Genomic DNA, 57,671 nt, shown 5'->3' on the forward strand with positions numbered 1-57,671 from the left:
CACTTCAACCGGATAACTCACTCTTGTCCTCATAGAAAAAACACCTCCAAGTCTAATTTCGGATAACAATCATCCGTTTTCAAACTTGAAGGTGTTTTTATTTGTCTCATCTTATGGGGTCAGTCCCCATTTGCCGGTTTTTTTTATGTCCTGCCCTTCGTCCATTTCTTTTCCAGCAGCTCTACGCCCTGATACATCAAAGTGGCGAATATGGCGATGATCAGCAGGCTTAAGAAGACGAGTGTAAAATTGAAGACTTGGAAACCATAAATAATCATATATCCCAATCCGACCTTAGAAACAAGGAATTCTCCTACAATGACGCCAACCCATGATAAACCGACATTTACTTTTAGTGTTGAAATAATAGCGGGGGAGGATGCGGGCAGAATCACTTCTTTAAAAATGACCCATTTTTTTGCGCCGAATGTTTTCATGACTTTTATATAGTTTTCGTCAACCTCCTGGAAAGCGGTGTACACAACGATGGTTGTGATAATAACGCTGATGATGGCCCCCATCGCAATAATGCTGATAAAACTGGGACCGAGCGCGACAATCAGGATCGGGCCCAGAGCCACTTTCGGCATTGCATTCAAAATCACAAGATACGGATCTAAAATCCTGGCAAGCCGGTTGGACCACCATAACAAGGCAGCGAGGCACGTGCCCATAAACGTTCCAAGCAAAAAGCCAAGCACCGTTTCAAATAAAGTGACGCCGATGTGTGACAGTAAAGACCCGTCACCGATCTTCTCCAGCAATAAATGCCAAACAGCTGACGGAGAGCTGAAGATCAGCGGATCGATCCAGCCGAGCCTGCTGGAGATTTCCCAACCCGAGAAAAAGAGAATAAATATGGCAAGCTGAAAGGAATGGACATTCCATTTTTCTTTTTTCTGTTTGAATTGATATTGCTCGTGAAGCAGATCAATCGTTTCTTTGCTGTTTCTCAAGAGAATTCAGCTCCTTCCATATCGTTTGAAACAGCGTCTGGAAGGATGGCTCCTGGCGGGCGTCAAAAGGCATCATCGCGGCCAATTCCTTAGGAATGGTAAAAATCTGATGGATGGTGCCCGGCTGGTTTGAAAATAAAAAGATCGTATCGCTCATCGCTATCGCTTCCCCAATATCATGTGTGACAAGCACTGCAGTTTTTTGATACTCCTTTAATGTACGGAAAACCAGGTTTTCCAGTGACAGCTTTGTCTGAAAATCAAGCGCGGAAAATGGCTCATCCAGCAAAAGCAGACTTGGATTTGGCGCAAGAGTTCTTGCAAGCGCGGCCCGCTGGCGCATTCCGCCCGACAGCTCCTTCGGATATTTTTTCTCCACATCTATCAGGCCGAACTCCGGCAATAGACCGAGCGCAGCAGCCTTGCTTTCTTCCGTCAACGTGTCGGCGATTTTTAAACCGAGAAGCACATTTTCCTCGATAGATTTCCAGGGAAATAAGTAATCCTGCTGAAGCATGTAGCCAATGTTATGTTCTTTTTGATTCGGCTCACGGCCTTCAATCAGAACTCTGCCTTCCGAGGGCTCAATCAGGCCGGCAATAATGGAAAGCAGTGTTGTTTTTCCGCAGCCGCTTGGGCCGAGAAATGAGATGAAATCACCTTTTTCGGCATCGAAATGAATATCCCGTACGGCCGTCGTTTTTTCTTTAATAGAAAAATAAGTATGGGTTACATGGTCGACATGTAAGAAAGACATAGATGGCGCCTCCTATTTTTCCGAGGTGACTTTTTCGGCAATTTGTTTATTTACAAGCTGATTGTATGGAATATGCTTCGGCAGTTCTCCCGATTGATCCATAATGGTTTGGAGCAGCTCCCATTCTTTTTCGTTGAGAAGAGGGTCTGGCGAATACGAATGCTGCTTTTTATAGCGTTCAATGGATGTTTCGATGACTTCTGGATCGGTATCATCAAATTCATCTTTAATGGCGTCTGTGATTTCTTTCGCTGAGTGATTTTCCACCCACTGCTGCGCCTTATAAATAGCTCTTGTAAACTTGACGGCTGTGTCTTCATGTTTTTTCAGATAGCTTTGTTTTGCCATGAAAGTCGTGTAAGGAACCTGGCCTGATTCTTCTCCGAACGAAGCCACGATATGGCCGATGCCTTTTTTCTCAAAGAGAGAAGCTTGCGGTTCAAAGAGCTGCACATACTCGCCGGTTCCAGAAGCAAATGCATTGGCGATATTGGCAAAGTCTATGTTCTGGATAAGGTCAATATCCTTATGCGGGTCAATCTTATGGTTGTTCAGCACATACTCACCGACCATTTGCGGCATGCCGCCTTTTCTTTGGCCGAGAAACGTTTTTCCTTTCAGCTGATCCCAGTCGAACTGTTTAACATCTTCTCTCGCGACAAGAAACGTTCCGTCTGTCTGAGTCAGCTGGGCGAAATTAATGACAGGGTCTTTAGCTCCTTGCGCTTCGACATAAATAGATGTTTCTGACCCGACAAGTGCGATGTCTGAGCCGTTTGAAAGAAGCGATGTCATCGTTTTGTCGCCGCCCCAGGTCGTATTTACATCGACATCAAGCCCTTCTTCCTTGAAAAATCCTTTAGACTCAGCAACATATAAAGGCGCGTAAAAAATCGAATGGGTCACTTCAGCTACTTTGACTTTGGTGAGCGTTTCTTCCTGCTTGCAAGCCGCTAGGGCGATCATCAGAAATATACTGCCGACACAGGCGCAGCCCAGCCTTAACCATTTGTTCACATAGACAACCTCCTTATTTAGCATCAAGTTAATATCCTTTTTTGCTTTACATATCGTATGATGGGTATAAAAATGTGTGAATGCCTAGTCAGGTTCTCAGGATGTAATTTTGGAGTAAGGAAAGCATATAGAAAAAGGAGGCGGCTGCTTTGATTGTTGAGAAAAGAAGATTTCCGTCGCCAAGCCAGCAGGTGCGTCTGTATACGATCTGCTATCTTTCAAATGGCTTACGGGTAAAGGGGCTTTTGGCTGAGCCGGCGGCACCGGGACAATATGACGGATTTTTATATTTGCGCGGCGGGATTAAAAGCGTGGGCATGGTTCGGCCTGGCCGGATTATCCAGTTTGCATCCCAAGGGTTTGTTGTGTTTGCTCCTTTTTACAGAGGGAATCAAGGAGGAGAGGGCAACGAGGATTTTGCCGGAGAAGACAGAGAGGATGCTTTTTCCGCTTTTCGCCTGCTTCAGCAGCATCCAAATGTTAAGAAGGACAGAATTCATATCTTCGGTTTTTCCCGCGGCGGAATTATGGGAATGCTCACTGCGATTGAAATGGGCCGGCATGCAGCTTCATTCGTTTCCTGGGGAGGCGTCAGTGATATGATCCTTACATATGAGGAGCGGCAGGATTTGCGGCGAATGATGAAAAGAGTCATCGGCGGAACACCGAAAAAGGTGCCTGAGGAATACAAATGGAGAACACCGTTTGACCAAGTAAACAAAATTCAGGCACCCGTGCTATTAATCCATGGAGAAAAAGACCGAAATGTTTCGATTCAGCATTCCTATTTATTTGAAGAGAAGCTAAAACAGCTGCATAAGCCGGTGGAGACATGGTATTACAGTACATTCACACATTATTTCCCGCCAAAAGAAAACCGGCGTATCGTGCGGCAGCTCACGCAATGGATGAAAAACCGCTGACGGTGAAATATGTTATGATAAAGAAAAAAGAGAACGAAAGGGGATTTCACTTTGGGAATGCCTGTTGAATTTAATACACTGATTGTGACAAAAGGACAAGAAGTTCGAATAGATGAAAATATATTCACATTAGAGAAAGACGGATACCGTGTGTATCCGATGGAGATTCCGATGGATGTGCGCAAAACAAAGTTCGGCGAAAAGTCAGGCACAGCTGAAGTGCAGAAACTTCAATGGGAAGACGGCCGGACCATCATTACGTACAAGCTGACTTCTTTGCATTCTGTCAATTAAAACAAGCCAAGAGCGTAATTGCTCTTGGCTTTTGCTTTTTAAACGAGAGGGCCGCCTGCCTGTGCAATGGCATCTGTATGTGCGAACTTTTTAAAATTCTCTTTGAATTCATTTGCGAGGTAGACAGCCTTATCTCTGTATTCTTCCTTGTTGCTCCACGTGTTTTCAGGCTGAAGAATATGATCTGGAACGCCAGGAACATGGACCGGAATATGCAGGCCGAAAATATCGTCAGTCATCATTTCTGCATCCTCTAATTTGCCTTCAATCGCTGCTTTGACCATCGCTCTCGTGTAAGAAAGCTTCATGCGCTCGCCTGTACCGTAGCCGCCGCCGGTCCAGCCGGTATTGACCAAGAAAACGTCTGCGCCGTGTTCATCGATCTTTTTGCCGAGCATTTCAGCATAGACGTGAGCAGGAAGCGGCAGGAACGGTGAGCCGAAGCATGTGGAAAACGTCGTCTCAGGAGATGTCACACCGCGTTCGGTTCCGGCAAGCTTGCTCGTATAACCGCTCAAGAAATGATACATCGCCTGCTCCTTCGTCAGTTTGCTGATCGGAGGAAGGACTCCGAATGCATCAGCCGTCAAAAATACAATTGCTGAAGGGTGGCCTGCCATGCTTGGTGTCACGATGTTGTCAATCATATGAATTGGGTAAGCCGCACGCGTGTTTTCGGTATAGAATGAATCATCATAATTGGCTTCACGTGTATCTTCATCCACAACAACATTTTCGAGAACAGACCCGAAGCGGATCGCGTTAAAGATCTGAGGCTCCTTTTCTTCGCTTAAATGAATACACTTGGCGTAGCATCCGCCTTCAATATTAAAGACGCCTGTGTCAGACCAGCCGTGTTCATCATCGCCGATCAGTTTGCGGTCAGCATCTGCTGAAAGGGTGGTCTTGCCTGTTCCAGACAGCCCGAAGAAAAGGGCAACGTCGCCTTTTTCACCGACATTGGCAGAGCAATGCATGGATAAAATATCTCTTTCAGGGAGCAGGAAATTCATAATGGAGAAGATGGACTTCTTCATTTCTCCGGCATACTCTGTTCCGCCGATTAAAATCGTCCGCTTTTCGAAAGAGACAATAATAAAGGTTTCGGAATGTGTGCCGTCTGTTTTTGGATCCGCTTTGAAATGCGGAGCAGAAAGAATGGTAAACGGCTGTTCAACTGTTTTCTTATCATTGCCTTCCGGGCGGATAAACAGCTGTCTTGCGAATAAATTGTGCCATGCGAACTCATTTACGACGGTGATCGGCAGTCTGTATTTTTCATCTGCGCCGGCAAATCCTTCGAAAACAAACAGCTCATCTCGCTGTTTCAGATAGCTGACAACCTTCGTGTACAGCCGCTCAAACGCTTCTTCTGAAATCGGCTGATTCACCGTCCCCCAATCGATCTTATTTTTCGTGCTTTCTTCCTCCACGATAAATTTGTCTTTAGGTGAGCGTCCTGTATAAGCGCCTGTTGTCGCCCGAACAGCACCCGTGGAAGTTAAAATGCCTTCGTTCCGGGAGAGTACTTTTTCTGTAAGCTGTGCTGCTGATAAATTATGACGCACATTTGGGCTTGTTAATAAGGCTTGTAAATCAGCGGTTAAATCAACTGAGTTCATATGAAACCTTCCTTTATCGTTTTTTGTGTTTTGCTAATTGTGAATTAGTATAACATATATTTTCAAATAGTCTATACTATTTATTGTTTTTTGTGTGTGCGTTTTCCAATGTTTTCCCTCGATATAGGTGCCTATTTCTTCTGAATCATATTGACATTGCAAACCCTTTTACGATAAGATATTTCATTGAGCGGATACTCTTATCCCGAGCTGGCGGAGGGACAGGCCCTATGAAGCCCAGCAACCGGTTTCTCTGTTATTTATTATGTTCAACTGTGTGAGACAACCAAGGTGCTAACCTGTTGCAAGGTTGTATGATTCCTTGAGCGATAAGAGTGAAAGGCACAAAGACCAAACCCTTTCCTCGATGGAAAAGGTTTTTTTATTTCATAAATATGCCAATTAACATTCTCTAATATAACGTTACATTGTATAAGAGGGAGCGAGTTCCGTATCATATATACAAGGTCTTTCGGGAGGCCTTGTGCAGGAGGAAGCAAATCATGAGTAAAAATCGTCGTTTATTTACATCAGAATCTGTTACGGAGGGGCATCCGGATAAAATCTGTGACCAGATTTCTGACAGCATTTTAGATGAAATTTTAAAGAAAGACCCTAACGCGCGTGTTGCTTGTGAGACGTCTGTGACAACTGGTTTGGTGCTTGTCAGCGGAGAGATCACAACATCTACGTATGTTGACATTCCGAAAACGGTTCGCCAAACCATTAAAGAAATCGGATACACACGTGCGAAATACGGATTTGATGCGGAAACTTGTGCGGTTTTAACATCAATTGACGAGCAGTCTGCTGATATTGCAATGGGTGTAGACCAAGCGCTTGAAGCCCGTGAAGGCACAATGAGCGACGAAGAAATTGAAGCGATCGGTGCGGGTGACCAAGGTTTAATGTTCGGTTACGCGTGCAACGAAACGAAAGAGCTTATGCCTCTTCCAATTTCACTTGCTCATAAATTAGCCCGCCGCCTGAGTGAAGTCCGTAAAGAAGATATTCTTCCATACCTTCGCCCTGACGGCAAAACACAGGTAACGGTTGAGTACGATGAAAATAACAAACCTGTCCGCATTGACGCGATTGTTATTTCAACTCAGCACCACCCTGAAATTACGCTTGAGCAAATCCAGCGCAACATTAAAGAACATGTTATCAATCCGGTTGTTCCTGAAGAGCTGATTGATGAAGAAACAAAATATTTCATCAACCCTACAGGACGTTTCGTTATCGGAGGCCCTCAAGGGGATGCGGGACTTACAGGACGCAAAATCATCGTTGATACTTACGGCGGCTATGCACGCCACGGCGGAGGAGCGTTCTCAGGTAAGGATGCAACGAAGGTAGACCGTTCTGCGGCTTATGCAGCAAGATACGTTGCGAAAAACATCGTTGCGGCTGAGCTTGCTGATTCTTGCGAAGTACAGCTTGCTTACGCGATTGGTGTTGCACAGCCTGTATCAATCTCAATCAACACATTCGGTTCCGGTAAAGCTTCTGAGGAAAAACTGATTGAAGTTGTTCGCAATAACTTTGATTTACGACCTGCCGGCATTATCAAAATGCTTGATTTACGCCGTCCGATCTACAAACAAACTGCTGCGTACGGCCACTTTGGACGCCACGATGTTGATCTTCCGTGGGAACGTACAGACAAAGCTGAGCAGCTGCGTAAAGAAGCGTTAGGAGAATAACTTTATAGCCGCTTACTGGTTAAGCGGCTTTCCCTTTTTCACGTTGTATTCATGTTTATTTTTTTACATAACCGTGAAACCAAATACTATTCACAGCGTCTATAAATAGGGGTTCAATGATGACAATTTTAATTATGGAGGCAATACTATGTGTGGATTTGTCGGGGTTTTTAACAAGCATCCGTTAGCTCAAACCGCTGATCAAGAAGAACTAATCAAACAAATGAACCAAATGATCGTTCACCGCGGTCCTGACAGTGATGGATATTTCCATGATGAGCACGTTGGATTCGGATTCAGACGGCTCAGCATTATTGATGTAGAAAATGGCGGACAGCCTTTATCATATGAAGATGAAACATATTGGATTATTTTTAACGGAGAAATCTATAACTATATTGAACTGAGAGAAGAACTTGAAGCAAAGGGGTATACATTCAACACGGATTCGGACACAGAGGTTCTTCTTGCGACTTACCGTCACTACAAAGAAGAAGCGGCGTCCAAACTCCGCGGTATGTTTGCCTTTCTGATTTGGAATAAAAACGATCATGTGCTTTATGGAGCAAGAGATCCATTCGGCATTAAACCGTTGTACTACACAACGATCAATGATCAGGTTTATTTTGCCTCAGAGAGAAAAAGTTTAATGGTTGCTCAGAATGATATTGAAATAGATAAAGAGGCATTGCAGCAGTACATGTCTTTCCAATTCGTTCCTGAACCAAACACGCTTGATGCCAATGTGAAAAAAGTAGAGCCGGGTTCACAGTTCACAATCCGCCCGGACGGCGATATCACATTCAAAACGTATTTCAAAGCGAACTTTAAGCCAGTTCAGACTGAAGAAGACAAGCTTGTGAAAGAAGTCAGAGACGCGATCTATGACTCTGTAAACGTTCATATGAGAAGTGACGTTCCTGTCGGTTCATTCCTGTCTGGCGGAATTGATTCTTCCTTTATTGTATCCGTTGCGAAGGAATTTCATCCAAGCTTAAAAACATTCTCTGTCGGATTTGAACAGCAGGGCTTTAGTGAAGTCGATGTAGCGAAAGAAACTGCAGCGGCACTTGGCATTGAAAATATCAGTAAAGTCATTTCGCCTGAGGAATACATGAACGAGCTTCCGAAGATCGTATGGCATTTTGATGATCCGCTTGCTGATCCTGCAGCGATTCCGTTGTACTTTGTTGCAAAAGAAGCGAAAAAACATGTAACGGTTGCTTTATCAGGTGAAGGTGCGGATGAGCTCTTCGGCGGATATAACATTTACCGTGAGCCGCTTTCGCTTAAACCGTTTGAACGCATTCCGTCAGGCCTGAAAAAGATGCTTCTGCACGTTGCGGCTGTTATGCCTGAAGGTATGAGAGGAAAGAGCCTGCTTGAGCGCGGTTGTACTCCGCTTCAGGATCGTTATATCGGTAACGCGAAAATTTTCGAGGAATCTGTTAAAAAACAGCTGCTGAAGCATTATAATCCGAATCTTTCATATCGTGATGTGACAAAAACTTACTTTACAGAAAGCAGCTCATACAGCGATATCAACAAAATGCAGTATGTCGATATCCATACTTGGATGCGCGGCGATATTTTGTTAAAAGCGGATAAAATGACGATGGCGAATTCTTTGGAACTGCGTGTGCCGTTCTTGGATAAAGTCGTATTTGACGTCGCTTCAAAAATTCCTGATGAGCTGAAAACGAAGAACGGCACGACGAAGTATCTTCTTCGCAAAGCCGCTGAAGGAATTGTGCCTGAGCACGTATTAAACCGCAAAAAGCTTGGTTTCCCTGTACCGATCCGTCATTGGCTGAAAAACGAAATGAACGAATGGGTGCGGAACATGATTCAGGAAAGCCAAACGGATGCTTATATCCACAAGGATTATGTTCTTCAGCTTCTTGAAGACCATTGTGCGGACAAGGCTGATAACAGCCGTAAAATATGGACTGTACTGATCTTTATGATCTGGCACAGCATCAATATCGAAAAACGGTATATGCCTGAAGAGCTGAGCCATCAGCCTAAAGAAGTCATCTTTGTGTAACAGACAACAAGGCTTTCGATTCGTCGAAAGCCTTGTTATTATCCTTTTATTTCTCCATCATCATTGATTTACCCAATCCACACGAAAAATTCAGAAAAATAATTTATTGATATTTTTTTCTAGGGGAGAAGAAAGCATGCAAAAACAAAAACAAGAGCTGCACCGCGGACTCGAAGAAAGGCATATTTCTTTAATGTCTTTAGGGGCTGCTATAGGAGTGGGATTGTTCCTCGGCTCCGCATCAGCTATTCAATTAGCAGGGCCGGGTATTTTGGGAGCGTATGCCATAAGCGGCCTGGTCATGTTTTTTATTATGAGAGCGCTTGGAGAAATGGCCATTCAAAAACCGGTCGCTGGCTCCTTCAGTCGCTATGCCCGTGATTATTTGGGACCGCTTGCAGGTTATTTAACAGGGTGGAACTACTGGTTTTTATGGGTTGTCACCTGTATGGCTGAAATCACTGCTGTCGGGATTTATATGGGGTACTGGTTTCCGGACGTGCCAAACTGGATTTGGGCATTATCGGCGCTGGTCATTATGACGGGTGTTAATTTTTTGGCTGTCAAAGCTTACGGAGAGCTGGAATTTTGGTTCGCTTTGATTAAAATTGTTGCAATCTTATCAATGATTGCTGTCGGTTTATTGATGATCATCGCAGGGGTCGGCAATGGAGGCATTGCAACCGGAATCAGCAACTTGTGGAACAACGGAGGATTTTTCCCACATGGAATAAAAGGGGTTTTATTGTCACTTCAAATGGTGATGTTCGCCTATTTAGGGATTGAAATGATCGGGGTGACGGCTGGTGAAGTGAAAAACCCGCAAAAATCGTTGGCCAAAGCAATTGATACGGTATTTTGGCGTATTTTGATTTTTTATGTAGGCGCTTTATTTGTCATTATGTCTATTTACCCATGGCAGGAAATTGGCTCACAAGGAAGCCCGTTTGTCCTCACATTTGAAAAAGTGGGCATTCCATCGGCAGCAGGCATCATTAACTTTGTCGTCTTGACGGCTGCGCTGTCTTCATGCAACAGCGGCATTTTCAGCACAGGGCGGATGCTGTTTAACTTAGCGGAGCAGGGTGAGGCACCACAAGCATACGGGCAGCTGACGAAAGGAGGCATCCCGGGTAAAGCTGTTCTGGCTTCAGCGGGCGCTTTATTAGTCGGAGTGTTGTTAAACTATGTTGTACCTGCAAAGGTGTTTACTTGGGTCACAAGCATTGCAACATTCGGAGCGATTTGGACGTGGGCGATTATTTTGCTTTCTCAAATTAGATACCGGAAAAGCTTGCGGCCGGAAGAAAAGAAACACTTAAAATACAAAATGCCTTTCTTTCCGTTTACGTCTTATGTATCTTTGGCATTTTTAGCATTTGTCGTTATTCTTATGGCTTACAGTCCCGATACAAGGGTAGCCGTGATTGTCGGGCCGATTTGGTTTCTTATCTTACTTGCCGTGTATTATGGAAAAGGTTTTCATAAGAAAAATGCGGCTGCTGCCAACGAACGAAATATCAGCTGACCAAAAGAGCTCCCAGCGGGCTCTTTTTGTGTGTGGTCATAGAAAATAGAGAATAGGAAAGAATAGGAATATGTTTTTTTGCAGAAGTAGCTTACAGTTGCGGAACAAGTTTTATGATAAGATAAAAGTCATACGTTTGATGCCGTATGTGAACGTTCTATGGAGAAATCAAAACCCGAACTGTCATGACGTCCGGGTAAACAATGGTTATTGCTTTCAAACATAATTTGAAAAATGGTAAAGTAAGACGAAGCAGGTCTTATGTTTGTTGAAGTGATTTATAGTATTGGCCCTTTGCTACATATTCCGACCGTATTCTTTGCATATCTTGTCGGTCTTCTTCGGTCAAAGGGCGGATGACTTTTGCAGGACGGCCAAAAGCGAGATGGCCAGGCGGAATGATCTTTCCCGGCGGGACAAGACTGCCGGCACCAATAAAGGCGCCTTCGCCAATTTCGGCTCCGTCTAAGATGATTGAGCCCATACCAATTAAGGCGTTCTTGCGGATAACAGCGCTATGAAGTGTAACCTGATGGCCTATCGTGGCGTCATCTTCAATGAGAAGCGTCCGGTTCGGGCTTTGATGGAGGCAGCTTAAATCTTGGATATTGACTCTGTTTCCGATTCTAGTCGGCGCGACATCTCCCCTTATGACAACAGAAAACCAAATGCTGGACTGTTCTCCGATAACGACATCACCGGTAATGGTTGCATTATCAGCTACAAAGGCTGTTGGGTGGATATCTGGCATGTGTTCCTTATAAGGGTAGATCATAGTATTCATCCTTCTTTCTCTATTTAAATTTCGTATGAGGTGAAGAGCATGTGGACCTGGAAAGCAGACAGACCTGTCGCCGTGATTGTGATGATTCACGGGGCAAGTGAATATCACGGACGATATAAATGGCTGATTGAAATGTGGAGATCTTCGGGTTATCACGTTGTCATGGGCGACTTGCCGGGTCAAGGGACAACCACAAGGGCCAGAGGTCATATTCGCTCATTTCAAGAATACATTGATGAAGTAGATACTTGGATAGATAAAGCACGAACCTTTGAGCTGCCGGTTTTTCTTCTCGGTCACAGCATGGGCGGCCTGGTCGCGATTGAATGGTTTAAACAGCAAAGAAATCCCCGTATTACGGGAATTATTTTATCATCACCGTGTCTCGGACTGCAAATTAAAGTCAATAAAGCGCTTGACCTTGCATCCAGAGGCCTGAATGTCATCGCTCCGTCGCTTAAAGTTGATTCGGGATTATCAATTGATATGGCGACGCGTAATGAGGACGTCATCGAGGCCGACCAAAATGACTCGTTATACGTCAGGAAAGTTTCTGTCAGATGGTACAGAGAGCTTTTAAAAACTATTGAGTCAGCGATGGTGCCGACAGATGCGTTTTTACGAGTGCCGCTTCTTGTGATGCAGGCCGGTGACGATAAGCTTGTTGACAAAACGATGGTCATTAAGTGGTTTTCAGGTGTAGCTTCCCATAATAAAGCGTACAGAGAGTGGGAAGGGCTTTATCATGAAATATTTAATGAACCCGAAAGAGAAGATGTCTTTAAAGCAGCAAGAGCGTTTACTGATCAATATATTTGAACTAGTTGGGGGTGCATGTGTTGACAGTACCAGAACATCCTTTTGGACTGATGGCAAAAGTATATCGAGATATATTTCCGCTCGTTCATCAAGAGCTGGACATTTGGAAGCAAAAATCAGAATCAATTTATAACAGTGAATTAAAAGCACAGGCAACCGCAAGTATTCGAGACAAAACGTTCCACTGTGAGGGCGGCGGCATACTGGCCTTATTGTCAGGCAATCAAAAGCAGAAATGCGTCGAGTTTATCATCGCGTATCAAACGATCAGTGATTATCTGGACAATCTGTGCGACCGCAGCACCTCACTTGACCCGCAGGATTTTCGGATGCTCCACACCTCAATGCAGGACGCACTGACAGTGGGAGCGGAACCGCAAAATTATTATCAATTCAGAGAAGAACAGGATGACAGCGGATATTTGCATGAGCTGGTCAAAACGTGCCAGCGTGTTCTTGGTTCAATTGAGCACTACGACATGATTAAACCTTATCTGCTTGAACTGTGCGGCTATTATTGCGATTTGCAGGTGCATAAGCACGTCATTGAGCATGAGCGTGTTCCGCGACTTGAGAAGTGGTTTACTCAATATGAATCTGAGCTGCCTGAGAAGATGGAATGGTATGAATTTTCAGCCTGTGCAGGCTCTACGTTAGGCATATTCTGTCTTGTTGCGTATTCGTTCCAGCCTGATTTCACAGAAAACACCGCTAAAAAAATCCGCAATAGTTATTTTCCTTACATACAAGGTCTTCACATTCTGCTTGATTATTTGATTGATCAAGAGGAGGACTTGCTGGAAGGGGACTTAAATTTCTGCTCGTATTACGAGTCGCATGAAGAAATGATGAAGCGGCTTGAACACTTTATCCAAAAAGCCGACGAACATTTACAAGGCATTCCGCATGAAAACTTCCATCGTTTAATCAATCGCGGCTTGCTGGGCGTTTATTTGTCAGATGATAAAGTGGCTGGCCAAAAGGAAATAGGCCGGCTCGCGAAGAAGCTGATCAAAGCAAGCGGAAAAACCTCCTTTTTCTTTTATATAAACGGCAGAGCCTACCGGAAATTTCAAAAAATGGGCTGGATGAAAAACTCAAAGAAAAAAGCTCAAATCATTTGCTGATTTGAGCTTTTTTTTCGATGGCGACAATAAATGGCGGGTCATTTTGTTGATTGATAAATCCGTATGTTAAAACACGGGCGGCTTGCTGATCCAAGTTCCGGCAAAAGTCAAGCACGTCGTTTTTTTCAGCTTTGCCTTCCGGGTGACCATGATAGACGACCAAAACAATCAGGCCTTCATCTTTCATGATGCTGAGAAGCTGTTCAATTGCTTTGATTGTTGAATTGCCGTTCGTTGTAATCGATTTGTCCCCGCCCGGCAAATAGCCGAGGTTAAATACAGCGGCCGCCACTTTGCCATGTGTTTCCGGCGGAAGGGATTCAGCAATTTTGTCATGGCTTTTGTGAAATAACGTTGTTCGCGCTTGATATGTCTCACCGAGCCGTTCCTTCGTATTGGCCACGGCTGATTCTTGGATGTCGAATGCGTACACATGGCCGTTTTCACCGACAAGATCCGCTAAAAACTGCGTATCATGCCCGTTGCCCATCGTTGCATCTACGGCGATATCTCCTTCTCCCGCGGCCATTTTCAGCAGTTCTTTGCTGTAAGGAAGAATTTTTTTCAAAATCATAGGGCTGATTCCTCCTCAAGATGCTGGAAGAACTTCCCCTGATAGCTGCCGCGATTTTCAAGCTCTTTATTAATGGCGCCAAGCACTTCCCATTTGTTGACGCTCCACATCGGCCCGATCATCAATTCTATCGGTCCGTCACCTGTAATGCGGTGGACAATCATTTCAGGCGGAATGATTTCAAGCTGATCGCAGACGAGCTGAACATAATCATCTTGAGAAAGAAATTCCAGCTTTCCCTTTTCATATTGCTTGACCATCGGCGTGCCTTTCAATAGGTGCAGCAGATGAATTTTAATGCCTTGGACGTCCAAATCTGCGACGGCCTTAGCAGTTTCCATCATCATGTCCCGGTCTTCCAAAGGCAATCCGTTGATAATGTGCGAGCAGACACGTATGCCGTGTTTTCTTAATTTATTGACGCCTTCCACATAGCAGTTAAAATCATGTGCGCGGTTGATCAGAAGAGCAGTCCGTTCATGAACCGTTTGAAGCCCAAGCTCCACCCACAAATACGTGCGTTCATTCAGCTCTGCCAAATAGTCAACGACATCATCGGGCAGACAATCCGGACGTGTGGCGATCGAAATGCCGACCACATCATCAAGCGCGAGGACAGATTCAAACTTCTCACGAAGCACCTCAACCGGCGCGTGCGTGTTGGTGAAAGCCTGAAAATAAGCGATGTATTTGCCGTCCTTCCATTTTTCGTGCATACGGTTTTTGATGTCATGGAATTGCGTAATTAAATCATCGGCCCGGTTCCCAGCAAAATCGCCGGAACCTGCTGCGCTGCAAAAAGTACAGCCGCCGTGGGCAACGGTGCCGTCCCGGTTCGGGCAGTCAAAGCCGCCGTCAAGCGCCACTTTAAACACCTTATGGCCGAAATGTTCTCTGAGATGATAATTCAATGTATGATAGCGTTTTTCCGTATTTGAATAAGGAAAAGGATTGTTCTGCATCACAATTCATGTGCCTCCTTGCGTACGATTGCATCCTAAAATTGTAGCACGCATTTCACAAGAGAACAAATGAATATCGACCATAAATTACTTTATTGAACGAAGTGAGATGGGGCTACAATATGAATGATGGATTATTTCCATTACCAAGAGGAGGGGTTACTGTGGCAACAAGACAATCAGTAGATGAACATCTCCAGCAATGTATGCAGGCATATGATTATGCTGAAGAACAGCTGACAATCGCTTCTAAACAAGAGCATTATAATGACCAAGAATACAGTGATGCACAAATGCAGCTTGAAAATGCGGTAAATGCCTTAAATAAGCTGTGGCTGTCGTCAAATGATCAGCAGAGAGAACAGCTGTACAGAATGAGACTTCAGCTTCAAGCTTTGCAAAATAATATGATCCTGCAGCACCCTCTTGATGTGTAAGAAACGGACCCTTTTGATAAGGGTCCGTTTTTTTGTAAAAAGGGATTGACTTTGTGGATCAAAGTATTTATTGTATTAAGTGTACTAATTGAAGTAATACACTATAGACACTGATGAAAAGTCATTTATATATTGAAATTAAAGGGAGGCAGTTATGAAACATAAAAAACGAAGCAAACGTAACTTGCCGATGCTGATCGCTGCATCTGTGATCGCTTGTTCTTTTTTTCTTGTTCTTGTGATGATCGGTTTTGAATGGCAAAAAAGTATAATTGATCAGTTTTATTTATAAAGGTTCAGATCGTATAGAAAGTAGGGAAGTAAATGATTCAAATCGATCCAAGAAGCTCAACACCCATTTACGAACAAATTATTCAGCAGATGAAAGAGCTTTGTTTGAAAGGGATCATGAAGCCTGGTGATAAGCTTCCTTCTGTCAGAGAATTGGCGACGATCATTATTGCGAATCCGAACACTGTCAGCAAAGCGTATAAAGAGCTTGAGCGAGAGGGGATTATTGAAACGCTTCGGGGCAGAGGGACCTATATATCGGAGAATGCAAAAACGACACTGGTTGAAGGGAAGATGACGATGATTAAAGAGCAACTCAAACAGCTCATCATCGATGCACACTATGCAGGGGTTGAGCTGGAGAAACTGCAAGAATGGATAAAGGAAATCAGCGCTGATGTGAAGGGAGGCGTAGAAAATGATTGAACTACGGCAGCTGTCAAAAACGATTGACGGCAATCAAGTATTAAAAGATGTTTCATTAACAATTGAAAAAGGAGAAATCTTCGGGCTGCTCGGCCGCAATGGGTCAGGCAAAACGACAATGCTTCGCTTAATCCAGCAAATCATTTTCGCCGACAGCGGGACGATTTTGTTTGATGGCGTAGAAATCAAAAAGCATCCGAAGGTCAAACAGAATATCATCTACATGCCTGTTCAAAATCCTTTTTACGACAAGTATACATACAAGCAGCTAGTCGATATCCTAAGAAGAATTTATCCGAAATTTGATGTGACGTACGCGAATGAGCTGATGAACAGATATGAAATTCCAGAAACGAAAAAATACCGCGAGCTGTCGACAGGTTTGAAAAAACAGCTGTCGCTCGTTCTGTCGTTTGCGGCGAGACCGGCGCTGATTCTCCTTGATGAGCCGACGGATGGAATAGACGCGGTGACAAGACATGATGTGCTGCAGCTGATGGTCGATGAAGTGGCTGAGCGTGATACGAGCATTCTGATTACCTCTCACCGGCTTGAGGACATAGAGCGGATGTGCAACCGAATTGGTTTTCTCGAAGATAACAGACTGACAAATGTCATGGATCTTGATGAATTAAAAGAAGAATACATTAAAATTCAAATGGCGTTTGATACAGATGTCAATTTGGCCATCAGAGAGAAAAACATTCCGATGCTCGATCAGGCCGGTGTGTTTTACACGGTGCTGATCCCGAAAAGCGATGAGGAGAACAAGAGCTTTTTGAGAGAACTGAAGCCAAAAGTGTGGAATGAGCTTCCTGTCAACTTGGAAGAAGTATTCATTGCGAAGTTTGGAGGGAAGCGGAGATGGTAGACCGAGGTCTCCTCTATCGAGAGTGGAAGCAGAATCAAGTGTTGATTTTGTTAAGTATTGTGTTTTTAGTGCTGGCAAATCCGCTTTCTATCGTTAATACGTATTTGTCTTATCAAGGGTGTCTGGCTCATCAAGACCCGCAATATTGTGATTTTATTGTAAATTATCATAGGAGCAATCTGATAGATATCAACTGGGTGCCGGGTGTCATTTTGGCGGTTTGCTTCCTGGGAATGGAACGTTCGAAAGGCACGATGGATTTTATATTAAGCCTCCCTTATAACAGAAGCCAGATTTTTCAGACGAAATTTTGGTTAGGCGGTATTGTGATTGTGCTGTCGCAATTGATTGGCTTTCTACTCGCATGGCTGCTGATTCTTGTCTATAACCCTGAACACGTCTACTTTTTTGAGCACAGCAGTGTTGGAGTAATCGTGATTAGTTTTATGGCTTATTGTTTGTTGATGGCCGCCGGTGCATTAACGGGGAATGTTTTTGCCCAGTTATTAACGGCATTTGCTGCAGCGGTATTACCGTATTTAATTGTTGCTTTGCCGGTAGGAAACTTTGAAATTATTTTTGGTGTTAGTATATGGGAAATGTTCCCTTCTGCTGAAGCTTATTTCTCTCTGGCAAGCAATTTATTATATCTTGTGCCCATTGGTTATGTTGCAAGTGACTGGCTTATCGATAGTAAATATATTCTAATGATTCCAGCTGCTATGAGCATTCTGTTTTACTTGATTGGCTATATAAGCTTCAAAAAGCATCCAAGTGAGCGAAACGGACACTTTTTCCTTTGGAACAGATTAGATCGTCCTGTACAAATTCTGGTTATGGCTTTCGGTATTCTTGGTTTTGGTTTATTTGGATACTCTGCCGGACAGTCCATTATTGGTTATATTTTTGGAATGGTCATTGGAGCGGTGGTTGGATTCTTTGTGAGCTACTTCTCCATTTATAAGAAAACGAAAAATTAAGATCATGCTTTCGGTTTGGAGGGAAGTGATGTGCCGGATTCCGGGCTGTTTTATAAAGAGTGGAAGCAAAATAAAGCTCTGCTCATCATGATTTTTTTGGTATTTATGCTTAGCAATCCTTTTACCGTTTTAAATACGTACATCTCATATCAAGGCTGCGTGGCTAATCAGAATGAGTGGGTCGGAACCTGCGTATTTACGATTAACTATTTAAACGGCACATTTATCTCACTGTTTTGGATTTGGGGTGTCGTTTTGGCGGTCAGCCAGCTTGGGATTGAACGAAGCAAGGGCTTGTTTGATTTTACATTAAGCCTTCCTTATACACGTGGGCAGATATTTAACGCAAAGTTTATGATGGGCGGAATGGTGATTGTGGTTTCACAAATCACGGGGTATGGATTAGCTGTTTTGCTGGTTATGCTTTTGAAGCCTGATCAGGTTGCTAATTTTCATCACTACAGCCTTGGAATGATCATCATCAGCATGCTGGCTTATTCTTTGGTTATGGCTGGAGGAGCTTTGACAGGCCATATTTTTGCACAGCTGCTGGTCTCATTTACTGTCACCATCTTGCCTTTTTTAGTGATTACCCTTCCTGCGATTAATATGGATATCCTTTTTGGCGGGAGAGCGGGATTTTTAGATTACCCTATACCTGAATGGATGCAGTATATATTTCCGATCACATATGTTGTTCCAAACTGGGTTGAGGATTCACCGCATTATTTAGTGATTCCAGCTGTGATGAGCATCATGTACTACATCATCGGCTACATCAGTTTCGTCAAACTGTCTAATGAACGAAATGGATATTTCTTTTTGTGGAAAGCATTGGATCGCCCGGTGCAAGTGATCGTCATTATTATTGGCATTTTGGGCTTCGGCTACTTTGGATACGCTGCAAGCGAGAGCTTTGCCGGTTATGTCGTCGGCATGGCTGCAGGCGCTGTGATTGGTTTCTTCATCAGTTATTTTGCGATTTATAAAAAAACAAAACAGTTGTAAGGGAGAGAGAATATATGATTGATGTTCAGCATATCGACCATTCTTTCACGATCGGAAAAAAGGGCCGTGAGAATGAAGTTCCAGTATTGAAGGGTGTTTCCTTAAGCGTGGCGAAAGGTGAAATCGCCTGTATTGTCGGGCGAAGCGGCTCAGGAAAATCCACGCTTTTGAATTTAATTTCCGGCTACATATCGCCGTCAAAAGGGCGGATTGTCATTAATGGCACTGATGTTACGGCCTTTAATGAAAAGGAATGGGCGCAATTTCGGCTTGACCATTTCGGGTTTATTTTTCAAAGCTTTCAGCTTATCCCGGGGTTAACGACGTATGAAAATGTTGAAATGCCGCTGGCGTTAAAAGGGATTAAACCATCTGAGCGCAAGCAAAAGGTGCAGGACATGCTGAAACGCGTCGGTCTTGAAAACCACGCCGCTCATTATCCGAATGAACTGTCGGGCGGCCAGCAGCAGCGTGTCAGTATTGCGCGAGCTTTGATTTTAAACCCATCCATTATTTTAGCGGATGAGCCGACGGGAAGCCTTGATTCAGAAACGGAACAGGAAGTGCTGAATTTGATTCAACAGCTAAACCGTGAGCGGGGCATTACATTTGTGATTATTACTCACGATGATGAAGTGGCTTCCATCGGACATTCAAAATTTCAGCTTCATGACGGTGTGTTAAAAGGGGGAATTACCGTTGAGGTTTAAGGATCAGGTTCATTTTATCAGAAGAAATATGAAGAAAAACAGGCTGCGTGTCTTTATGACAATTCTTGCGACAACAATGGCGTGTGCGTTTTTAGTGGTGCTGTCATCGGTTGGATTCGGCATTCAAAAGACGATTACGGATATCACAATGAGCCAGCAGGTTGTGACTAAAGTCAGTGTAATGGGCAAGGAAGGCGATAAGTCCATTAAAAAAGCTGATTTAGAGAAGTACGATCATGTAAGGTCAGTTGTAGAAAGAACGCAAGTGTATGAACCAAACAAAGCAACTTTAGGCAATCGTACAAATGAAAGCTCTAATTTAATCTTTACCAATATGAATGATGAACTAAAGGCCAATATGGAGTTGGAAAAAGGAAGAGTCGCAAAGTCGGAAAATGAAATCGTAGTAGGATACGACTTTGCAAAGAGATTATTGACGAAAAAAGAATCGGAAGAGTATAACAAAAAAATCGAGGAAGCAAAAGGAAACCCGGAAGATATAAAAGAACCAGAAGGCTATACGAAAGATATTCTGAACAAAACGATTGAATTAAGTGTATCAAAAACAGATCCTAAAACAGGGGATGTTGAAAAAACAAAAACATATGACTTTAAAATTGTCGGTATTGCAAAAAAGCCATCTCAAGATTGGATGGAGGACTCAAACATTTTCATCAGTGATCAATTCAAGAAGGATTTTTCGGAATTCTTAGATTTTAAAGGCGGAAATGTTGAAAATAACATTAGCGTTTTTGCTGATAAATTTGAGAACGTGGAACAGCTGACAAATGATCTGACGGATGATGGATACTATGTCACATCAGTTACGACCGAGCTTGAAGGAGTCAACACCTTCTTCATGGTCTTCAAAATCGGCCTGATCTTTGTCGGATGTATTGCTGTTATCATCTCAGCAATCGGCATTTTTAACACGATGACGATGGCAGTTACAGAAAGAACGCAGGAGATTGGCATTATGAAAGCGATTGGAGCGAGTCCGTCTATTATTCGCCGAATGTTCTTGATGGAAAGCGCGTATATCGGGATTTTAGGCTGTGTGATTGGGATTATCATTTCTTACGGCGTGAGCTACCTTGTCAACCTGGCCGTTCCAATGATTCTCGCGGCGACAAGCGGAGGCGAAGCGGGCGATTTGAATTACACATTCTCGTATATCCCGGGCAGCCTTGTGATCATTGCCGTTGTGATTTGCGGAGGGGTTGCGGTGATTTCCGGTATGAACCCGGCAAGAAAAGCGACTAAAACCAACGTGCTGACTGCGTTGAGAAGAGAATTATAATGCGTACGAGCCGGCTGAGACAGCCGGCTTTCTCTATAGCGTATGAAGGTGTTTTGCTATACACTTGATAAAAAAGGAAAAAGTGCGGTGAGTCGATTGTTTAAACTTTTGCTGATTGAAGATGATGAATCGCTGTTTCATGAAATCAAGGATCGTTTAACGGGATGGTCTTATGATGTATACGGCATTCAGGATTTCAGTCAAGTGCTGCAGGAATTTGCGGCGGTTAAGCCTGATTGTGTCATTATTGATGTCCAGCTGCCTAAATTCGATGGATTTCATTGGTGCCGGCTGATCCGCTCCCGGTCAAATGTTCCGATTCTCTTTTTATCTTCCCGTGATCATCCTGCTGATATGGTGATGTCTATGCAGCTCGGAGCAGACGACTTTATTCAAAAGCCATTTCACTTTGATGTGCTGATTGCGAAAATCCAAGCGATTTTCCGGCGCGTGCATCATTATAATACGGAGCCGAGCACGATCAAAACATGGTGCGGTGCTGCCATAGACGCAGAGCAGAACCTCGTCAGCAATGACAAAGGCTCTGTTGAACTGACTAAAAATGAAATGTTCATTTTAAAACAGCTAATAGAACAAAAAAACAAGATCGTCAGCCGGGAAGAGCTGATCAGAAGCTTGTGGAACGATGAGCGTTTTGTGAGTGATAATACGCTGACCGTCAATGTCAACCGCCTGCGGAAAAAACTGGATGCCCTGCAGCTTGGCACGTATATCGAGACAAAGGTCGGCCAAGGCTACATGGCGAAGGAAGAGGATCATTTCTATGATTAAAGCATTCCTCACTGAAAGGCGAAGCTGGATTGCCGTGTTTTTGTTTCAGCAGGCTTTGATGTTAGTCATTGCTTTTGTTGATCCTTCCATTTCATTTGAAAATGTTCTTTATATGGTGTATTTGTGTGGCTTGTTTTTTATCATATTCCTTTGGTTCCGCTATCGGAAAGAAACGGCGTTTTATAAAAGCCTGCAAACATGGGAGAATCATCTTGATGTGACAGCGATAAATGAACCGGAAACGCCGTTTGAATCGATGGTTGAAAGAAGCATTACCGGACAAACGGAACACTTGAAGCAAACCGCTGCCCGGCATCGCTTGGCATTGGAAAATGAAAAAGATGAGCTGATGGCATGGATCCATGAGGTCAAAACCCCATTGACAGCGATGCATTTAATCATTGATAGAATGGAAGACCAAGCTTTGAAATCCCAGCTATCATATGAATGGCTGCGTATTCACCTGCTTTTAGATCAGCAGCTTCATCAAAAACGCATATCATTTATTGAAAACGATCTGTCTGTGGAATTCATTCAGCTTCAGCCTTTGATCTTCAAGGAAATCAAAGATTTACAATCGTGGTGTATCCAAAAAGGGATCGGCTTTGATATTCAGCTGGAGGCTGAAGAAGTGCTGAGCGATGCAAAATGGCTGGCGTTTATCATCAGACAGCTGCTGACAAACGCGGTGAAATACAGCGAAGCCTCTGAGATAGAAATCAAAAGCACTCAAAAAGGGGAACGGACGCAGCTCCAAGTGAAAGACTGTGGCAGGGGCATTGATCAAAAAGATGTGCCGCGTATTTTTGATAAAGGATTTACATCTACAACGGACCACCATGATCAAGCGTCCACAGGCATGGGGCTGTACTTGGCGAAAAAAGCCGCGGCGCCGTTATTGATCCATATAGATGTTGATTCGGAGTTCGGTGTGGGGACAGTTTTTACATTAACCTTTCCGAAACGGAATCAATTTGAACGTGTCATAAGCATGTGACGAAAATGTCACATGCTTTTCTTTTTTGTTCGCAGTATCGAAGGAAAAGCCCGGCATTCCTTTTTATAATGAGATTATCCAATATAAAGGAGATTATAGAAATGATGATTTTACAAGCAAATAAAATTCGAAAAAGCTATGGAAACAAGCTGAATAAACAAGAAGTGCTCAAAGGTATTGATATCCATATCCAAAAAGGCGAATTTGTCAGTATTATGGGGGCATCAGGGTCCGGGAAAACCACATTGCTTAACGTGCTGTCTTCGATTGATCAGGTCAGTCACGGAACGATCAACATTAACGGAAATGAAATGACTTCTATGAAGGAAAAGCAGCTGGCTGAATTCAGAAAACAGCATTTAGGCTTTATCTTTCAAGATTACAATTTGTTAGACACATTGACAGTGAAAGAAAATATCCTTCTGCCATTATCGATCACGAAACTATCAAAAAAGGAAGCCAATCGCAAGTTTGAGGAAGTTGCAAAGGAATTGGGAATTTATGAATTGCGCGATAAGTACCCAAATGAAATTTCCGGCGGCCAGAAGCAGAGAACATCCGCCGGGAGAGCGTTTATTCATGACCCGAGCATTATTTTCGCTGATGAACCGACCGGCGCGCTCGATTCGAAATCGGCCTCCGATTTATTAAACAAGCTGAGCCAGCTCAATCAGAAACGCAACGCCACGATCATTATGGTCACCCATGATCCCGTCGCCGCAAGCTACTGCGGCAGAGTCATTTTTATTAAGGACGGGCTAATGTATACGCAGCTGAATAAAGGGGGCCAGGACAGGCAGACGTTTTTCCAGGATATTATGAAAACGCAAGGTGTGTTAGGCGGGGTGCAGCATGAACATTAATCAGCTCATCCTGCGAAATTTGAAAAAGAACCTTCGGAATTACTATCTGTATGTGTTTGCGCTCATTTTTAGCGTGGCGCTTTATTTCGCTTTTGTCACGCTCCAATATGATCCTGCGATTAACGAAGTGAAGGCTTCAATCAAGGGAGCCGCGGCTATTAAAACCGCTTCGATTTTGCTTGTGGCTGTAGTGGCAATCTTCATTTTATATGCCAATACGATTTTTATTAAAAGACGGAGTAAAGAAATCGGGCTGTTTCAATTAATCGGAATGACGAAGCATAAAATCTTTCGTATCTTAAGTGCAGAAAATATCATGCTGTATTTCGGTTCCCTAGCGATCGGGGTAGTGGCTGGGTTTTCGATATCGAAGCTGGTATTGATGATTCTGTTCAAAATTGTGGATGTCGAAGCTGATGCGAAACTGCATTTTTCCGGGCAAGCCTTGATCCAAACGATCATTGTATTCTGCGGCATTTACCTTTTGATTATGGTCATGAATTATACGTTTATCAAAAAACAAAGTATATTATCTTTATTTAAAGTGGCGTCTTCCACTGAAGATAAAGTGAAGAAAATATCATTTTTCCAGATGCTGATCGGCGCTTTAGGCATCGTGCTGATTTTGACAGGATACTATGTGTCTTCTGAGCTGTTTGGCGGAAAATTTAAGACCATTAATGAACTGTTTGGTGCGATGAGCTTCATCCTGGGGAGCGTCATTATCGGGACGTTTTTGTTTTATAAAGGATCGGTTACGTTTATCTCGAACATCATTCGAAAAAGCAAGGGCGGCTACTTAAATATTTCTGAGGTCCTGTCACTGTCATCAATCATGTTCAGAATGAAATCGAACGCGTTGCTGCTGACGATTATTACAACCGTTTCAGCGCTCGCCATCGGGCTGTTATCTCTTGCTTACATCTCGTATTACTCGGCAGAAAAAACTGCTGAACAAAATGTAGCGGCGGATTTTTCATTCATGAATGAGAAAGATGCCAAACGATTCGAAAGCAGTTTGAGTGAAAGCAACATTTCATATGTGAAAAAGGAAACCCCTGTCCTGCAAGCGTCTTTTGATGTCACAAATATCATGGATGGAACCCCGAAAGAGATGCAGGGGGACCCTAGCAAATTACAGCTTGCTGTTGTTAGCGACAAAGATGTAAACGGAGTCGATGTGGCGGCTGGGGAGGCGGTTTTCTCAGGATACACCGACTTGCTGCAAAAAATAATGGTTTTAAAAGACTCGGGCAGCATTAAAGTAAACAGCAAGCATGAAACGCAACCATTACACTATAAAGGATTAAGAGATGAGTTTCTTGTATCCTACACGTTTACAAGCGGGGGAATGCCCGCTGTCATAGTGGATGACAGCCTGTATAAACGGCTGAACAAAGATAAAGACCCCGGTATTCAGCTTCCGCAATCTGAATTTATCGGCATTAATATGAAACATGGAGATCAGCTTGAAAAAGCAAATGAGCTTTTTCAAAAGGTGAACAAGAAAGATCTGCATTTATCAAGGCTGGATACAAGTATTGCGCAAAAATCTCTTTTTGGTATGGTCATGTTCATCGTTGGTTTCTTAGGATTAACATTTCTCATCACCTCGGGGTGTATCCTTTACTTTAAACAAATGGGTGAAAGTGAAGATGAAAAACCGAATTATACCATTTTGAGAAAACTCGGTTTTACGCAGGGCGACCTGATAAAGGGGATACGAATCAAACAAATGTACAACTTCGGCATTCCACTGGTTGTCGGTCTCTTCCACAGCTACTTTGCCGTCCAATCCGGCTGGTTCTTATTCGGATCTGAGGTCTGGACGCCGATGATAGTGGTGATGATGTTATATACTGCGCTCTACTCGATTTTTGGTTTTCTGTCAGTTCTTTATTATAAGAAGGTTATTAAATCGTCGTTGTGAAACAGCAAAAGCTCCAGAGATTCTGGAGCTTTTTGTTTATCGTTTTGGCGCCCGGTAACCGGCGGCTTCAGCTTCTTCAACTGAACAAAACATTTCAGCCGGGTCGGTTGTCCGGTCATAGTATGTACTGCCCGGCGTGTGGTAGATGCCGTTTTTGCTTCCTTTAATATTACAGCCTTCTGCTGTGTCAGCTGTTTTGGCTTCATCATTTTTATAGGTATGGCTTGAAGAATTTCCAGTGTCTTCATGAGAACTGGCAGTTTGGCTTTTTGCCTCTTTCAATTGATTTTCAAGCTTTGTGTTATCTTGTTGGAGTGTTTCATTTTCAGCCTTAACCGTTTTTGTATCTTCTTTGAGCTGTTTTTGATTTTCTTGAAGCTCTTTAATCTCAGCTTTTAATGATTTCTGAGTCTTTTTTAGTTCGCTATTCTCTTTTTCAATCTGCTCAAGCTTGTCCTGATCTTCTGTGTTGTCTTTCAATTTCTTTGCTTCAGAGCTCACAGATTTATATTCTTTCTCAAGTGCTTCATGCTCTTTTGTGAGACTTTTATATTCGGCGTTTAGCGCTGAATATTTTTTCTCAGCATTTGCTGCAGCAGCATCAGGTTCTGACAATCCTGCTCCGGTGAAGAGCAGCACCAGGCATCCTATCAAAAGCGGCCAAAAGAGTTTCTTAGAGAAACGTTTTTCCTTTTTCAGCACATATCTGACGAGGTGATACAATCCATAGCCAAGCGAAATGAGACATGCAAGAAAACCTAAAAATGCTAATGTCATTTCCATAAAATGCCCCCTTTTTCTATTTATTTTACATTTTCTGAACAATATTTGTTAGATTTTTTCACGCTCATCAGTTGAAAAATGTGAGATAGACAGATAGAATGAATGTGCTATGATAACTCGATTCGTACGGAGCCGTTTTAGGTTTCGTTTTTTTCATGAGCTTTTTTAGGTAAGAAAGGGGGATTAGTGTGCCGCGTGCTCTTAAAATTTTAATCATTGGAATGTTTATTAATGTGACGGGTGCTTCTTTTTTATGGCCGCTGAATACGATTTATATCCATAATCATTTAGGAAAGTCATTAACAGTAGCCGGACTTGTGCTGATGCTGAATTCCGGCGCCAGTGTGGCAGGAAATTTATGCGGCGGTTTTTTGTTTGATAAAATCGGCGGCTTTAAATCGATTATGCTTGGGATTGCGATTACGTTAGCAAGCCTGATGGGCCTTGTCTTTTTTCATGAGTGGCCGGCCTATATTGTGCTGCTGACGATTGTGGGCTTTGGTTCCGGTGTTGTTTTTCCGGCCAGCTACGCAATGGCTGGATCGGTGTGGCCTGAAGGGGGAAGGAAGGCATTTAATGCGATATATGTTGCGCAAAACGCGGGTGTGGCCGTTGGGTCAGCACTTGGCGGAGTCGTGGCATCTTTCTCATTTTCATACGTATTTTTGGCGAATGCTGCATTGTATCTGGCCTTTTTCTTTATCGTATATTTCGGATTTCGAAATATTCAGACGAAGGATGCGTCTCAAACATCGGTGCTTGATTATGATGCCGTAAACGGCAAAGCAAAATTTGCTGCGCTTATCATATTAAGCAGCGGCTATGTACTCGGATGGCTGGCTTATTCTCAGTGGTCTACCACAATTGCTTCGTACACACAAAGCATTGGAATATCTCTTTCCTTATATAGCGTGCTGTGGACGGTTAACGGGATTTTAATTGTGCTTGGCCAGCCGCTTGTCAGCTTTGTAGTGAAAAAATGGGCGGAGTCGCTGAAAGCGCAAATGGTCATCGGATTTATCATTTTCATTGTATCCTTCAGCATGCTGCTGACGGCAAAGCATTTCCCGATGTTTCTGGCTGCTATGGTGATCCTGACCATAGGGGAAATGCTTGTCTGGCCTGCGGTGCCGACGATTGCCAACCAGCTTGCCCCTAAAGGGAAGGAAGGATTTTACCAAGGCTTTGTCAACAGCGCGGCGACAGGCGGCAGAATGATTGGTCCGTTGTTCGGCGGTTTGCTTGTCGATCATTTCGGCATTCAGGCTCTTGTCTTATCTCTTTTGGTTTTGCTGTTGATCAGTATTGCCACGACGCTTTTATATGACAAACGGATAAAACCGGCTAAAGAAACAAATAAGCAAGCATCAATCTCTTCATAATAAAGATCCCGCCGGATGAGCGGGATCTTTTTACATAATCGGAAGCACGTTAACGGCATCCTTTACATTTGAATATGTTTTCAGCGATGAAAAATTGGCGTCCAGTTTATTCATTTTCATAGCCAATTCTGGCTTAATGCCAGTAATGATTAATTCGGTTCCGGTCAATTTCAGCAAATGGCTCAGCTTGAAAATCTGGTCGGCGGTTTGTTCATTTACTTGGGCTAATCCTGATAAATCAATGATCAAATAATCATCTTTGGATGTTGATAAGATATTCGTCAATGTGCTGACGATGGAATTAAATCGCTCCTCTGTCAGGTTGCCGACTAGCGGAAGGGCCGAAATGCCGTTGCGAATCGGGACAATAGGCGTTGAAAGTGCAGTAATTTCTGTGAGGGAATCCTCGAGAAGTTTTTCATACTCTTTTTGCTGGGTGATGTCTTTTTGAATTCCGACAAAATAGGTCTTGTCTTCGATCTCCAGCGGATCAATACTCAATTCATTCCAGAACAGCGTTCCGTCTTTTTTGTAGTTTTGGATCTGAACGGTAACCGGTTCTTTATTTTGCAAAGCGATTCTGATGTTGTCTACTTCAGCGGGGTCTGTGTGTTTCCCCTGTAAGAAGCGGCAGTTCTTTCCTAAAATCTCTCCGGCTTCATAGCCGGTCATTTGAACAAAGCCTTGGTTTACGTAGACAATAGGATTATCTTCAAGTGCAGGATCTGTAATTACCACACCGACTCGCGCGTGATCAAGCGCTTTTTTGATGACTTCCAGCTGTCCTTGTACTCCAAATGATTGAAAACTAGCCATATAAATCCCCCTTAGGCTGTCAGCTAACTGTGCGAAAGCCTGGTATTCCCCTTTTTTTAATGAATTCTACAGTAACCGTAGCACAACACATGTTCTGATTCAAGCAAGCGCAGTTTGTTGTTTGTCATCAAGGCTTGTCCTCGTATACACTAAAAATAAGAACAGAGATTGAACATATGAACGGAAGTAGCTAAATGAGTGACTAGGTCAATGTCACTGGGTGAAAAATGAATCCAATGCATCAAGCTTACCGATCATGTGTTCACATATAATGGAAGAAACAAGCTTTTTTCAGATTTGCCAGTATGTAGATATCGAAAATCATCGGAATCGTTTAAGGGGGCTGGATGGCCTGAAGTCGCTTTACGAAATAAGGGCTTTAGGAAGGTGATGATGAAGATGCTGCATCAGGTACTTATTGCTTGTGTAATTGGAGGAATCATGGGGATTCTCGGTCATGTGAAAAAGAGAGGCAGGCTGGAGAAGCCCAGAATGACGAAGCGGTTTATCTACCTTGGATTTTTGGAAGATTGGTTTATCGGAATGACAGCTTCCATTTTACTTGTATTATCCGCTGACCCCGATTCAGGAATTCAACTTGTCATCTTATCCATTATCTCAGGCTACGGCGGTGAAGCTGTTCTCAGAAGTTTTGACTTTGTGAGAGAAATGAACAGCGGAGGCGAACCGGCCGAGTCCAAACGTCAAACCAAAACTCCACCCGAATAATTGTCCTCAATCTTCGCCCGTTCAGGGTACATTCCCATTGTATACAAACCTGCTTGCACTTATGAACAGAATTCTATAAAATACAGTTAAGATTACGGTTGCGATAAGAACAATGAAGAGGAGCAGTAAGAAGCAGATATTGTTGCAGAGAGTTGACGGCTGGTGAAAGTCAATCAAGTTTGTTTCCGAACTCACCTCAGAGTTGCAGCGGTGAAAAGCCGCTGACGCATAACTGCGTTAAAAGTATCAAGTGAGTGCGGCGCATGCCGCGCTAACGAGGGTGGTACCGCGGGAAAACGAAAGTCTCTCGTCCCTTTTAGGGATGAGGGAGTTTTTTTTAGTTTGGGAATATTCTGAATATAATCCTCTCCTTCCCGTCAATACTTGAACCATAAACGCCGTATTCAATCAGAAGGAGGTTTTTACTTTGAGTTTTCAGCACAAAGAGATAGAAAAGAAATGGCAAACATATTGGCTCGAAAACAAAACATTTGCCACTCTTGATAATAATGAAAAACAAAAATTTTACGCGCTGGACATGTTTCCTTATCCGTCAGGAGCGGGATTGCACGTCGGCCATCCTGAAGGATATACAGCTACGGATATCCTGTCCCGCATGAAGCGCATGCAGGGCTATGATGTCCTACATCCAATGGGCTGGGACGCATTCGGCCTGCCGGCTGAACAATACGCGCTTGACACAGGGAACGATCCTGCTGTGTTTACGAAGCAGAATATCGATAATTTCCGCCGCCAAATTCAGTCGCTTGGCTTCTCATATGACTGGGATCGTGAAATCAATACGACTGACCCTGAATACTATAAATGGACGCAATGGATTTTCTTAAAGCTTTACGAAAAAGGCCTTGCTTACGTTGACGAAGTGCCTGTAAACTGGTGCCCTGCTCTCGGTACGGTTCTTGCCAACGAAGAAGTTATTGACGGCAAGAGCGAACGCGGCGGCCATCCGGTAGAGAGACGCCCGATGAAGCAGTGGATGCTGAAAATTACAGCATATGCGGACAGGCTTCTTGAAGACTTGGAAGAGCTTGACTGGCCGGAAAGCATTAAAGATATGCAGCGCAACTGGATCGGCCGTTCTGAAGGCGCACACGTTCATTTTACTGTAGATGGACATGCTGAATCCTTTACGGTGTTTACGACAAGACCAGATACGCTGTTTGGCGCTACATACACTGTGCTTGCTCCGGAACATGCATTGGTGGAAAACATCACAACGGCAGAGCAAAAAGAAGCTGTTGAAGCATATATCAAAGAAATTCAATCAAAGAGTGATCTTGAGCGTACAGATCTTGCGAAAACAAAGACAGGCGTTTTCACAGGAGCTTATGCGATCAATCCTGTAAACGGAGAAAAATTGCCGATCTGGATTGCGGATTACGTTCTTGCTTCATACGGAACAGGTGCTGTTATGGCTGTTCCTGGCCACGATGAGCGTGATTTTGAATTCGCCAAAACATTTGGCCTTCCGGTGAAGGAAGTCGTGAAAGGCGGAAATGTTGAGGAAGCAGCGTACACTGGCGACGGCGAGCATGTGAACTCAGATTTTCTGAACGGCCTTAACAAGCAGGAAGCGATTGAGAAAGTGAACGCTTGGCTGGAAGAAACGAAAAACGGCGAGAAGAAAGTGACGTACCGTCTGCGCGACTGGCTCTTTAGCCGTCAGCGTTATTGGGGCGAACCGATTCCGGTCATTCATTGGGAAGACGGAACATCAACGGCTGTGCCGGAAGAGGAGCTGCCGCTGATTTTGCCGAAAACGGATGAAATCAAACCGAGCGGAACAGGCGAATCACCGCTTGCGAACATTAAAGATTGGGTGGAAGTCACAGATCCTGAGACAGGTAAAAAAGGAAGAAGAGAAACGAATACAATGCCGCAATGGGCGGGAAGCTGCTGGTATTTCTTGCGCTATATTGATCCGCGCAATCCGAATCAGCTGGCATCACCAGAGAAATTGGAAAAATGGCTTCCGGTTGATATGTATATCGGCGGTGCAGAACATGCCGTGCTTCACCTTCTGTACGCCCGCTTCTGGCATAAGTTCCTTTATGATATCGGCGTAGTGCCGACGAAAGAACCATTCCAAAAGCTGTACAACCAAGGCATGATTCTCGGCGAAAACAACGAAAAAATGAGTAAATCTAAAGGGAACGTCGTCAACCCTGACGAAATCGTTGCTTCTCACGGCGCTGATACGCTGAGATTGTACGAAATGTTCATGGGACCGCTTGATGCTTCAATCGCCTGGTCTGAATCAGGATTAGACGGCGCGCGCCGCTTCCTTGACCGCGTATGGCGCCTGTTTGTTGAAGACAGCGGTGAGCTTAATGGCAAAATCGTTGAAGGCGCTGGTGAAACATTGGAGCGCGTGTATCATGAAACGGTCATGAAAGTCACAGACCATTACGAAGGCCTTCGTTTCAACACGGGTATTTCCCAGCTGATGGTCTTTATTAATGAAGCGTATAAAGCAACAGAGCTGCCGAAAGAATATATGGAAGGCTTTGTGAAGCTTCTTTCTCCTGTCGCGCCTCACTTGGCGGAAGAGCTTTGGGAGAAGCTTGGCCATTCCGGCACGATTGCATACGAAGCTTGGCCTGAATATGATGAAACGAAACTTGTGGATGATGAAGTTGAAATCGTTGTTCAGCTGAACGGAAAAGTAAAAGCGAAATTACAGGTTCCTGCCGATGCGACGAAAGAACAGCTGGAACAGCTTGCTCAAGCAGATGAAAAGATCAAAGAGCAGCTTGAAGGCAAAACGATTCGAAAAATCATCGCGGTGCCTGGCAAGCTTGTCAATATTGTGGCAAACTAAGCCTAGAAAAAATCCCCTTTGCCAAAAGGGGATTTTTTTCATCAGTCTGTAAATAGCAATCGTCCAGCTGACTTTGATATACTGAACATGATCATTGTGAATAGGAGTGTTTTCTTTGGAGATAAAAGAAATCAGCACAGCCGTTTTGAAAGAAAAAATTGAGGCGGATGAAGAACTATATTTAATTGATGTCAGAGAAGATGAAGAGGTGGCGGAAGGCATGATCCCGCAAGCCGTTCATATTCGGATGGGAGATATTCCTGAAAAAATGGACACCTTTGACAAAGACAAAGAGTACGTATTTATCTGCCGCTCAGGAATGCGCAGCATGAATGTCTGCAGGTACCTGGATGAGCAGGGCTTTAAAACAGTCAATGTTGAAGGCGGCATGATGGCTTGGGAAGGCGAAACAAAACCAAAAAACTAGGGGAGAGGCCCCCTAGTTTTTTTATTTGTATTCCGGAAGCCAATCGCCGTGTGCTGCAAATAAATCGTCACACATGGAGATGATGTCAGTCATGGAAAGCTCCGCGCTTGTATGCGGATCAAGCATTGCCGCTTGGTAAACCGCTTCTTTTTTTCGTGTAACAGCGGCTTCAATTGTCATCAACTGCGTATTAATATTCGTCCGGTTTAAGGCTGCAAGCTGCTCAGGCAGTTCTCCGGCGAAGCACGGGGTAATTTTTTTTCTGTCGGCGACGCATGTCACTTCCACAACCGCTTTTGAAGGAAGATTGGTGATCAGTCCTGTATTCAAGACGTTTCCCCCAAAGGTGAACGGCTCGTTCGTTTCCATTGCCTCTATAATTCTTGAACCATATTCCTTTGAGCGTTCGTGCGTAAGGTTTTTATTATTGACGATATCATCCCGCATTTTCTCCCAATTTTGAATCTGTTTGACGCATCTTCTCGGATATTCGTCGAGCGGGATTTGCAGCTCGCTGATCAGCTCGGGATAGTTCCGTTTAATAAAGTATGGATGATATTCTGCATTGTGTTCGGATGATTCCGTGACATAATAGCCGAACTTATCCATCAATTCAAACCGCACCATATCATGATGCTTTGTTTTTTGTTTTTCTTTTGCCCTCCTTTTGATTTCCGGATATAGATCTATGCCGTCTTTTTTGACTTCCAAAAGCCAAGCCATATGATTGATGCCCGCGATGCGCTCCTCGATTCCGCCATGCTCCATTCCGAGAGATTTGAATAAATCCTTCGTGCACACTTGAACACTGTGGCAGAGCCCGATTGTTTTGATGTTCGTATAGCGGAGCATGGCGCCTGTAAGTGAGGCCATTGGGTTTGTGTAGTTTAAAAACCACGCATCCGGGCACATTTCCTCCATATCTTTTGCGATATCAAATAAGACCGGGATTGTTCTGAGTGATCTGAAGATCCCGCCGATGCCGACTGTGTCAGCGATCGTCTGACGCAGCCCGTACCGTTTCGGAATCTCGAAATCTATGACTGTGCTCGGTTTATATCCTCCAACCTGAATCGCATTGATGACATAGCTTGCGTTCTGCAAGGCGAGTTTTCTGTCATCATAGCTGTTGATGGCCACACTCGGGTTATAGCGGTCTCTCAGATTTTCGAGCATGAACTGGGATTCCTGCAAGCGTTTTGGATCAATGTCGTAAAGGGCGAATTCAAATCCATTCAGTGCTTCTGTTAACAAGCAGTCTCCCAAAACATTTTTGGCGAAAATGGTGCTCCCTGCACCGATAAATGTAATCTTTTTCATATTGATTCCTCCTTTAATGTTATCCCTTTACCGCTCCGGATGACAGGCCGGCAATAAAGTATTTTTGCAGCGCCAAAAACAGAATAACCATCGGCAGCATCGCCATAAGCGCGGCTGCGGCAACTAAATGCAGATTGTTGGCGTTTTCTCCGAAAAACCCTGCCATGGCTACTGTTAATGTCTGAACCTTTTGATCTTGTAAAAAGAAAATCGCAAATTGATAGTCGTTCCATATGAAGACACAGGAAATAATACAGATGGTCGCAGTGATCGGCTTCAGCAGAGGAAACACGATCGTAAAAAAGATTTTCAGCATGCCTGCGCCATCTATTCTTGCGGCTTCTTCAAGCTCTTTTGGAATGGTCGAACGGATGAAGCCAGAATACAAGAATACGGTTAACGGCATATAAGCCGCTGTATTGATCAAAATGGCGATGGCGTGTGTATTGACCATTCCGGCGTCCACGACCATTCGATACAAAGGCACCATCGACGTTAACGGAGGGATGATCATAATGGAAATCAGCAAGGCAAAAACGGCTTTATTCAGTTTTGTTTCCCGCCGGGCAAGCGGGTAGGCGGCAAGTGAGCCGAATATAATCAATAACAAGGCAGAAAAACCTGTGATGATGATGGTGTTTATAAATGAATTTCCTAACGAAGCGCGCTCCCACGCTTCTGAAAAATTGTGAAAGGAGATGTCGGCTGGAAACAGCCATTTTGAACTGTAGTCTCCTTTTGCTTTTAATGAAGTGGTCAGAAGGATGTAAAAAGGAATAAAATGCGCACAGGCCACAATGGCGGCAAGAATCGTAATGATCCGCATGTTTTTTGAACGGGCGGCTTTCATGACATTTCCGTCTCCTTTCTTTTAAAGTACGCTAGCGCACAAAAGCTGATGATCAAAATGACAAATGCCATAAATATGCCTTGTGTTGCGGCATAGCCGGCATCCTGCCGTTTGAAATACAAATCGTACATAAAAGTGGACATGGATTGTGACGCATTTCCGGGACCGCCTGCGGTGAGCGCGATAATGACATCAAACAGCTTTAAGCCTCCGATAATGTTGATGACCATATTAATCGTGATCGAGGGCATTAACAGCGGCAGCGTAATGCTAAAAAACTGCTGGCCTTGTTTCGCGCCATCCATTTGCGCAGCTTCATAATAGTCTTTCGGAATGCTTTGCAGGCCAGCTAAGTAGACAACCATAGCGATCCCGACATATTGATAGGTGTTAATCATGACAATGAGCCACGGATTGAGCGATGGACTGGCGAGAGCATTGATCGGGCTGATGCCGAATACACCAAGCAAATCGTTGAGCGCGCCTCCGTCATAGGAGAAGAAAAAGTACCAAATGTAGCCCATAATGAGCGGGCTGATCATGACCGGCAAATACACAATTGTTCTTGTTATCGCTTTCATTTTGATGCTTTGATTCAAGAGCAGGGCGTACAGGAGTCCGACCGCATTTTGGAAAAAGGTGCTGCCGAGTCCGTAAAGCAGCGTGTTTTTTAAGATGTGCCAGGTGTCAGGATCAGAAAACAGCCTTTCATATTGCGCGAATCCCACCCATTGGTAGACTTGTGAAAAGCCGTTCCAGTTCGTAAAGGTGATCAATGTGCCTTTCACAAACGGATAAATCATAAAGACCAGAACGGAGAGCAAAGCAGGAATATACATCCACCAAAGTGAGGACTGCTTTTTCGGTTTAACCTGTTTCACATGAACGTCTCTTGCGATCTCACTCATTGTTCTTCAGCTCCCTGTGTTTCCGATTGCTCCCGGAGTCGTTTGTATTCTCTTCCCAGCTTCTTCGAAATCTCTTGAGGCGTCAAAATGTCAGCCGCAAGCTCCTGCCCGGCCGTGCCCAGAACATCCCACATTCCATTTGGCAGGTATAAACGGTCGAAGTAAGGCTCGACTTTGACTTCTTGATAATGCTCATAGTCGTTCGCGTAGAAAATATCAGCTTTCACATTGGTCAGTCCTGAAGGAAGCGACGTGGCTTCAGCCATTTGTTTGGCATTGGCGGGACGGGCCATAAATGCGATGAATTCTTTTGCTTTCTTTACGTGAGGGGAGTCTTTCCATGCTGCAAGTGTGTAGCGTTCACCACCGATCCATATCGGATCATCACCGTCATGTATGGCAGGTGTCGGGATAATGCCGACCTTGACCTTCGGATTGATCTGGGCAACGTCTTGGCCAAGCGTGCCGCCTTGCATCGTAAAGGCGATTTTGTTTTGGGCCATTAATTCAATGAGCTGTGATTTTTTTGCGGTTACGGCGTCAATATTGATCAATTTTTCTTTCTGCATTTGTTTAAGGATGTCTGATAAATAAGTGAATTTGCTCCAATGAAAAGTGCCGTTGGTGAGCTGTTTTTTTTCATTATGGGCAGGATCTGTGATGAGAAGAGGTGTAGCGAATTGGTCGTAATATTGGGCGAATGAGCTTTTGTCATAGCCGGCAAACCAGAAGGGCATAATGCTTCCCTTGCTCTTTTCTTTAATCGTTCTCAGCGCTTTCATAAAGTCATCCATGGTTTCCGGCGGGTTAATGCCGTAACGGTCTAAAATATTGCGGTTATATGCCAGACCGTCTTTTGCCTGATTGATCGGATAGGCATACACCTTTCCGCTTTTATTTTTGAGGATGCTGTTTAAATTGGGATCGAGATCTTGGGTCCATTCCATATCTCTGAGATCAGCTGTATATTCTCCATACCTGATTTTTCCCCAGCCATGTGTATCGAAAAGGTCAGGCAAATCATTGGCTGCCATTCTGACACGCATCATATTTTCATAGTCATTGCCTGGGAAATGAAGGCTGACACGGATGTCTCTGTGTTCCTTTTCAAACGCTGCCGCCAGTTTTCTGAACGTATCTCTTTCACTGTCCGTTGACATTGTAGAATAAATCGTTAACGTCTTTTTTGCGGTATCTGCTGAGCTTTTCTCTGCTGAGCATCCGGGCAGAACAAGCAGAATAAGAGAGAGAAATAAAACAAAAGTGTGTTTCATCTTTTCCTCCTTATTATCGTGATGAATGCTTGCTTATGTCACCTCCTTAGTTGTATATCCGCAGCTTTGTCTCACGATTAATGTTGTGGGCAGGGTGACATGATGAGGAAGCGTACGCCCATTGAGACGGTCAAGCAACAGTTTCACGCCTGTACGGCCCATTTCCTCTGTGTACACCTTCACCGTCGTTAGTGGCGTGCTGGCAAATTCAGCTTCTTCAATGCCGTTAAAGCTGACGAACGCCGTATCCCGTGGCACTTGGAGTCCGGCTTCCTGGAGCGCTTTTAATGCGCCGATCGCCATGGAATCGCTTGCGATAAAGAATGCTTCCGGCAGATTGCCTTGAGCGATTGCTTTCTTCATCAGGCGATAACCCTCGCGCATGCTGTATTCTCCGATCAGCACATGCTCAGGCCGGGGGGCGGCGGACTCCAAAAAGGCGGTCAGCCGTTTGTCTTCAATCGTTCTGCGAATGCTTTGGCCGTCCTTCAGTGTATGCTCTTTTTCCTGCCCGCCAATGTAGCCTAACCGTTTGTAGCCTAGATCGAAAAGGTGATCAATCGCCTGGCGTGAAGCGGATTCAAAATCGATGCCAATTGAATCGTATGCTTGCGGATCAGGAGAATGATTGATAAATACAACATGCTCCAGCCTTCCGCTGATGTGCTTAACCGCTTCATCGTGAACACGGCCGATGACAATAACACCATCCAGTTCCCGAAAGATATGCTCCTGAAAGGAACCGAGATGAATCGAATTCGTAATGAAAATTTCCTGTTCAAAGCATTCTTTTTCAATGCCTTTGCGAATTGAAGAAAAATAAGGATCCTGCCGCTCCTGATCGGGGGACAGGCAGCTCAGCACGCCGATCAGCGGCTGGGCCCGCTGTTTGTGCCCGCGGGCTTTCCGGCGTTTGGCAACCGTTTGATAGCCAAGCTCTTCGGCAATATTGATGACTCTTTGTCTCGTTTCACCTGCAACAGAAAGCGACTCATCTTCATTTAATATTCTGGACACAGTTGCACTTGAAACATTAGCTTTCAAGGCGATATCTTTAATCCTAACCATGGTTATCCCTCTCATCTATTTAGTAAAATATTAACTCATCTGTTTTTGATAAATTGATACTATCATATGAAAGTAAGCAGTTACAATAATCATTTTCGGAATATTTCGTTATATTTACTAAATATTTAGTAAATGATGCGATTTGTTTTGGAAAAATAAAGGGGAAACCAGATTCGTCTCGTAAATGTGAAGTAAGCGAATAAGGAAGGGTGAGGGAATGAGTACGGAAAGAAGAAAGCAGCTGTTTCGATTGCTTGGAGATTTGCCTGATCGGAGGGAAATCAGTACGGAGACATTGCGTATTGAAGAAAGAGAAGGAAACATCATTGAAACGCTCCTGCTCGATCTAAACGGACATGAAAAGGTGCCCGCTTATTTTGTGAAACCGAAGTCTGTAGAAGGGCCGTGTCCAGCCGTATTGTTTCAACATTCGCATGGCGGCCAGTATGACAGGGGAAAAAGTGAACTGATGGAAGGAGCGGATTATTTGAAAACGCCTTCTTTTTCCCGTGAGCTGACTTCTCTTGGGTACAGCGTGCTTGCGATTGATCATTGGGGATTTGGAGATCGGCGGGGAAAAACGGAAAGCGAGATTTTTAAAGAAATGCTTCTTACCGGAAGAGTGATGTGGGGCATGATGATTTATGACAGTTTAAGAGCGTTAGATTATATGCAGTCTCGCCCTGATGTTCAGCCTGACAGAATTGGGACCATCGGCATGTCTATGGGAGGGTTGATGGCGTGGTGGACAGCGGCGCTCGATGACCGGATTAAGGTGTGTGTGGATTTATGCAGCCAGGTAGATCATCACGTCCTGATGAAAACACAGAATCTTGATCGGCACGGCTTTTATTATTACGTCCCGTCGCTTGCAAAGCATTTTTCTGCCTCAGAGATCCAAAGCATGATCGCGCCGCGCCCGCACCTTAGCCTTGTTGGTGTACACGACCAGTTAACGCCGGCTGAGGGTGTGAACAAAATCGAAAAAGAATTGACATCTGCGTATGCTGGACAGGGAGCTTCTGATTGCTATCGGGTGGTCCGTTCCGCTTCAGGGCATTTCGAAACAGCAGTCATGAGGCATGAAGCTGTCCGGTTTTTGCAAAAGTGGCTGTGACGGTTACAGGAAACTGGAAGAAAGGTGCAGATTTGAGCAAAGGAAGTGGAACCAATGGAATTACAAGACATTTTGGATTGGGCTTTCCGGCGGCATCTCAATCCATTAAGCTGGTATATCCGACCCCTCTTTTTATTAGTATTGGTTTATGCTGCGTATAAGCGCAGCTGGAAAGGCATCATCATCACTTTTGTATTGATGATGAGCAGTATGGTCTGGTTTCCGGAACCTAAGAAGATTGATCTGCAAATGAAAAAAGTGCTGGAATTTGAGCAAATGCTTTTAAGCACTCCGGTCTCGGCTGTTTTAACAATTGCTTTCATGATGGTTTTTCTCGGTTTTATTTTGGCTGCTTTCTGGAAGCGGTCGCTTGTATTTGGTTTAATCCTATTGAATGTGACACTTGTTGGGAAGGTGGCCCTGTCCTTATTTTTCACAGGTGAGAATGGCTGGGCACCGTTAGGCAATACGATTTTTGGGCTGATGATGGTAAATGGGATCGGCTTGTTCATCAAGTATAGAAATCGAAAAAAACGCAGAGGAATAGACATCTAAGGCTAGGACCGTTTAACTGTAAAACGGTCTTTTTGCTCGTTTCAAGGACCAGCCCCAAAACAAAATGAAGATTTCCTATATTGACAGAATCGTATGTGAATAATAATATTCTAATTGTTAACTTTAATTTATAATTGGTTAACAATCAGAATAGGATGTGATATACGTTCTTCAGTTATTAGTGAAAGGGCGAGAATGGATGCAAGAAGAAACATTTTATAGTGTCAGAATGAGGGCATCTATGAATGGATCTCATGAAGACGGCGGAAAGCATATATCTGGCGGAGAACGGCTTATTCCTTTCCATGAGATGCAGCGTACAGTCCATGCCTTATTAGAAAAAGGGTTATCCCATTCAAGAGGAAAGCCTGATTTTATGCAAATTCAATTTGAAGAGGTTCATGAACCGATAAAAACCATACAGCCATTGCCAGTGCATACGAACGAAGTGAGCTCCCCGGAAGAGGGACAAAAGCTTGCCCGATTGTTGTTGGAAAGAGAAGGCGTTTCACGAGAAGTGATTGCAAAAGCATATGAACAAATCCCTTCATGGTCGGGTGTCAGGGGAGCTGTTTTGTTTGATATTCACTCAGGCAAGCGGATTGATCAAACAAAAGGAAAAGGGGTCCGGGTCTCCAGAATGGATTGGCCGGACGCTAATTTTGAAAAATGGGCGCTGTGCTGTCACGTGCTGGCACATACAAGAATAAAAGAGGCCCTTGCACTCGCTTCAAAGGTCAGTCAGCACCCGGCCGCCGTTGCAGAATTATGCTGGTCAGATGACCCTGATTACATAACAGGCTACGTTGCAGGTAAGAAAATGGGCTATCAGCGTATTACAGCAATGAAAGAATACGGGATTGAAGAGGGCTGCCGGATCTTTTTTATTGATGGCTCCGAAGATGTAAACACGTACATACATGATCTGGAGAAGCAGCCTATTTTGATAGAGTGGGAGGAAGATCATGACTCATGATTTGATAGAAAACAGTAAAAAGCACCTCTGGCTGCCGTTTACCCAAATGAAAGATTATGATGAAAACCCCTTAATCATTGAAAGCGGCAATGGAATCAAAGTCAAAGACATAAACGGCAAGGAATACTATGACGGTTTTTCTTCTGTTTGGCTTAATGTCCATGGGCACCGCAAAAAGGAATTAGATGACGCCATAAAAAATCAGCTCGGAAAAATCGCGCACTCCACGTTATTGGGCATGACCAACGTTCCAGCAACCCAGCTTGCCGAAGCATTAATCGACATCAGCCCAAAAAAGCTCACGCGAGTCTTTTATTCAGACAGCGGTGCAGAAGCGATGGAAATAGCCCTAAAAATGGCGTTTCAGTATTGGAAGAACATCGGAAAGCCTGAGAAACAAAAATTTATCGCAATGAAAAATGGCTATCACGGTGATACGATTGGCGCCGTCAGTGTCGGTTCAATTGAACTGTTCCACCACGTATACGGGCCGTTAATGTTTGATAGTTACAAAGCTCCGATTCCTTATGTGTATCGCTCTGAAAGCGGCGATCCTGATGAGTGCCGTGATGAGTGCCTGCGAGAACTTGAACAGCTGCTCGAAGAACATCATGAGGACATTGCCGCACTTTCCATTGAATCAATGGTTCAAGGAGCGTCCGGGATGATTGTGATGCCCAAAGGGTATTTGGCAGGCGTGCGCGAGCTATGTACTAAATACGATGTCTTAATGATCGTTGATGAAGTCGCCACAGGCTTTGGCCGTACCGGGAAAATGTTTGCGTGTGAGCACGAGAATGTCCAGCCTGATCTGATGGCTGCCGGCAAAGGCATTACAGGAGGCTATTTGCCAATCGCTGTTACGTTTGCCACTGAAGACATCTATAAGGCATTCTATGATGATTATGAAAACCAAAAAACCTTTTTCCACGGTCATTCCTACACAGGAAATCAGCTCGGCTGTGCGGTTGCACTTGAAAATCTGAGATTATTTGAATCTGAAAACATTGTGGAACAAGTCGCGCAAAAAAGTGAAAAACTCCATTTCCTTCTTCAAGATCTGTACACTCTTCCTCACGTGGGAGATATTCGGCAGCTGGGCTTTATGTGCGGTGCAGAGCTTGTTCAGTCAAAGGAGACCAAAAAGCCTTACCCTGCTGATCGGCGGGTTGGCTACAAAGTTTCCTTAAAAATGAGAGAGCTTGGCATGCTGACAAGGCCGCTTGGGGACGTGATTGCATTTCTGCCTCCTCTCGCCAGCACAGCTGAAGAGCTCGTGGAAATGGTTGCCATTATGAAAGAAGCGATCCAAGAGGTAACCAGCCTTGAAGATTGACGCCTGGTTAAACGAGCGGTTAGACAGAGCGAAGGAAGCCGGCGTATACCGTAATCTGCGGACAATGAACGGGGCTCCGATTCCAGAGAGGAAAATTGATGGAGAGAATCAAACGGTCTGGTCTTCAAACAATTATTTAGGACTGGCAAGCCATAGCCGCTTGATCTCTGCAGCCCAAGAAGCACTGCAGCAATTTGGGGCAGGAAGCAGCGGCTCCCGTTTAACGACAGGCAATTCGGTTTGGCATGAAAAGCTTGAAAAAAAGATTGCCACCTTTAAACGGACGGAAGCGGCTTTACTGTTTTCGAGCGGTTATTTAGCCAATGTCGGTGTCCTTTCATCATTGCCAGAAAAGGAAGATGTTATTTTAAGTGATCAACTCAATCATGCAAGTATGATTGATGGCTGCCGGCTGTCTAAGGCTAATACAGTTGTTTACCGGCATATTGATATGGATGATCTTGAAAACAAGCTGAATGAAACACAGCGTTATCAGCGCCGTTTTATCGTAACAGACGGGGTTTTCAGCATGGATGGCACAATTGCCCCTCTTGATCAAATCATCTCACTTGCGAAACGCTATCATGCCTTCGTGATCGTTGATGATGCCCATGCCACAGGTGTTTTGGGTGATTCAGGAGGAGGAACGAGTGAGTACTTTGGTGTTTGTCCTGACATTGTGATCGGCACCTTAAGCAAAGCTGTTGGCACGGAAGGAGGTTTTGCTGCAGGTTCAGCGGCCTTCGTCGACTTTTTGCTCAACCATGCCAGAACATTTATCTTTCAAACCGCTATTCCGCCAGCCAGCTGTGCAGCCGCTTATGAGGCTTTCAACATCATTGAAGCCAGCAGGGAAAAACGGCAGCTTTTATTTTCTTATATCAACATGATCAGAACCAGTCTGAAGAACATGGGTTATGTGGTAAAAGGTGATCACACGCCGATTATTCCTGTGATCATCGGCGATGCCCGTAAAACGGTCACATTTGCTGAAAAACTGCAGAACAATGGGATTTATGCCCCTGCCATTCGGCCGCCGACCGTTGCGCGAGGTGAAAGCCGGATCCGATTAACAATCACTGCTGACCACAGTATTCGTGATGTTAATCATTTGCTGAAATCATTTCATTCAATTGGAAAGGAGCTGCACATCATTTGAGGGGTTTTTTTGTGACAGGAACAGATACAGAAGTGGGGAAAACGGTTATATCCAGCGGAATCGCCGCTTTATTGCGAGAACATAACAAAGATGTCGGGGTGTTTAAACCATTTTTAAGCGGTATATCTCGTCATCATCCGGAGAGCGACACTAGTCTCCTGAAAGATACGTCACAGACGAGTCTTTCTCATGAAGACATTACGCCTTTTGCCTTCAAAGCGCCACTTGCACCATATGTTGCAGGGAAGCTGGAAGGAAAGGCTGTCACCATGGAAGAGGTTTTAAGCCATTGGGAGCGGATAAGAGAAAAACATGAGTGCTTTATCGTAGAAGGTGCGGGTGGTATTTCTGTGCCATTGGGAGGGGATTTTTTAGTCAGTCATGTCGTAAAAGCGCTACAGCTTCCCATCATCATTGTGGCACGTCCTCATCTTGGAACAATTAATCATACCTTTTTAACTGTCCAATATGCAAAAAGTATGGGGCTGCCAATTGCCGGAATTGTCATCAATGGAATCAGTGATTCCCCTGATGATGATGAAAAAACCAATCCTGGGATGATTGAGCGCTTATGCGGTGTGCCGATTTTAGGGATTACGCCAAAGCTTGCCAACGTGACGAAAGAAACGGTTCTACATATGGTAAAAGACCATATCAATCTATCATTACTGATGAATCAAGTGGGGGTATGAGAATGAATCAATGGATGGAACTCGCAGACCAGGTGCTTGCTGGAGCAGAAGTCACCGACGAAGAGGCGCTTTCGATATTAAACTGTCCTGATGAAGATATTTTGCTTTTAATGCATGGGGCTTTTCATATCAGAAAACACTTTTATGGAAAAAAAGTAAAGCTCAATATGATTATGAATGCGAAATCAGGACTCTGTCCGGAAAACTGCGGCTATTGTTCACAGTCCGCGATTTCAAAAGCGCCGATTCAGTCTTACCGGATGGTGAATAAGGAAACACTTCTAGAAGGCGCAAAGCGGGCGCACGATCTAAATATCGGCACATATTGCATCGTGGCAAGCGGCAGGGGGCCGTCCAACAGAGAAGTGGATCAGGTCGTAGACGCGGTGCAGGAAATTAAAGAGACATATGGATTGAAGGTTTGTGCGTGTCTCGGACTGTTAAAGCCGGAGCAGGCGAAGCGGCTGAAAGAAGCCGGAGTAGACCGCTATAACCATAATTTGAATACTTCACAGAGAAACCATTCAAACATCACGACCTCACATACATACGATGACAGGGTCAATACGGTTGAAATGGCAAAAGAATCAGGGTTGTCCCCGTGTTCAGGCGCCATTATCGGAATGAAGGAGACGAAACAGGACGTCATCGATATTGCAAAAAGCTTGAAGGCCCTTGACGCGGATTCCATTCCGGTGAATTTTTTGCATGCGATTGACGGCACGCCGTTAGAAGGCGTCAATGAATTAAACCCGCTGTATTGTTTAAAAGTGCTGGCGCTGTTCCGTTTTATCAATCCGTCAAAGGAAATCCGCATTTCCGGAGGAAGAGAGGTCAATCTCCGCTCATTACAGCCATTAGGGCTTTACGCCGCTAACTCCATTTTTGTCGGAGATTACTTAACAACTGCCGGACAAGAGGAGACGGAGGACCATAAAATGCTGAATGATTTAGGCTTTGAAGTAGAATCTGTCGAAGAAATGAAGGCCAGTTTAAGTGCGAAAAGCTGAAAGAATCAATAAAAGCAATCGGTGTGATGTCGATTGCTTTTTATTTTTTAATAGAGAGGAAAGATACACATGACAATTGCATTTTCAACTGCATCTTCTGAGTTTTTGAAAGACCCATATCCTTTTTACGAAACGTTGCGTGCTGTTCATCCTATATATAAAGGGAGTTTCTTGAAATACCCGGGCTGGTATGTCACAGGATATGAAGAAACGGCAGCTATCCTGAAAGATGCCAGATTCAAAGTCCGGACCCCGCTCCCTGAGACGTCAATCAAATATCAGGATCTTAAACATGTACAAAATCAGATGATGCTGTTTCAGAATCAGCCTGATCATAGACGATTGCGGACGCTGGCCAGCGGAGCGTTTACTCCGAGAATGGCAGAGAGCTATCGTCTGTATATCGATGAAACTGTCCATCACTTGCTTGATCAAGTGCAAGGTGAAAAAAAGATGGAGGTGATTTCGGATTTTGCTTTTCCTTTAGCGAGCTACGTCATAGCTAACATTATAGGCGTACCGGCGGAAGATAGGGAGCAATTAAAAGAATGGGCTTCAAGTCTCATTCAAACGATTGATTTTACCCGGTCAAGAAAAGCATTAACAGAGGGCAATCATATCTCTGTACAGGCCATGGCATATTTTAGAGAGCTGATTCAAAGGCGAAAACGGCATCCACAGCAGGATATGGTCAGCATGCTATTGAAGGGGAAAGAAAAGGATAAGCTGACAGAAGAGGAAGTGGCATCTACGTGTGTATTGCTGGCGATCGCCGGACATGAGACAACGGTCAATCTCATCAGCAATTCAGTCCTTTGTCTGCTGCAGCATCCACAACAGCTTCTGAAGCTGAAAGAAAACCCAGATCTTATTGATACCGCAGTTGAGGAATGTTTACGCTATGAAAGCCCCACGCAAATGACTGCAAGAGTTGGATCAGAAGATATTGACATCAGCGGGGTGACGATTCGTAAAGGGGAACAAGTCTATCTGCTGTTAGGGGCTGCCAATCGAGATCCAAACATATTCATGCAAGCCGATGTTTTCGATATAACCAGAAGCCCTAATCCGCATCTTTCATTCGGTCAGGGACATCATGTTTGCCTAGGATCCTCGCTGGCACGATTAGAAGCACAAATTGCGATTCATACCCTTCTGCAGCGAATGCCCGGCCTCAAGCTCGCTGATTCTGAATGGCGGTACCGGCCGCTTTTTGGATTTCGGGCGCTTGAGGAGCTGCCGGTGACTTTTGAATAAGCCTAAGAATATGAGTGCCAAAAAAGTGTCAGCCCCGCCGAAAATGGGCAATCTATAAAAAAGGGGAGTGAACATCGTGAAAAAAGTGCTGATCGCCGGCGGAAATGGTGTGATTGGGAGACTGCTTGCTGAAGGGCTTATTTCAGACTATGAAGTGACAGTGCTTGATAAAGATCATTTCGATGGCAAAGCCTCTTCCATTCAGGCTGACGCGGCAAATTATGAGGAGCTGTTGAAGAAGATTCCGAAAGATACCGATGTGATCTTAAATTTATTGGCTGTCAACATCAAATACGATGTCATGGACATCGCTGAATTTGAGAAAATGACGGATGTTTTCTATAGGGCAAGCTATTATCTGTGCCGCGCCGCAGCGGAGCTCGGCATTCAAAAGCTCGTGTTCGCCAGCAGCAATCATGTCACAGATGTGTACGAAAAAGACGGGCGCTCGCTCTTAGGACGGGAAATCACAACAAGCGATTATCCGCTGTCAAAAAACTTGTATGGTGTATTAAAGCTGACCTCGGAACAGATCGGCCACTTATTTTATTTGGAAAATAAGCTTTCTGTGATCAACCTTCGAATCGGAACAGTCGTCACAGATGAAATGGATACGCTGCATGAAAAAGAACGGACGAAAAAAACGCTGCTTTCTCATCCCGATCTGCTGTCAATTTTTAAAGCCGCCATTGAAACCAATATCCGGTACGGCACTTATTACGCCGTCTCTGATAATCCGGGCCGGCCATGGTCCATTGAATCCGCTGTCAATGAACTGGGATTTTCACCACAAATCAATACGGCCGAGCTTCTGAAAGAGGAAGAGAACGGAGCATAATCATTTTCTAAGATTATGCTCTTTTTCTTTTGTGATCAATTTTCATTCACGGCAGCCCCCGCCGTGCCGGGGGACTCTGTTCAAATGATTATAGACATGGCGATCACAGATTTGCTACATTTTAGACACGATATCGTCACATGCTGCAGCTCGTTTAAAAAAGAATGATAACGCTTACAAAAGAGAGGTGGAGGCTATCGCACATTCACTGAAAAATCGCCTGTTTGATATGTTGATTTACGGGTTTTTGCTGATGTTCGCTTTAATATGCGTACTTCCGTTTATTCATGTCATCGCGGCATCTTTCGCCACAGTAGAAGAAGTCGTGTCGAAAAAATTTATTTTAATACCGACCACTTTTTCGCTTGATGCTTATCGTTACATTTTTTCAACAGATATTATTTATAAGAGTTTGCTTGTTTCTGTGTTTGTGACAGTGATAGGCACTGCGGTCAGCATGTTTCTTTCTTCACTGATGGCTTACGGATTATCCCGCCGTGATTTAATCGGTCGGCAGCCTCTCATGTTTCTCGTCGTATTTACGATGCTCTTCAGCGGCGGCATGATTCCGACTTTCCTTGTGGTCAAATCGCTTGGATTGCTCGATTCTTACTGGGCGCTTATTTTGCCGACAGCCATTAATGCCTTTAACCTGATCATTCTGAAAAACTTCTTTCAAAATATCCCGTCAAGCCTGGAAGAGTCCGCGAAAATTGACGGGTGCAATGATCTGGGCATTTTCTTTAAAATTGTGCTGCCGCTGTCTCTCCCTGCTATCGCAACGATTTCACTATTTTATGCGGTTACGTATTGGAACACGTATATGACGGCGATCTTGTACCTAAATGATTCAGCGAAATGGCCGATTCAGGTGCTTTTGCGTCAAATCGTGATTGTATCAAGCGGGATGCAGGGGGATATGTCAGAAATGGGGTCGGGCAGCCCGCCGCCTGAGCAAACCATCAAAATGGCGGTCATAGTGGTGGCGACCATCCCGGTTCTGCTTGTCTATCCTTTTATACAAAAGCATTTTGCAAAAGGAGCTTTGCTGGGATCTGTCAAAGGATAAAGAATATGAAACGGAGGGGTACGATGGGAAACAAATGGAGGGTGCTTTTGATTGTGTTTGTACTTGCACTCGGCGGAGTGCTGGCGGGATGTAAAGGGGCTGATCAGTCTTCGGCCGAAGGCAAAGCTGACTCGGATTCAAAGGTGAAACTGTCTTGGATGGCGATTTTGTATCACCAGCAGCCACCGAAAGACAGGGCGATTAAAGAAATTGAAAAGCTGACAAATACAGAACTGGACATCACCTGGGTTCCAGACGCGGTGAAAGAAGACAGGCTGAATGCAGCGCTTGCAGCCGGCAATCTTCCGCAAATCGTGACTATCCAAGATATTAAAAATTCGTCAGTCATGAATGCCTTCAGATCAGGAATGTTCTGGGAGATTGGCGATTATATCAAGGATTATCCGAACTTAAGCAAAATGAACAAACTCATTAATAAAAATGTAACGATCGACGGCAAGCTCTATGGGATATACAGAGAACGTCCGCTTTCCAGACAGGGGATCGTCATTCGGAAGGACTGGCTGGACAATTTGAATTTGAAAACCCCGAAAACGCTGGATGAGCTTTATGAAGTGGCCAAAGCGTTTACGGAGGATGACCCGGATAAGGATGGGAAAGACGATACATTCGGGCTGACAGACCGCAATGATTTAATTTACGGCGCGTTTAAAACGCTCGGCTCTTATGAAGGCATGCCGACAGATTGGAAGGAATCAGGCGGCAAATTCACGCCTGATTTCATGACGCAGGAATACAAAGACACAATGAACTATATGAAAAAGCTGCGTGACAACGGCTATATGAATAAGGATTTTCCTGTCACAAGCAAAACCCAGCAGCAGGAGCTGTTTTCTCAAGGGAAAGCCGGCATCTACATTGGGAATATGGTAGATGCGGTTAATCTGCGCGACCATGCCTCCGATAAATCGATGAAGCTTGAAATCATCAACCGCATAAAAGGCCCAGATGGGAAAGAGCGGGTGTGGGCATCAGGAGGGCATAACGGCTTGTTCGCTTTTCCAAAAACGAGTGTGAAAACGGAAGCTGAGCTTAAACGGATTTTGGCGTTTTTTGACCGAATTGCCGAAGAAGACGTCTATAGCCTGATGACTTATGGCATTGACGGCGTTCATTATAACAAAGGAGAGGGCAAAACGTTCACACGCGAGGAAAGCCAAGTGAAAGACTGGCAGACTGATATTCAGCCGCTGTCCGCCTTAATCGCCATTGATAAAGCCTACTTAAAAAACACTGGGGATCCGCTTCGGACGGCGTACGAGGAGCTGACCGAAGACAATGAAAAGATCATCGTTTCAAACCCTGCTGAAAGCCTGTATTCCGCTGCGGAGTCGGAACGGGGAGATGAACTGAAAAAAATCATTGATGACGCGACCTATAAATATATGATTGGAGACATCACAGAAAGCCAGTTTGATAAAGAAGTGGAAAAATGGGAGTCAAGCGGCGGAAAGCAGATTATTCAGGAATACGAAGAAGCGTTTAAACAAGCAAAATAACAATGGGAAAACCCAAAACCGCTTGCGCGTTTTGGGTTTTTTTACATGCTCCTTTTTTGCTGGCGGTAGTTTCCCGGTGTAATCCCCTCCAGCTTTTTAAATGATCTGATAAAGTTTTGCGAGTTTTTATATTTCAGCTTTTCGGCAATGTCTTTTACCGCCATATCAGTTTCGGCAAGCCAGCTTTTCGCCATATGGTGGCGGTAGCTGGAGACATATTCGCTGAATGAAATGCCCATTTCTTTTTTGAAAATGCTGCTTAAATAGTTTGGGTTGTAATGCAGCCTGCGGGCGATTTCGTCCAGTGTCAAATCGGATTCAAACTCATGGTGGATGATATGAATAATGTTGTCGGAAATATTTTTGTACTGGGCATCCGCACGGGCGTTTACTTTGTCTGTCATTGGATGAATGAACTCATTCCTGAGCCAGTTTTCGGTATCCTCAAACGTTTTCAGCTCAAAAATTTGGTCATACAGCATTTTGTTTTCTTCAAGCTCAAACAATTCGATCCCGAGCACATGCATCAGCTCAATCACATGGTTCAAGAAGCGGGCGATTGCGATTTGAAATTGATACGGGTTGGTGTTTTGGGTGAAAATAGCTTGCAAAATCGCGTGCAGGCATTTGTCCGCTTTCTCCTTGTCTCCCGCTTTTACGGCATCGAACAGCTCATGCTGAAGCTGCTTTGGAAAATGGGTTTTGAAGGTTTTTTTCTGGTCAAGGTCTTCGTAAAAGATGATCGACTTGTTTTCCGCTTTGAGCCGGTATTTCAATGCTTCTGAGCCTTCCGCATAGGCTGTTTTCGCTTTTGCGAGCGCATCAAACGGCTGGCTGATGCCAATGCTGACAGACAGCTGCAGCTCAACTTCCGCTTTTTCCTGAATCATTCTTGCAGTCTCACTCAGCTCAGCCAAGAATTCTTCCTTTGTCCCGTTCTGGTTGATCAAAATGGTTGCTTGCTGTTTGTCCACAACGGCGGGTGCAAGATGTTTGTCTGCCGGAATGTTTCGCTCAATGAGGCTGTTGACGGCGAACAAAAGCAGATCCATATCTTTTTTCTCATAAGGCGTGTGATTCAGCGTATCAATTTGAAGCACTAGCAGGGCGAGATGCCGCCAATTTTGCTTTAAACCAAGGCTTTCAAAACGGTTATTGACCTCCTCATCCGTCAGTTTTCCAAGCATGAGCCTGACCATAAAATATTGCTGGAGATGTGTTGCCTGCTGTTTCATCATTTCTTCAAGGTCGTCATTTCTGTCCTTCAGCTGCTTAAAGCTCTGTTCGATTAACTCAAATTCATTTTGAGGCGGCTGTTTCTCTTGTATGGCTCCATGCCTTGCAAATGATTCGTAAAGCACTCTGATCGGCTTGTAAAAATGGCGTGAGCCAAGCCAAGAGAATAATAATGAAAGCGTTAACAAAATAAAGCATACCGTAAAAGTGATCCAGCCGATTGACTTGGCCTCTTTTTTTAATTCAGGCAAGGAGACGAGAGAGAAATAAGTCCATGTGTTATAGTCAGATTTTTGATAGGTGACTTTATAATGAATCCGGTCAATAACTGTTTCAAACTGACCGCTATTGGCGGTCTGCGCCAGCATTTGTTGGACAAAGTCGTCGTTTTGAAGAGATTCACCGATGTCAGACATGTTGTTATGCAGGATGATGCGGCCTTTTTCATCAATGATAAACAGATTGTTGGCGTTTGAATAGTCAGGCATGTTTTTGACAAGCGAACAGCTCGGGATGCTTGCGGCGGCCAATCCCTTCGTATTTGTGCTGTTTAGAGGAAGCTGTTTAATCAAATTGATATTGTAGCGGCAGTTTTCTGATGTGCCTTCTTTTGTCGAAATCAAATGATTGTTTTTTTCAAGCGTCCAATACGAGCGGCTTGCTTTGTGTTGTGTGTACGCTGCGGATGCTTCATGAAGAGAGTCTGTATTCAAGCGGTACAAGCCGGAATTGTTCATGTACCATTTTTTCATATAACTGACTAGTGTCATGTTGGACAGGTCGGTATCAAAGCTTTGCAGATAGTTGAGCTCTTGGTTCACTTGGTTATAGATTTGAAATTGGTCAGAGTGCAAGGGCTCGGACAGTGTGCGAAGGAGAGGCGGCGAACTCACATAGTGGGTTAAAGAGTGATCGACGGTTTTCAAAATATGCTCAATGCTTTGCTGGGTCTGCTGGAGTGTGTCGAGTTTTTCCTCCGAAACGTTGGAGATAGCAGTCTTCTGAGAGTGCTCGTACGAAAACAATCCGACCAGAATGACCGGAATGGTGCTGAGCAAACAGAAAAACGTGATTAGTTTGTAATAAAACTTGTATTGGCTTCTTTTCATAAAACCCCCCATTTCATAACATCCACTTCACCTTAATACAATTAATCCAAAGATTGATAGATATTGTCAATAATCATTTTCTAATATCGGTGTCTTTTTTTCAGGTGGAACGGCTGAACCCTTGATCATAAAGGGATCAGGCAGGATGTGATCATATGATTGTAGACGGACTTTTGCCTGCTGCGCTACAGTGAATGCAAGAACCCGTGAAAGGAGGCTTGGAAAAGATGAAAACAGCAGAAGCGCAAGCGCCGGCTGTTGATGCAGTCATTTTTAAAAAAGAAAAAAGAAAGCGCTTACTAAATAGGCTGATCCAGCAGAAATATTTGTACTTGATGATTTTGCCGGGGTGTATTTATTTTTTGCTTTTTAAGTATGTCCCGATGTGGGGAATTGTGATTGCGTTTCAGGATTATCAGCCGTTTCTCGGCATTTTGGGCAGTGAATGGGTCGGGCTGAAGCATTTTATCAGGCTGTTTACAGAGCCTACATTTTTTCTCCTGTTAAAAAACACGCTCGTGTTATTTGCTTTGAATCTAGTTATATTTTTCCCGGTGCCGATTTTGCTGGCGCTTCTATTAAACGAAGTGCGGATCGCTCTCTTTAAAAAATTTGTTCAGACGCTGATTTATATCCCGCATTTTATGTCTTGGGTCATTGTTGTATCGCTTTCGTTTGTGCTTTTAACGGTAGACGGAGGCTTGATTAATGAACTGATTGTGTTTTTTGGCGGCGAAAAAATCAATTTTCTGCTGAACGAAGATTGGTTCCGGCCCCTGTATATTCTACAGGTCATCTGGAGGGAAGCGGGCTGGTCGACGATCATTTATCTGGCGGCCATTACAGCAGTTGACCCCCAGCTGTATGAAGCGGCGAAAATGGACGGAGCGGGACGGCTGCGGCAAATGTGGCATATTACGCTGCCCGCCATTAAAAGCGTTATCGTCGTTTTGCTGATTTTGAAAATCGGAGACACGCTGGAGCTTGGCTTCGAGCATGTGTATTTGCTGTTAAACGCGACAAACAGGGAAGTGGCGGAAATTTTTGATACGTACGTTTATACTGCAGGGCTGAAACAGGGCCAGTTCAGCTACAGTACAGCGGTCGGCGTATTTAAAGCGGCGGTCGGGCTGATTTTGGTCATGCTTGCGAATCGTTTGGCGAAGAAATTTGGCGAGGAAGGAATCTATTAAGAAAGGGATGGGATCAATGGATCAATCAATCGCTGTAAAATCGCCTCTTACGTACGCGGAGGCATTGGCAAAAACCATTATGAACACGTACACAGTGGAGGAGCTGCCGCCTGCAAACCGCTGGCACTACCATCAGGGTGTTTTCTTATGCGGTGTATTGCAGCTGTGGGAAGCAACCGGGCAAAAGCGGTATTTTGAGTATGCGAAGGCTTATGCAGATCTCTTAATCGATGATTATGGCAATCTATTATTTAGAAGAGATGAGCTTGACGCTATTCAAGCGGGTCTTATTCTTTTTCCATTATACGAGCAGACCAGGGATGAGCGGTATGTCAAAGCGGCAAAAAGGCTGCGCGGCTTGTATGGGACACTGAACCGGACGTCTGAGGATGGTTTTTGGCACAAGGACGGCTATCCTTATCAAATGTGGCTTGACGGTTTATACATGGGCGGGCCGTTCGCACTGAAATATGCGAATCTGAAGCAGGAGCCGGAGCTGTTTGATCAGGTCGTGCTCCAAGAGTCGCTAATGAGAAAGCATACGAAGGATTCAAAAACCGGACTCTATTATCACGCCTGGGATGAAGCGAAAAAAATGCCTTGGGCCAATGAAGAGACAGGCTGTTCACCGGAATTCTGGGCGCGTTCCATCGGGTGGTACGTCATGTCTCTTGCTGACATGATTGAAGAGCTGCCGAAAAAGCATCCAAACCGTCACGTGTGGAAAAAAACGCTGCAGGACATGATTGAAAGCATCTGCCACTATCAAGACAAGGAGACGGGGTTATGGTACCAGATCGTTGATAAGGGCGACAGGCCCGATAACTGGCTGGAAAGCTCAGGATCCTGTCTGTACATGTACGCAATTGCGAAAGGAATCAATAAAGGATATCTAGACAGAGCATCCGAACCAACACTGTTCAAAGCGTTTCAAGGTCTGATTCAGCATAAAACCGAAACAACAGAAGACGGTGCGTTTCTCGTTAAAGATATATGTGTCGGAACGTCAGCCGGCTTCTATGACTATTATGTCAGCCGGGAAAGAAGCACAAACGACCTGCACGGGGCCGGCGCGTTTATTTTGGCTATGACAGAGCTGGAGACTCTTTTTAGGGCAGCGGGGAAATGACAACAAGTATACGTACGGCTTTGTGTGTGATCGTCTCAGTGCTCTTTTTGGCATCATGCTCAAGCAGGCCGGACGGAATGCATGTCATCCTCTTTTCTGATATGCAGGCAGGCGTACAGGAAAACATCAAAGAGGCCACTGAGCAGAAGGCCGGGAAGGTTGATATCTATCCAGCCTTTCCGGAAAAACTGCTGACTGAAATCACCGCTCATGAGGGAGATGTTTTCATCGTGCCTGAAGACATGTTTCAAGCGTACGATGATCCGGAAAATTTTCAGCTGTTAGATGGATTGCCGTTGGAAAAAACATCTCCTTATACAACTGTTAATAAAAAAACAGGAGAAAAAATGGTCTATGCCGTTCAGATCGAAAAAGGGAAAAAACAGCTGAATGGCTATTCTTTTCAATTGAATCGCAATATGGCGGCGTTTATCCCTGTGTACGCTAAAAAAACAGAGGAAGCGCTGCAGCTGATTTCCCAACTAACTGAAGCCCGATAGAGGTGAGGACATTGAAGAACATCGTCATTTGCGGATTGAGCAGCAGAGCTCTCAGTATGTTTATCAAACCGCTGATGGAGCGGTTTTCAACACATTATGAGATTACAGGATTGCTGGATGCTGATCCGAAACGTTTTGCCGTATGCAAGAAGAAGTTTCCCGAACTTGCCCACGTACCGGAGTACAACGAAGATGCTTTTGATGAAATGATGCGCGTTTCAAAGCCTGATATCGTCATTGTGGCTGGCAGGGATGACACACATGTCACATATATCCTAAGAAGCCTTCAGTGGGATATGGATGTGATTACAGAAAAACCAATGGTGACGACAGTGCAGGATGCGAATCGGGTGCTTGAGGCGGAGGCGAAAAGCAAAGGGAAAGTTACCGTGGCGTTTAACTATCGTTATAGCCCGTTTCATCGGAAAATTAAAGAGATGATTCTGGACGGAAAAATAGGCAGGGTAACCTCTGTTGATTTGAATTGGTATATTGATACGTATCACGGCGCCAGCTATTTTAAACGCTGGAACCGGTCAAGGCCACTTTCCGGCGGTCTTTCTGTCCATAAATCAACACACCACTTCGATCTCGTTAATTGGTGGCTCGGGCAAAATCCGGCGGAGGTATTTGCTTACGGCGCCTTGAATTACTATGGGCCGGACAGTGAGTGGAACCCGCTGCCGGAAGAAGACGGGCGTTTTTGCGGGACGTGCCGGGTCAAAGAAAAATGCCATTACTATTCAAGATGGCATCCCCGCTCCTCCAAAGCCTCTGTTAAGGATGATCATCTCCAAGCGGGAGACCAGTCCAGCTTATATACTGCATACAGGCCTGACGCGTGTATTTTTGATGAGGAGATTGACATCGAGGATACGTACGTGGCGGCTGTCAAATATGACGGCGGCGCGCTTTTAAGCTATTCGATCATATTTTCCGCACCGTATGAAGGCTACCGGCTGACGATCAACGGCACAAAAGGGCGTATCGAATCAAATGAATTTCACGAGCCTTCCAGAATTCCGTTTGCTTTTCCTGAGCAGACGATCGAATACTATCCGCTTTTTGAATCAAAGCAGACAATACAAGTGGTCAAAAACGAGGGCGGGCACGGCGGAGGCGACCCGCTATTGCTTGAGGATCTTTTTTTAGGAAAAGACCCACTACGCCGCTATGACATTTTAGCCGGGGCTGAAGCAGGAGCCTACTCCATCGCGGTTGGTGAGGGGATGTGGCGCTCGGTTGCCGAAAAGAAGCCGATCGACATTAAAAGGCTTTTTCAAATGCAAAATGTATAATGCGGAAAAGGAGGGACCGCCGTGGAGCATGATGGTTCAATGGGGCGGGTGCTGCGCTTTTGCGAGTGGATCATGAGATTTGCGTATACAAACTTGCTTTGGCTGGTTTTTACGTTGCTCGGTCTCGGTGTGTTCGGCATCATGCCCGCGACCACAGCTTTATTCGCTGTCATGCGGAAATGGATTCAGGGGCAGGACAACGTTCCAGTGCTAAAAACGTTTTGGCGGGAATACAAGGCTGAATTTTTTCGTTCAAATCTGATTGGCGCTGTATTGGCGATCATCGGATTGATCATTTATATCGATTTGGCCTTTATTTATCCAAGACATTTCCTTCTGCATGTTCTGCGCTTCGCTATTATGATATTTGGATTTTTGTTCGTATCCATGCTTTTTTATGTGTTTCCGCTGCTTGTCCATTTTGACTGGAAAAAACGTCTGTATGTGAAGTTTTCGCTCTTGCTCAGTGTGGCGTATTTGCAATATACGCTCGTCATGCTTGCGCTGACTGTCGCTCTGTTTTTCTTGCTTGCGTACCTGCCCGGCATTGTCCCTTTTTTCAGCGTCAGCCTGATCAGCTACTGTCATATGCGAATTGTTTATGCCGTACTGCTGAAAGTGGAGCGCCAAGACGGTGTGCCGCAGAAGAAACATCTTACACGGGAAGCTTTTTATCCGGAGACGAGGTGATCATCATTTCTCTATCATAACACTGTTCCAAACGGAATAGATTGATAGAGAAAGGAGAGCGGATAAGATGCTGAAGGTGGCAGTATTCGATGAAGAACATGAAAAAGACTTACAGACGGAAATCAATTCATTTTTAAAAGGGATTTCGGAGGAGCAGCTGATTGATATCAAATATACGGTTTCGGCGGCGTGCGACCCGGACGGTGAGCAGCTTTACTGTTTTTCCGCCCTTATTCTATATCGAAAATAAAAAAAGATCTTCCCGCGGGCGCGGAAAGATCTTTTTTGTTAATATGCCTTTTTTACTCTTGGACTTCTCGGTTTGTCGATTTTCTCCGCTTTTTTGATCTCTCTTCGTTCTTTTGAGAGCGATTTATAGAGAGCGGCAATCATTAGCAGGATGACGATAGAAAACGGCAGCGCTGCCAGTATTGCTGTGTTTTGCAAAGCGGAAAGACCGCCGGAATACAAGAGGACAGCAGCCATGGCAGATTGAATGATGCCCCAGCTGAATTTTACTGAATTGGCTGGGTTCAATGAGCCGTATGTCGTCTGCATGCCGAGCACAAATGTTGCAGAGTCAGCAGACGTAATAAAGAATACAGCGATCAGGATCAATGACAAAATAGATGTCACCATCGCCAGCGGATAATGGTCAAGTGTTCCAAACAGCATCGTTTCAGTTGACAGCTTCGCTACATTGAATGTGCCATTCTGCTGAAGATCCATAGCCGATACGCCAAAGATAGAGAACCATAGGAACGCGAGAATACATGGTGTTACCAAGACACCGATCAAAAATTCACGGATCGTCCGTCCTCTGGATACCCGGGCGATGAAAATGCCGACAAATGGAGACCAGGAAAT

56 protein-coding genes, 1 riboswitch and 1 other annotated feature (1 of these 58 running past the window's edge) are annotated in these 57,671 nt (G+C 44.4%); of the genes, 40 read left to right on the forward strand and 16 right to left on the reverse strand.

What is annotated here, in order from left to right:
* Window positions 1-143 precede the first annotated feature (143 nt).
* The 3 genes from AC0DBE_RS00005 to AC0DBE_RS00015 are packed head-to-tail and all read right to left on the reverse strand — an operon-like array spanning window position 144 to window position 2,730.
* Window positions 144-956 (reverse strand): ABC transporter permease, encoded by an 813-nt coding sequence (locus tag AC0DBE_RS00005; RefSeq protein WP_014114877.1) that lies wholly within the window; start codon window positions 954-956, stop codon window positions 144-146.
* Complete coding sequence (locus AC0DBE_RS00010; RefSeq protein ID WP_061187205.1) at window positions 931-1,713, reverse strand: ABC transporter ATP-binding protein; 783 nt, start codon at window positions 1,711-1,713, stop codon at window positions 931-933. Before AC0DBE_RS00010 ends, AC0DBE_RS00005 begins: the two co-directional genes overlap by 26 nt.
* 12 nt (window positions 1,714-1,725) lie before the next feature.
* Window positions 1,726-2,730, reverse strand: coding sequence for an ABC transporter substrate-binding protein (locus AC0DBE_RS00015; RefSeq protein WP_014114875.1), 1,005 nt, complete (start codon window positions 2,728-2,730; stop codon window positions 1,726-1,728).
* A 149-nt stretch (window positions 2,731-2,879) separates the two neighbouring features.
* Between AC0DBE_RS00015 and AC0DBE_RS00020 the strand changes: the two genes are divergently transcribed.
* Both AC0DBE_RS00020 and AC0DBE_RS00025 read left to right on the forward strand, forming a co-directional pair.
* Entirely contained in the window at window positions 2,880-3,653 is a 774-nt protein-coding gene (locus tag AC0DBE_RS00020; RefSeq protein ID WP_087987968.1) for an alpha/beta hydrolase family protein, read from the forward strand.
* Between the two features lie 51 nt (window positions 3,654-3,704).
* A complete protein-coding gene (locus AC0DBE_RS00025; protein ID WP_014114873.1) occupies window positions 3,705-3,947 on the forward strand; it encodes a DUF2584 domain-containing protein in 243 nt (80 codons plus the stop codon).
* Between the two features lie 38 nt (window positions 3,948-3,985).
* On the opposite strand, the gene pckA is transcribed toward AC0DBE_RS00025, so the two are convergent.
* The gene (pckA, locus tag AC0DBE_RS00030) at window positions 3,986-5,569 is read right to left on the reverse strand and encodes a phosphoenolpyruvate carboxykinase (ATP) (RefSeq protein WP_079288139.1); all 1,584 of its coding nucleotides are present in this window, start codon (window positions 5,567-5,569) and stop codon (window positions 3,986-3,988) included.
* A 197-nt stretch (window positions 5,570-5,766) separates the two neighbouring features.
* Window positions 5,767-5,905, forward strand: a riboswitch (SAM riboswitch).
* Window positions 5,906-6,072: 167 nt separating this feature from the next.
* Here pckA and metK point away from each other — a divergent pair.
* From metK to alaP, 3 genes are all read left to right on the forward strand, one after another.
* Complete coding sequence (gene metK, locus AC0DBE_RS00035; protein WP_003229102.1) at window positions 6,073-7,275, forward strand: methionine adenosyltransferase; 1,203 nt, start codon at window positions 6,073-6,075, stop codon at window positions 7,273-7,275.
* 148 nt (window positions 7,276-7,423) lie between these two features.
* Entirely contained in the window at window positions 7,424-9,322 is a 1,899-nt protein-coding gene (gene asnB, locus AC0DBE_RS00040; protein WP_014114871.1) for an asparagine synthase (glutamine-hydrolyzing), read from the forward strand.
* 136 nt (window positions 9,323-9,458) lie between these two features.
* A complete protein-coding gene (alaP, locus tag AC0DBE_RS00045; RefSeq protein WP_014114870.1) occupies window positions 9,459-10,850 on the forward strand; it encodes an alanine permease AlaP in 1,392 nt (463 codons plus the stop codon).
* A 259-nt stretch (window positions 10,851-11,109) separates the two neighbouring features.
* Here the strand turns inward: alaP and AC0DBE_RS00050 are convergent, their stop codons facing one another.
* On the reverse strand, window positions 11,110-11,625 hold the full coding sequence (locus AC0DBE_RS00050) for a gamma carbonic anhydrase (protein ID WP_041905866.1): 516 nt from the start codon (window positions 11,623-11,625) through the stop codon (window positions 11,110-11,112).
* A 48-nt stretch (window positions 11,626-11,673) separates the two neighbouring features.
* Here AC0DBE_RS00050 and ytpA point away from each other — a divergent pair, with 48 nt between their 5' ends.
* Complete coding sequence (gene ytpA / locus AC0DBE_RS00055; protein ID WP_041521047.1) at window positions 11,674-12,453, forward strand: phospholipase YtpA; 780 nt, start codon at window positions 11,674-11,676, stop codon at window positions 12,451-12,453.
* A 20-nt stretch (window positions 12,454-12,473) separates the two neighbouring features.
* Window positions 12,474-13,580 (forward strand): tetraprenyl-beta-curcumene synthase, encoded by a 1,107-nt coding sequence (gene tbcS / locus AC0DBE_RS00060; RefSeq protein ID WP_014114867.1) that lies wholly within the window; start codon window positions 12,474-12,476, stop codon window positions 13,578-13,580.
* Here the strand turns inward: tbcS and mnmM are convergent.
* Together mnmM and mnmL are read right to left on the reverse strand one after the other, a co-directional pair.
* Window positions 13,570-14,154: a tRNA 5-(aminomethyl)-2-thiouridylate-methyltransferase MnmM gene (mnmM, locus tag AC0DBE_RS00065; RefSeq protein ID WP_472960715.1), complete on the reverse strand. Its 585-nt coding sequence runs from the start codon at window positions 14,152-14,154 to the stop codon at window positions 13,570-13,572. The genes tbcS and mnmM overlap by 11 nt on opposite strands.
* Window positions 14,151-15,119 carry a tRNA modification radical SAM protein MnmL/YtqA gene (gene mnmL / locus AC0DBE_RS00070; protein ID WP_014114865.1) on the reverse strand — a complete coding sequence of 323 codons (969 nt, stop codon included), beginning with the start codon at window positions 15,117-15,119 and terminating at the stop codon, window positions 14,151-14,153. Before mnmL ends, mnmM begins: the two co-directional genes overlap by 4 nt.
* 161 nt (window positions 15,120-15,280) lie before the next feature.
* Here mnmL and AC0DBE_RS00075 point away from each other — a divergent pair, with 161 nt between their 5' ends.
* From AC0DBE_RS00075 to bceB, 12 genes are all read left to right on the forward strand, one after another.
* Complete coding sequence (locus tag AC0DBE_RS00075; protein ID WP_072566728.1) at window positions 15,281-15,553, forward strand: YtzC family protein; 273 nt, start codon at window positions 15,281-15,283, stop codon at window positions 15,551-15,553.
* Between the two features lie 154 nt (window positions 15,554-15,707).
* The gene (locus tag AC0DBE_RS00080; protein WP_014114864.1) at window positions 15,708-15,845 is read left to right on the forward strand and encodes a hypothetical protein; all 138 of its coding nucleotides are present in this window, start codon (window positions 15,708-15,710) and stop codon (window positions 15,843-15,845) included.
* 32 nt (window positions 15,846-15,877) lie between these two features.
* Window positions 15,878-16,270, forward strand: coding sequence for a GntR family transcriptional regulator YtrA (gene ytrA / locus AC0DBE_RS00085; RefSeq protein WP_003223328.1), 393 nt, complete (start codon window positions 15,878-15,880; stop codon window positions 16,268-16,270).
* On the forward strand, window positions 16,263-17,141 hold the full coding sequence (ytrB, locus tag AC0DBE_RS00090) for an ABC transporter ATP-binding protein YtrB (RefSeq protein ID WP_014114863.1): 879 nt from the start codon (window positions 16,263-16,265) through the stop codon (window positions 17,139-17,141). The genes ytrA and ytrB overlap by 8 nt, the downstream gene beginning before the upstream one ends.
* Entirely contained in the window at window positions 17,135-18,121 is a 987-nt protein-coding gene (gene ytrC, locus AC0DBE_RS00095; RefSeq protein WP_472960716.1) for an ABC transporter permease YtrC, read from the forward strand. The genes ytrB and ytrC overlap by 7 nt, the downstream gene beginning before the upstream one ends.
* A 30-nt stretch (window positions 18,122-18,151) precedes the next feature.
* Window positions 18,152-19,129, forward strand: coding sequence for an ABC transporter permease (locus AC0DBE_RS00100; protein WP_472960717.1), 978 nt, complete (start codon window positions 18,152-18,154; stop codon window positions 19,127-19,129).
* A 14-nt stretch (window positions 19,130-19,143) separates the two neighbouring features.
* Window positions 19,144-19,839 carry an ABC transporter ATP-binding protein YtrE gene (gene ytrE / locus AC0DBE_RS00105; protein ID WP_061187199.1) on the forward strand — a complete coding sequence of 232 codons (696 nt, stop codon included), beginning with the start codon at window positions 19,144-19,146 and terminating at the stop codon, window positions 19,837-19,839.
* On the forward strand, window positions 19,829-21,139 hold the full coding sequence (gene ytrF / locus AC0DBE_RS00110) for an ABC transporter permease YtrF (RefSeq protein WP_472960718.1): 1,311 nt from the start codon (window positions 19,829-19,831) through the stop codon (window positions 21,137-21,139). The genes ytrE and ytrF overlap by 11 nt, the downstream gene beginning before the upstream one ends.
* Window positions 21,140-21,235: 96 nt before the next feature.
* Window positions 21,236-21,931, forward strand: a complete 696-nt coding sequence (gene bceR, locus AC0DBE_RS00115; protein WP_014114858.1) for a two-component response regulator BceR — start codon at window positions 21,236-21,238, stop codon at window positions 21,929-21,931.
* Window positions 21,924-22,928: a two-component sensor histidine kinase BceS gene (gene bceS, locus AC0DBE_RS00120; protein WP_439846051.1), complete on the forward strand. Its 1,005-nt coding sequence runs from the start codon at window positions 21,924-21,926 to the stop codon at window positions 22,926-22,928. The genes bceR and bceS overlap by 8 nt, the downstream gene beginning before the upstream one ends.
* 101 nt (window positions 22,929-23,029) lie before the next feature.
* Entirely contained in the window at window positions 23,030-23,791 is a 762-nt protein-coding gene (bceA, locus tag AC0DBE_RS00125; RefSeq protein WP_072566721.1) for a bacitracin ABC transporter ATP-binding protein BceA, read from the forward strand.
* Window positions 23,781-25,721, forward strand: coding sequence for a bacitracin ABC transporter permease BceB (bceB, locus tag AC0DBE_RS00130; RefSeq protein ID WP_472960719.1), 1,941 nt, complete (start codon window positions 23,781-23,783; stop codon window positions 25,719-25,721). Before bceA ends, bceB begins: the two co-directional genes overlap by 11 nt.
* 36 nt (window positions 25,722-25,757) lie before the next feature.
* Here the strand turns inward: bceB and AC0DBE_RS00135 are convergent, their stop codons facing one another.
* Entirely contained in the window at window positions 25,758-26,504 is a 747-nt protein-coding gene (locus tag AC0DBE_RS00135) for an LMBR1 domain-containing protein (protein ID WP_472960720.1), read from the reverse strand.
* Between the two features lie 188 nt (window positions 26,505-26,692).
* Here AC0DBE_RS00135 and AC0DBE_RS00140 point away from each other — a divergent pair, with 188 nt between their 5' ends.
* On the forward strand, window positions 26,693-27,886 hold the full coding sequence (locus tag AC0DBE_RS00140; RefSeq protein ID WP_014114853.1) for an MDR family MFS transporter: 1,194 nt from the start codon (window positions 26,693-26,695) through the stop codon (window positions 27,884-27,886).
* 30 nt (window positions 27,887-27,916) lie between these two features.
* On the opposite strand, the gene ytvA is transcribed toward AC0DBE_RS00140, so the two are convergent.
* Entirely contained in the window at window positions 27,917-28,702 is a 786-nt protein-coding gene (gene ytvA, locus AC0DBE_RS00145; RefSeq protein WP_472960722.1) for a YtvA family blue-light photoreceptor, read from the reverse strand.
* Between the two features lie 393 nt (window positions 28,703-29,095).
* Here ytvA and AC0DBE_RS00150 point away from each other — a divergent pair, with 393 nt between their 5' ends.
* The 3 genes from AC0DBE_RS00150 (at window position 29,096) to AC0DBE_RS00160 (ending at window position 32,700) form a co-directional block, all read left to right on the forward strand.
* Window positions 29,096-29,431, forward strand: coding sequence for a DUF4257 domain-containing protein (locus AC0DBE_RS00150; RefSeq protein ID WP_003223352.1), 336 nt, complete (start codon window positions 29,096-29,098; stop codon window positions 29,429-29,431).
* Between the two features lie 103 nt (window positions 29,432-29,534).
* Window positions 29,535-29,749 (forward strand) — a binding site (T-box leader).
* 109 nt (window positions 29,750-29,858) lie between these two features.
* Window positions 29,859-32,273: a leucine--tRNA ligase gene (gene leuS, locus AC0DBE_RS00155; RefSeq protein ID WP_472960723.1), complete on the forward strand. Its 2,415-nt coding sequence runs from the start codon at window positions 29,859-29,861 to the stop codon at window positions 32,271-32,273.
* 115 nt (window positions 32,274-32,388) lie between these two features.
* Window positions 32,389-32,700, forward strand: a complete 312-nt coding sequence (locus AC0DBE_RS00160; protein ID WP_014114849.1) for a rhodanese-like domain-containing protein — start codon at window positions 32,389-32,391, stop codon at window positions 32,698-32,700.
* A gap of 21 nt (window positions 32,701-32,721) precedes the next feature.
* Here the strand turns inward: AC0DBE_RS00160 and melA are convergent, their stop codons facing one another.
* From melA to AC0DBE_RS00185, 5 genes are read right to left on the reverse strand one after another with little or no spacing between them, the layout of a single operon-like run.
* Entirely contained in the window at window positions 32,722-34,020 is a 1,299-nt protein-coding gene (gene melA / locus AC0DBE_RS00165; protein ID WP_114151326.1) for an alpha-galactosidase MelA, read from the reverse strand.
* Between the two features lie 19 nt (window positions 34,021-34,039).
* Entirely contained in the window at window positions 34,040-34,870 is an 831-nt protein-coding gene (locus AC0DBE_RS00170; protein WP_014114845.1) for a carbohydrate ABC transporter permease, read from the reverse strand.
* The gene (locus tag AC0DBE_RS00175; RefSeq protein WP_326201331.1) at window positions 34,867-35,778 is read right to left on the reverse strand and encodes a carbohydrate ABC transporter permease; all 912 of its coding nucleotides are present in this window, start codon (window positions 35,776-35,778) and stop codon (window positions 34,867-34,869) included. Before AC0DBE_RS00175 ends, AC0DBE_RS00170 begins: the two co-directional genes overlap by 4 nt.
* A complete protein-coding gene (locus AC0DBE_RS00180) occupies window positions 35,775-37,052 on the reverse strand; it encodes an ABC transporter substrate-binding protein (RefSeq protein ID WP_472960724.1) in 1,278 nt (425 codons plus the stop codon). The genes AC0DBE_RS00175 and AC0DBE_RS00180 overlap by 4 nt, the downstream gene beginning before the upstream one ends.
* A gap of 33 nt (window positions 37,053-37,085) precedes the next feature.
* Window positions 37,086-38,120 (reverse strand): LacI family DNA-binding transcriptional regulator, encoded by a 1,035-nt coding sequence (locus tag AC0DBE_RS00185; protein WP_472960725.1) that lies wholly within the window; start codon window positions 38,118-38,120, stop codon window positions 37,086-37,088.
* Window positions 38,121-38,337: 217 nt separating this feature from the next.
* Here AC0DBE_RS00185 and AC0DBE_RS00190 point away from each other — a divergent pair, with 217 nt between their 5' ends.
* The 11 genes from AC0DBE_RS00190 to AC0DBE_RS00240 all read left to right on the forward strand — a co-directional run bounded on the left by AC0DBE_RS00190 (window position 38,338) and on the right by AC0DBE_RS00240 (window position 49,649).
* Window positions 38,338-39,237: a dienelactone hydrolase family protein gene (locus AC0DBE_RS00190; protein WP_472960726.1), complete on the forward strand. Its 900-nt coding sequence runs from the start codon at window positions 38,338-38,340 to the stop codon at window positions 39,235-39,237.
* Window positions 39,238-39,291: 54 nt separating this feature from the next.
* Window positions 39,292-39,792 (forward strand): hypothetical protein, encoded by a 501-nt coding sequence (locus AC0DBE_RS00195; RefSeq protein ID WP_472960727.1) that lies wholly within the window; start codon window positions 39,292-39,294, stop codon window positions 39,790-39,792.
* 199 nt (window positions 39,793-39,991) lie between these two features.
* On the forward strand, window positions 39,992-40,768 hold the full coding sequence (gene bioW, locus AC0DBE_RS00200) for a 6-carboxyhexanoate--CoA ligase (RefSeq protein WP_472960729.1): 777 nt from the start codon (window positions 39,992-39,994) through the stop codon (window positions 40,766-40,768).
* Window positions 40,758-42,104, forward strand: a complete 1,347-nt coding sequence (gene bioA / locus AC0DBE_RS00205) for an adenosylmethionine--8-amino-7-oxononanoate transaminase (RefSeq protein WP_472960730.1) — start codon at window positions 40,758-40,760, stop codon at window positions 42,102-42,104. The genes bioW and bioA overlap by 11 nt, the downstream gene beginning before the upstream one ends.
* Complete coding sequence (gene bioF / locus AC0DBE_RS00210) at window positions 42,094-43,263, forward strand: 8-amino-7-oxononanoate synthase (RefSeq protein WP_472960731.1); 1,170 nt, start codon at window positions 42,094-42,096, stop codon at window positions 43,261-43,263. Before bioA ends, bioF begins: the two co-directional genes overlap by 11 nt.
* Entirely contained in the window at window positions 43,260-43,955 is a 696-nt protein-coding gene (gene bioD / locus AC0DBE_RS00215; RefSeq protein WP_472960732.1) for a dethiobiotin synthase, read from the forward strand. The genes bioF and bioD overlap by 4 nt, the downstream gene beginning before the upstream one ends.
* A 2-nt stretch (window positions 43,956-43,957) precedes the next feature.
* Complete coding sequence (gene bioB, locus AC0DBE_RS00220; RefSeq protein WP_014114835.1) at window positions 43,958-44,965, forward strand: biotin synthase BioB; 1,008 nt, start codon at window positions 43,958-43,960, stop codon at window positions 44,963-44,965.
* 69 nt (window positions 44,966-45,034) lie between these two features.
* Complete coding sequence (locus tag AC0DBE_RS00225) at window positions 45,035-46,222, forward strand: cytochrome P450 (protein WP_472960733.1); 1,188 nt, start codon at window positions 45,035-45,037, stop codon at window positions 46,220-46,222.
* 76 nt (window positions 46,223-46,298) lie between these two features.
* The gene (locus tag AC0DBE_RS00230) at window positions 46,299-47,060 is read left to right on the forward strand and encodes an NAD-dependent epimerase/dehydratase family protein (RefSeq protein WP_472960734.1); all 762 of its coding nucleotides are present in this window, start codon (window positions 46,299-46,301) and stop codon (window positions 47,058-47,060) included.
* A gap of 208 nt (window positions 47,061-47,268) precedes the next feature.
* Window positions 47,269-48,129 (forward strand): carbohydrate ABC transporter permease, encoded by an 861-nt coding sequence (locus AC0DBE_RS00235; protein WP_010886597.1) that lies wholly within the window; start codon window positions 47,269-47,271, stop codon window positions 48,127-48,129.
* A gap of 23 nt (window positions 48,130-48,152) precedes the next feature.
* The gene (locus tag AC0DBE_RS00240) at window positions 48,153-49,649 is read left to right on the forward strand and encodes an extracellular solute-binding protein (RefSeq protein ID WP_242734865.1); all 1,497 of its coding nucleotides are present in this window, start codon (window positions 48,153-48,155) and stop codon (window positions 49,647-49,649) included.
* Window positions 49,650-49,690: 41 nt separating this feature from the next.
* Here the strand turns inward: AC0DBE_RS00240 and AC0DBE_RS00245 are convergent, their stop codons facing one another.
* On the reverse strand, window positions 49,691-52,006 hold the full coding sequence (locus tag AC0DBE_RS00245) for a helix-turn-helix domain-containing protein (RefSeq protein ID WP_472960735.1): 2,316 nt from the start codon (window positions 52,004-52,006) through the stop codon (window positions 49,691-49,693).
* 215 nt (window positions 52,007-52,221) lie between these two features.
* Between AC0DBE_RS00245 and rmgP the strand changes: the two genes are divergently transcribed.
* The 6 genes from rmgP (at window position 52,222) to AC0DBE_RS00275 (ending at window position 57,054) form a co-directional block, all read left to right on the forward strand.
* On the forward strand, window positions 52,222-53,187 hold the full coding sequence (gene rmgP, locus AC0DBE_RS00250) for a polygalacturonan/rhamnogalacturonan ABC transporter permease (protein WP_014114828.1): 966 nt from the start codon (window positions 52,222-52,224) through the stop codon (window positions 53,185-53,187).
* 7 nt (window positions 53,188-53,194) lie between these two features.
* Window positions 53,195-54,316, forward strand: coding sequence for an unsaturated rhamnogalacturonyl hydrolase (rmgQ, locus tag AC0DBE_RS00255; protein WP_242734932.1), 1,122 nt, complete (start codon window positions 53,195-53,197; stop codon window positions 54,314-54,316).
* Window positions 54,313-54,816: a lipoprotein YteS gene (locus AC0DBE_RS00260; protein WP_461719077.1), complete on the forward strand. Its 504-nt coding sequence runs from the start codon at window positions 54,313-54,315 to the stop codon at window positions 54,814-54,816. Before rmgQ ends, AC0DBE_RS00260 begins: the two co-directional genes overlap by 4 nt.
* A gap of 11 nt (window positions 54,817-54,827) precedes the next feature.
* On the forward strand, window positions 54,828-56,114 hold the full coding sequence (locus AC0DBE_RS00265) for a Gfo/Idh/MocA family protein (RefSeq protein WP_061186794.1): 1,287 nt from the start codon (window positions 54,828-54,830) through the stop codon (window positions 56,112-56,114).
* 21 nt (window positions 56,115-56,135) lie between these two features.
* Complete coding sequence (locus AC0DBE_RS00270) at window positions 56,136-56,804, forward strand: YesL family protein (RefSeq protein ID WP_472960736.1); 669 nt, start codon at window positions 56,136-56,138, stop codon at window positions 56,802-56,804.
* Between the two features lie 67 nt (window positions 56,805-56,871).
* Window positions 56,872-57,054: a sporulation protein Cse60 gene (locus AC0DBE_RS00275; protein ID WP_003223398.1), complete on the forward strand. Its 183-nt coding sequence runs from the start codon at window positions 56,872-56,874 to the stop codon at window positions 57,052-57,054.
* 38 nt (window positions 57,055-57,092) lie between these two features.
* On the opposite strand, the gene opuD is transcribed toward AC0DBE_RS00275, so the two are convergent.
* Window positions 57,093-57,671, reverse strand: partial view of a glycine betaine transporter OpuD gene (opuD, locus tag AC0DBE_RS00280; protein ID WP_041521043.1) — the 3' end only. The gene runs 957 nt beyond the window's last position; only the last 579 of its 1,536 coding nucleotides appear in the window; its start codon lies beyond the right edge, outside the window — the gene reads right to left on this strand; the stop codon is at window positions 57,093-57,095.

It is taken from the genome of Bacillus sp. VA15, assembly GCF_055721145.1.

Coding starts and splice junctions, on each gene's coding strand:
- alaP (WP_014114870.1), top strand. CDS start 9,459: ATGCAAAAACAAAAACAAGAGCTGCACCGCGGACTCGAAGAAAGGCAT.
- AC0DBE_RS00050 (WP_041905866.1), bottom strand. CDS start 11,625: ATGATCTACCCTTATAAGGAACACATGCCAGATATCCACCCAACAGCC.
- AC0DBE_RS00180 (WP_472960724.1), bottom strand. CDS start 37,052: ATGAAACACACTTTTGTTTTATTTCTCTCTCTTATTCTGCTTGTTCTG.
- rmgQ (WP_242734932.1), top strand. CDS start 53,195: ATGGGATCAATGGATCAATCAATCGCTGTAAAATCGCCTCTTACGTAC.
- ytrA (WP_003223328.1), top strand. CDS start 15,878: ATGATTCAAATCGATCCAAGAAGCTCAACACCCATTTACGAACAAATT.
- asnB (WP_014114871.1), top strand. CDS start 7,424: ATGTGTGGATTTGTCGGGGTTTTTAACAAGCATCCGTTAGCTCAAACC.
- ytrB (WP_014114863.1), top strand. CDS start 16,263: ATGATTGAACTACGGCAGCTGTCAAAAACGATTGACGGCAATCAAGTA.
- bioB (WP_014114835.1), top strand. CDS start 43,958: ATGAATCAATGGATGGAACTCGCAGACCAGGTGCTTGCTGGAGCAGAA.
- bceS (WP_439846051.1), top strand. CDS start 21,924: ATGATTAAAGCATTCCTCACTGAAAGGCGAAGCTGGATTGCCGTGTTT.
- AC0DBE_RS00185 (WP_472960725.1), bottom strand. CDS start 38,120: ATGGTTAGGATTAAAGATATCGCCTTGAAAGCTAATGTTTCAAGTGCA.
- AC0DBE_RS00260 (WP_461719077.1), top strand. CDS start 54,313: ATGACAACAAGTATACGTACGGCTTTGTGTGTGATCGTCTCAGTGCTC.
- AC0DBE_RS00150 (WP_003223352.1), top strand. CDS start 29,096: ATGAAGATGCTGCATCAGGTACTTATTGCTTGTGTAATTGGAGGAATC.
- AC0DBE_RS00190 (WP_472960726.1), top strand. CDS start 38,338: ATGAGTACGGAAAGAAGAAAGCAGCTGTTTCGATTGCTTGGAGATTTG.
- AC0DBE_RS00240 (WP_242734865.1), top strand. CDS start 48,153: ATGGGAAACAAATGGAGGGTGCTTTTGATTGTGTTTGTACTTGCACTC.
- AC0DBE_RS00225 (WP_472960733.1), top strand. CDS start 45,035: ATGACAATTGCATTTTCAACTGCATCTTCTGAGTTTTTGAAAGACCCA.
- rmgP (WP_014114828.1), top strand. CDS start 52,222: ATGAAAACAGCAGAAGCGCAAGCGCCGGCTGTTGATGCAGTCATTTTT.
- ytvA (WP_472960722.1), bottom strand. CDS start 28,702: ATGGCTAGTTTTCAATCATTTGGAGTACAAGGACAGCTGGAAGTCATC.
- melA (WP_114151326.1), bottom strand. CDS start 34,020: ATGAAAAAGATTACATTTATCGGTGCAGGGAGCACCATTTTCGCCAAA.
- bioA (WP_472960730.1), top strand. CDS start 40,758: ATGACTCATGATTTGATAGAAAACAGTAAAAAGCACCTCTGGCTGCCG.
- ytpA (WP_041521047.1), top strand. CDS start 11,674: ATGTGGACCTGGAAAGCAGACAGACCTGTCGCCGTGATTGTGATGATT.
- bceA (WP_072566721.1), top strand. CDS start 23,030: ATGATGATTTTACAAGCAAATAAAATTCGAAAAAGCTATGGAAACAAG.
- AC0DBE_RS00135 (WP_472960720.1), bottom strand. CDS start 26,504: ATGGAAATGACATTAGCATTTTTAGGTTTTCTTGCATGTCTCATTTCG.
- metK (WP_003229102.1), top strand. CDS start 6,073: ATGAGTAAAAATCGTCGTTTATTTACATCAGAATCTGTTACGGAGGGG.
- AC0DBE_RS00245 (WP_472960735.1), bottom strand. CDS start 52,006: ATGGGGGGTTTTATGAAAAGAAGCCAATACAAGTTTTATTACAAACTA.
- ytrC (WP_472960716.1), top strand. CDS start 17,135: ATGGTAGACCGAGGTCTCCTCTATCGAGAGTGGAAGCAGAATCAAGTG.
- mnmM (WP_472960715.1), bottom strand. CDS start 14,154: ATGATTTTGAAAAAAATTCTTCCTTACAGCAAAGAACTGCTGAAAATG.
- ytrE (WP_061187199.1), top strand. CDS start 19,144: ATGATTGATGTTCAGCATATCGACCATTCTTTCACGATCGGAAAAAAG.
- AC0DBE_RS00195 (WP_472960727.1), top strand. CDS start 39,292: ATGGAATTACAAGACATTTTGGATTGGGCTTTCCGGCGGCATCTCAAT.
- bioW (WP_472960729.1), top strand. CDS start 39,992: ATGCAAGAAGAAACATTTTATAGTGTCAGAATGAGGGCATCTATGAAT.
- pckA (WP_079288139.1), bottom strand. CDS start 5,569: ATGAACTCAGTTGATTTAACCGCTGATTTACAAGCCTTATTAACAAGC.
- AC0DBE_RS00080 (WP_014114864.1), top strand. CDS start 15,708: ATGAAACATAAAAAACGAAGCAAACGTAACTTGCCGATGCTGATCGCT.
- bceB (WP_472960719.1), top strand. CDS start 23,781: ATGAACATTAATCAGCTCATCCTGCGAAATTTGAAAAAGAACCTTCGG.
- AC0DBE_RS00275 (WP_003223398.1), top strand. CDS start 56,872: ATGCTGAAGGTGGCAGTATTCGATGAAGAACATGAAAAAGACTTACAG.
- AC0DBE_RS00010 (WP_061187205.1), bottom strand. CDS start 1,713: ATGTCTTTCTTACATGTCGACCATGTAACCCATACTTATTTTTCTATT.
- AC0DBE_RS00170 (WP_014114845.1), bottom strand. CDS start 34,870: ATGAAAGCCGCCCGTTCAAAAAACATGCGGATCATTACGATTCTTGCC.
- AC0DBE_RS00175 (WP_326201331.1), bottom strand. CDS start 35,778: ATGAGTGAGATCGCAAGAGACGTTCATGTGAAACAGGTTAAACCGAAA.